Below are 57671 nucleotides of genomic sequence, written 5' to 3' on the forward strand. Positions count from 1 at the left end.
AAGCCATTGGCGTGCTTGTAGAGCACCTCCGCACGCAGGAAGTGACGCGGTGCCCCGGGCAACTGATTGTTGCCGTAGGTCACATCGTTGTCGAAACGAAAGTCGTTGAAGGTGTAAGCAAGGTTGACCCACAACTTGTCCGCATCGGGCGTGAAGATGTTCTTCAGCACCGCCACGCCAAGGCCGGCTTCAATGCCCTGATGCACGGTACGATCCGCATTGGTGACGTTGCAATTTCCGAAATTGCTGTAGAAGCACAACAGTTCGTTCTTGATCTCGGCGCGATAGCCGGTCATTTCCCACGTCAGGTCGGGGCGCCGTCCGCGCGTTCCGATCTCGTAGGTCGTGGCCGTCTGAGGCTTGATGTCATAGAAGGGAATCGTCGGATAACCGGGGTTCTGGAAACTTGGTGCGACGCTTTCGCCGAAGCTCGGGACCTCGGCGCTGCGCGAGATGTTGCCGAACACCTGCCAGGTTGGATCCACATTCCAGAGCAGTCCGCCCTTCGGGCTGAACAGGCTGAATGTGCTGCGGCCTGTCTTGTCACCATTCAGCGAGAAATTGACCTGCTGGTCTCGGACAGCAAACAGATATTGCGCGCCTGCGACCGCTGCGACATTCGGCAGGAAGTAGAACGAGTTCTCGGCAAAGCCTGAATAGTTCTCCGGCTTTTGGGTGAGCGATGACTGCAGCGCGCCCTTGTAGCCGCCCGTATTGACGTATTGCTGGGCGTCGATGGTGCCGTTCAATACGTTAATGCCGGCGACGAACCGGTTGCGATAGCCACCGATGATCCGATCATCCGTAGCCTTCACGAATCCGCCGTAGTCCTTGTAGCTGTAGTCCAGCCACTGGAAGATCGGATGCATCAGGTGGCGGTCCACCGCAAAGGCGCCGAACTCGACTGTGGTGGCGTCGAACCGGATGGTGGTCTTGTTGGCGATGCGCACCGTGTCAATATTGCGCTGCCAGTCATTCATCACGTTGACAGCCGCCGCAGTCTGCGGCGACGTCAATGCCGATGCTCGCGTGACAGAACCGGGAATCCGCTGACGCACGTCGTTGGCATCAATGTAGAACCGCGTTTCGAAATCAGGCGAGAACTGATAGCCGATATTGCCGCTGGCGCGGGTCGAGTGACCGTAGCTGTGATCGCGGAAACCTTCAGCGCTCTGGTTCGAGGCCGTAAAGAACGCATCCCACGGCCCGCTCGCGCCGCCGACGCTGCCCTGAAAGCGGCGATAGCCGAACGAACCCATGTCGACGCCGGCACTGTTGACCTTGGCGTCGCGCCCGGTCGGGGTGACAAAGTTGATCGCGCCGCCGAGCGAATTGGCGCCAAACTGCAAGGCGTTCGCGCCCTTGTAGACCTCGACATACTTGTAGGCTGTCGGGTCGATCTCCTGAAAGTCGCCATAGCCGTCGGAGGTGTTGATCGGAATGCCGTCCATGTAGAGCTGGACGCCGCGCAGATGGAAATTGCGCGACAGGCCAGAGCCGCGAATTGAAAGCCGGGTGTCGTCGCCCCATTTCGGCTGGGCGAACACGCCCGGCACATAGCCGAGCACATCCTTGATGGTACTGGCGACAGAGTTGTTCTTGTAGTCCTCCGCGGCGACGACAGCGACGCCGCCGGGCGTCTGCTGAATATCCTGACGGGCCTGATCGGCGGTTTTGACGCCGAGCTGTTGCGGTGCCGCGGGCGACGCGGCCGGCGGTGTCGAAGATGAAGGCTGGGCGCTCGCCGGCCGCGCGACGCGGTTTCTGACCGGACGAGGTTTGGTTTCGCCTTCGACGTTCACTGTCGGCAGAGTTTGAGACGCGGACTGCGCGAAAGATTGCGTGACGGTCGCCACGGTTGCGATTGAGACGGACGCCAGCAGGATGCTGATGCGGCGTGCGCGTGTTGAAACGGAAGACATGGGTTTAGGTCCACCAAAGATGTTGACGATTGAACGGATGCGCCGAAGGGCCGAGCGTTGGACAGGATGGTTTGTCATGAACATCACATCCGATAGCGGAGGCCGCCGTAAATCGAGCGTCCTTGACCGGGATTGAAATACTGCTGCGTGGGGTCTGCTATTCCGGCGGTAATCGTCGTGGCGATATATCGCTTGTCGAAAAGATTGCGCCCTTCAACGTACCCGGACCATCCGGTCCCCCGGTCGTAACCAATCTTGAAGTTGACCAACGCAAAGGGGTCCACAGTGAACGTATTGGCATTATCAACAAAATAAGCCTGCGGCATCCACTCGACGTTCGGTCCGGCATAAAATCCGTTAGGATTCTTGTAGAGCACCTCTGCCTTGACGTTGTGAGGTCCTACGCCGGGGAGCCGATTATTGCCCCATGTCGGATCGTTGTCGAAGCGGAAATCGTTGTAAGTGTAGGCCAGATTAAACCAGAAGCGGTCGTCCTGCGCGAAAACCGTCTTGAGGAAAGCGACGCCGAAGCCAGCTTCGATGCCTTGATGCACCGTTCGGTCGGCATTGACGACGTTACAGGGACTATAAAAGAAGAAGTTGGTTGTCAGGCACTGCAATTCGTTCTTGAGGTTCGCGCGATAGAGCGACACGTCCCACGAAAAATCGGGGGTGCGGCCACGCGTGCCGATTTCGTAGGTGGTTGCAGTTTGCGGGTTCACGTTCGGCAGCGGAGGCGCACTAAACGTGGAAAACATCACTGAGTCGAACGTAGGAACCTCTGCGCTGCGCGAGATATTACCGAACACTTGCCAACCTGGATTCACCTCCCATAACAATCCGACCTTCGGACTGAACAAGTCGTCAGTGCGTTTGATAGATTGGTCGCCGTTGGCCAAAAATCGATCCTGGCGATCGCGCACCGCGTGGAGGAATTGCCCGCCACCTATAAGAGCGACGCTCGGTAGGACGTAGAGACTGTTTTCGAAGTAGATTGAATGGTTCTGGGATTTTTGCAGTTCCGATCTTTGCAACGCGCCTTTCGTCGCACAGCACGGATTATCGTACTCTGCATAGTCATTTGTGCCGGTTTGCAGGTTTACGCCGACAATGAAGCGGTTGCGGAGCCCGCCGATAATCCGGTCGTCGGTGGCGCGGGCAAAGGCTCCGTAATCGGCGACGCTGTAGTCAAGGTAACGATAAATCGGGTGATCGACATGACGTTGCTGGGTGAAGATTCCAAAATCAACGGTGGTTGAATCGAAACGTAACGTTGTCTTGTTGGCAAGGCGTATTGAATCGATGTTGCGTTGCTGGTTTTGCTGCACCCACACTGGATTAGCCGCGCGTGGGTTGTTCAATGCCTGGTCTTTGGTGACCTCGCCGGGCAACTGTCCGCGCCAGGTATTTGCGTTGATGTAAAAGCGTGTCTCGGCCTCGGGCGAGAACTGGTAGCCGAAGTTCGCGTTGAGGCGCTCAACGTCATTTCGACTGTGTTCGCGATATCCGTCCTCGCGCTGCGCAGAGGCGTTGACATACCAATCGTAAGGCCCCTTCGCTCCGGCAGTGCTTACTGAGCTTTTGACATAGCCGAAGCTTCCCCCATCGATGCGTGCATCGAAAGAGGGCGCATCACGCCCCGTCGGCGAAACGAAATTGATTGCGCCACCGAGCGCGTTGGCGCCGAGGCGCAGGGCATTGGCACCTTTGAACACCTCGACGTAACGATAAGCGGTCGGATCGACTTCGAACAGGTCGGTCAATCCGTCAGCGGTGTTGATCGGAATGCCGTCCATGTACAGATTGATGCCCCGGTTGCCGTAGTTGCGTGTTAGTCCTGAGCCGCGGATCGAAATGCGTCCATCGGGGCCCCAGCGCATCTGCGAGACAACGCCGGGCACCCAGCTCAGAATATCTTTGATCGTGTTAGCGGGTCCGTTCTTGAACTCGGTGTCGGGTACGATTTCGACACCGCCCGGTGTCCGGTCGATGTTGACGCGCGCTTGCTCCGTGGTCGGCACCGTCAGACTTCCTGGCACTGTGGCCTGATCTGGCTGGGCGTTTGTGGTGACTTGCCGCGCTGTGCGATTCCGCACAGGTTTTGGCTGCTGCTGCGCCTCCACATTAACCGCAGGCAGCGTTTGAGCGGTCTGCGCGTGCGCTAACGGAATAACGGACAGGATTGAAGCTGACGCCAGCAGCATGCTGCGCGCCCGCATGGAAACGGAAGACATGGGTTGAATCCCACCAATGATGTTGACGATTGAACGGATGCGCCGGGAAGGCGCCAGGTCGTCAGCTCAGGTGGGGAGGGCCGCGCGGCTGGTGGTCGTTCTCAGCAAAGCGGACAACGACATGGTCGTGGCTCGGGGCCTCGAACAGGATGCGCAGCGCGATACGGATCGCGAGGGCCGGGGTCTGCGGTGGCTGGTCGGCCGTTGCCACGACGCTGGAGAGGCACAGCGGGCAGCGCACAATTGGCTTGCCGGAATCGGTGTTGCCGTCCGCATCGGGGACCGCCGGGCCGCCGTTGAGGCAGAGTTCGTGGGCGGCATTGGCCTGGGTGGGCGAGATCGTTGCCAGCAGCGCGCTGGTCAGCACCACGTTGAAGACAAGCGCATAGGCCGCGACAAACGCCGCCCATCGTCCCGCCGATCTGATCCGTGTTGCAAAAGTCAAAGTTCAGCCCCCAAAGGGCAGGGTTAGCATGGTGATCTTGCAGAGAAAAGATTGATTGAACGGCTTTACGACGCTTCGATTGATACGGGCTTCATGTGTTGTATTTTAGCTTATCCATTTCGATTGCGGGCGTACACGTCACGCCCGATTGCTTCGGCTTTTTGTCTGAAATCAACGAACATGCCGTCCATCAGTGCTGTCACCGCAGCGGGGGCACGCTGCGGCGTTCCGGCGTCAAATGGCGGCTCCGGGGCATACTCGGCGAGCAACTGGACGGATTCCGCATACTGCCGATCCCGTAGCTGGCTGACGAGTTTAAGACCGAAATCGATGCCTGCAGTCACGCCTCCGCCGGTAATCCGGTTTCGGTCTTGAACGATACGCCCGTCGGTCGGAACTGCGCCAAAGATCGGGAGCAAAGACTTTGCGGCCCAATGCGACGTCGCCTTGTACCCGGTGAGCAGACCCGCCGCACCAAGGATGAGCGATCCCGTGCAAACGGATGTCACGAATCTGGCGCGCGAGCCGCGATCCTTGATGAAACTCACCGTTGCCTCATCTTGCATCGCGGCGAGCGTGCCGTTCGATCCGCCGGGTACGCAGATAATGTCGAGGTCTTTTGGACAGTCCTCGAAGCTAGCCGATGGCGTGAATACAAGGCCTGTATCGCTTCTGACGGGATCGCGGGTTTTTGCAACAACATGCGTCGTTGCTCCCATGAGATTGGTGAACATGTAGTGCGGCCCGACCATGTCGAGCGCGGTGAATTCCGGATAGATCAGGAAGGCAATCTGCTCCTTGCCCATCCAGTTCGCTGGCATGGACGACATATCGTGTGTGGTTGTCGTGGCTGTGCCTGACGCGCCGACACCCGCTGTTTGACCGAGTGCTTTATGAAGCGGATGAATAGCTGCGAATATCGCACTCACGGCAGCAAGTTGTCGGCGCGTCAACATTTTGACCTCAATCGAATTTGTAGCTGATCTGGCCGTAGATCGCGCGTGGTGCGCCGGGCGCGACCTGACCACCGAACCACGTATATGGTGTGAAATACTCTTGCCCGGTGAGATTTTTCACGAACAACGCCGCACGGAAACGGTCCTTCTCATAGCCAATCTTTGCATCGAGCGTGTAATATCCGTCGGTGCGCCATAAGTTGAATGCGTTCAAATACTGGCCCGACGAGGCGTAGATACCGGCACCGACGCTCCAGCCTGACAATACGCCGGGGTCAAACTTGTAGTCGACCCAGAACCGTCCGGAATTTTGCGGCACCATTGCGAGTTTGTTGCCCGCTGCGACCGGTGCGCCGCCTAGAAGGAAAGCGTCTGCATAGTATGCGTCCGTGTATCCGTAGCTTCCAAGTACGCTCCAGTTGCGATTTGGCTGATAAATCACGTCAGCTTCGAAGCCGCGAGACTTCTGGCGCGAAACGCCGCTGATACCGGGACCGGTGGCGACCGGTACGTTGTTTTTCTCGATTTCGAAAACCGCAAGAGTTCCGGTGAAGACATTGTTGGCGTTGAACTTGACACCAGCCTCGTACTGTTTCGACGTTTCGGGATCTGACTGCACAAAGGTCTGCGTGAACGGAGTCCACTTCATGCCTTCGCCGTAGCTGGCATAGACCGAGAATCCCTTAAGAATATCGACAACCACACCACCGCGCGGCAACAGCTTGGTCTTGTCGGTCGTGTATGTGGTTGCTGTGGTGTTCTCGATATATTTGATGTCGATGGACGCGAGCCGGGCGCCGCCGATGAAGTGAACGCGGTCGAACAACGTCGATTGCATCTGTCCGTACACGCCCTTGGTGATGTAGCTGTTGTTGAACTCGAAGAAGGGCACGTATTCATTCACGCCGGGCGTCGGCACAGAGTAGATCGGGAACACCGGGCTATTCTGGCTTAAATCGACAAAGGCTCCCGTGGCGGGACCGTTGTTTGGGTATGGACAGAACGGCCCGAACAGAATGTTGCAATTTCCAAGCGAGTCGGCGTGGTGATACCCCGTATCCTTGACGTTGCTGTAATCGCCGCCAAGCAACAGAGTATTGTCCGCGATGCCGGTCGCGAACTTGGCTTTGACGGTTGGATTGATGCTGAATTCACGCTGACGATCGAGAATGTCTGAGTTCAGGATGTCGAATGTCGATGGCGGAATGGCCGGAGTGCCACCGGTGCCCGTGGCATCATAAACGGGACTTTGCGAAAATTGCCGGAAGCTGGATTCACTCCACCTTGCCTTGATGTTGGTGGACCAAACCTCATCGAACTGGTGATCAAGCGTGACCGTCGCTCCGTTCGTCTTCGAGGTTGTCAGCGGAATGTTGGGGTTGCCGAAATATAAATCCGGCCGCACGCGAAATGAACCGAACAGCGTGCCTTCCACGGGAAGGCCGACATAGGCCTGCTGGCGATGCTGTGACGCGAACGCTTGAATTGTCAGCGTCGTATCTTCGCGGTTGGTGAGGGTCAGGGTCGGGTTGATGTTGTAGTGACTCGGGGTGAGCACATCGATGAAGTCGTTGCTCTGACCATATTCCCCGGTGATACGGAATAGCGCCGTTTTCTCGGGGTTGAGCGGTTGATTGATGTCGAAGTACGAGTCTGTATATCGATAGCTGCCGAATTTGGTGCCGAATTCATATTTCTGCTTGTCCATCGGCAGCTTCGATATCACGTTGACCGTGCCTCCGACCGGAGAGCCAGCGCCGCCCCCATACAAAAGCGCGTTTACCCCTTTCAGCACTTCAATGCGTTCTACGTTGGCAAGGCCGTCGCGATCTCCGGCAACAAACAAGTTGCCGGGATATCCATCGACCCACATCTCCGCGCCGAAGCCTCTTATGGTGAGGGGGTTCTGCGCAACGTTACCGATAATGCGGGTATCTAGAGGAACTACGTTGCTGGCATTCCTGGTCGCTTCGCTGACTGTTGTCGCGCCCTGGTCGTCGATAACCGAACGTGGGATCACCGTGATGTTCTGGGGAAGTCGTTCGATAGGGGTATCGGTTCTGGTGGCGCTTGATGCGGTCAGGGCGCGGTAACCTTGAACGGGCCCGGCGGTCGTTTGCGTGACGGGCTGCTGATCTCGGTCGGCTGCTGGTTCGGCGGGCTGTGCCTGCGGCGCAGGTCGCGCGGTACGATTCCGGACAGCCCGTTTCTTCTGCCCTTGCACGACGACAGTCGGCAAGTTCTGCGGTTCGCTCTGCGCAAGAGCTTCAGAAATGGAAAAGATAGCTACAATGGAAGCTGACGCCAGCAGCATGCTGCGCGCCCGCATGGAAACGGAAGACATGGGTTGAATCCCACCAATGATGTTGACGATTGAACGGATGCGCCGGGAAGGCGCCGGGTCGTCAGCTCAGGTGGGGAGGGCCGCGCGGCTGGTGGTCGTTCTCAGCAAAGCGGACAACGACATGGTCGTGGCTCGGGGCCTCGAACAGGATGCGCAGCGCGATACGGATCGCGAGGGCCGGGGTCTGCGGTGGCTGGTCGGCCGTCGCCACCGCGCTGGAGAGGCACAGCGGGCAGCGGACAATTGGCTTGCCGGAATCGGTGTTGCCATCCGCATCGGGGACCGCCGGACCGCCATTAAGACAGAGTTCGTGGGCGGCATTGGCCTGGGTGGGTGAGATCGTCGCCAGCAGCGCGCTTGTCAGCACCACGTTGAAGACAAGCGCATAGGCCGCGACAAACGCCGCCCATCGTCCTGCCGATCTGATCCGTGTTGCTATCATTCCAAGCCCCGACAGGCTGTTAGCACGGGTTTCGGGAACCCGAAATGACCGGAATGTCACACTGCAGGACGACCGCCATGCTTTTACTTGTGTTTTGACGTTCGATCCGCTTTCACTGACAAAGTTCCCGGGCTGCGTCCGATTCCCGGGCCACAACCCTGAAAACCCTGAGTATTCCCATGCGATTGTCGCGTTATTTTCTGCCAATTCTGAAAGATGCACCCCGCGATGCAGAAATCGTCTCGCATCGCCTGATGTTGCGCGCGGGCATGATGCGGCAGGAGGCGGCGGGCATCTATGCGTGGCTGCCGCTCGGCTTCCGGGTGCTGAAGAAAATCGAGCAGATTGTCCGGGAAGAGCAAAACCGCGCGGGAGCCATCGAGCTTCTGATGCCGACGCTGCAACTGGCGGACCTGTGGCGTGAGAGCGGGCGCTATGACGCTTACGGTCCGGAGATGCTGCGCATCGCGGATCGCCACAAGCGCGAGCTGCTGTACGGGCCGACCAACGAGGAAATGATCACGGAAATCTTCCGCGCTTACGTGAAGTCTTACAGGAGCCTTCCGCTCAATCTCTATCATATTCAATGGAAATTCCGCGACGAGCAGCGTCCGCGTTTCGGCGTGATGCGCGGCCGCGAATTCCTGATGAAGGATGCCTATTCGTTCGACGTGGACGAGGCAGCGGCGCGCCTGTCCTACAATCGGATGTTTGTGGCCTATCTGCGCACTTTCGCCCGGATGGGCCTGAAGGCGATCCCGATGCGCGCGGAGACCGGGCCGATCGGCGGCGATCTTAGCCACGAGTTCATCGTGCTGGCAGAGACCGGCGAGTCCGGCGTGTTCTGCAACAGGGACGTGCTCGACCTGCCGGTGCCGGGCGCCGATGTCGATTACAACGGCGACCTCACCCCGATCATCAAGCAGTGGACCGATCTCTATGCCGCCACTGAAGATGTTCATGACGCCGCGCGCTATGAGCGCGAAGTGCCGGAAGACAAGCGGGTGCAGACCCGCGGCATCGAGGTCGGACAGATTTTCTATTTCGGCACCAAGTACTCCGACAGCATGAAGGCGCTGGTGTCCGGTCCCGATGGCGCGGAGAAACCGATCCATGGCGGCTCCTATGGTGTCGGCGTCTCGCGTCTGGTGGGCGCGATCATCGAGGCCTGCCACGACGAGAACGGCATCAAGTGGCCGGAAGAGGTCGCGCCGTTCCGGGTCGCGGTTCTCAATCTCAAGCAGGACGACGCGACCACGGGCGAGGCCTGCGAGAAGGTCTACAATGCCCTGAGCGCCAAGGGTGTCGATGTCCTCTACGACGACACCGACCAGCGTCCGGGCGGCAAGTTCGCCACCGCCGACCTGATCGGCATTCCATGGCAGATCCTGATCGGGCCGCGGGGACTCGCCGAGGGCAAGGTGGAGATCAAGCGCCGCAGCGACGGGTCGCGCGAGTTCATGAGCCTGGATGAGACGATCAACCGCTTCACGGCGTGAATGACAGCAAATTCATGTACAGGCCTGCTTTCGCACGGTGAATAAGTCATCGTGCGGTCGCACCCTTTGCTGCCGCCGACTAGAATTAGCCCGATTCGTGTGAAAATCCGGACTATGGAACAGACATGAGCGAGCCAGTTCGGACCCCACCTTTCGCGCCATTTGAATGGATGCTGTCGTCCCGCTACCTGCGGGCGCGGCGGAAGGAAGGGTTCATTTCGGTCATCGCCGGATTTTCGTTTCTCGGCATCATGCTCGGCGTGGCGACGCTCATCATCGTGATGGCGGTGATGAACGGCTTCCGGAAAGAGCTGCTCGACAAGATTCTCGGCCTCAACGGCCATGTGGTTGTGCAGCCGCTGGAATCGCCGCTGACCGACTGGAAGGAGGTCGCCGAGCGGATCAGCAAGGTCGACGGAATTCGCCTTGCGGCGCCGGTGGTGGACGGGCAGGCGCTGGCGTCGTCGCCTTTCAATGCGTCGGGTGTGTTCGTGCGCGGCATCCGCGCGCAGGACCTCAACGCCGTCACCTCGATCGCCAAGAACATCAAGCAGGGCACGCTGCAAGGATTTGACGAGGGACAGGGCGTCGCGATCGGCCGCCGTCTTGCCGATCAGTTATCGCTGCGCGCCGGCGACAGCATCACACTGGTCGCGCCGCGCGGCGCGGTGACACCGATGGGCACGACGCCGCGCATCAAGCCGTACAAGGTTGCAGCGGTGTTCGAGATCGGCATGTCCGAATACGACGCCTCGTTCGTGTTCATGCCGCTGGCCGAGGCGCAGGCCTATTTCAACCGCGCCAACGACGTCACTGCCATTGAGGTCTATACCGTCAATCCCGACAAGATCGACGTTTACCGCAAGTCGGTGACCGAGGCGGCGCAGCGGCCGATCTTCCTCGTCGACTGGCGGCGGCGCAATGCGACGTTCTTCAACGCGCTGCAGGTCGAACGCAACGTGATGTTCCTGATTTTGACGCTCATTGTTTTGGTGGCGGCGCTGAACATCGTGTCCGGCCTCATCATGCTGGTGAAGGACAAGGGACAGGACATTGCGATCCTGCGCACGATGGGCGCCTCGCAAGGCTCGGTGATGCGGGTGTTCCTGATTACCGGCGCGGCCATCGGCGTGGTCGGAACGCTGGTCGGCTTTCTGCTCGGGCTGCTGGTGTGTCTCAATATCGAAAGCATCCGCCAGTTCATCTCGTGGATGACCAATACCGAACTGTTCTCGCCCGAACTCTATTTCCTGTCCAAACTTCCGGCTGAAGTCGATGTCGGAGAAACCACGGCGGTCGTGATCATGGCGCTGACGTTATCGTTTCTGGCGACGCTGTATCCGTCGTGGCGTGCGGCGCGCCTCGATCCCATCGAAGCTCTGAGGTACGAGTGAGCGCACCGATGGAGCAGGGGGAAAATGGCGTTCCGGTCGTGTATCTGCACGACGTCCGCAGGCGCTACAAGCAAGGCGAAGCAACGCTGACCATTCTCGACGGCGCCAATCTGGCGCTGTGGGAAGGGCAGTCGGTGGCGCTGGTGGCCCCGTCGGGCACCGGCAAGTCGACGCTGTTGCACATCGCGGGTCTCTTGGAGCAGGCGGACGAGGGCGAGGTCTATGTCGGCGGCACCGCGACGTCGGGATTGTCCGACGTCGAACGCACGCAGATTCGCCGCACGGATATCGGCTTCGTCTATCAGTCGCATCGGCTGCTGCCGGAGTTCTCGGCGCTTGAAAACGTCATGCTGCCACAGATGATCCGCGGCCTGCCGAAGAAGGAAACCGTCAGGCGCTCGCAGGAAATCCTGGCCTATCTCGGCCTCGGCGAGCGCATCACCCATCGGCCGGCCGAATTGTCTGGCGGTGAACAGCAGCGCGTGGCCATTGCCCGCGCGGTCGCCAATGCGCCGCGGATATTGCTGGCGGACGAGCCGACCGGAAATCTCGATCCGGACACCGCAGAGCACGTCTTCAAGGCGCTCAATCAACTGGTGCGGGCGACGCGCGTCGCGATGCTGATCGCGACGCATAACATGGAGCTGGCGGCCCGCATGGACCGGCGCGTTTCACTCCAGAACGGCCACGTCGTCGAACTGGACTGAGTGTGTGCGCTCAGTAGTAGCCGCGCTGGACCCGGCGGCGCGGCTGATACACCGGCTCATCGTCGCTGTAAGCGAAATAGGGATTGGCGTAACAGCCGGCGTAGGTGCCGGCCGCTGTTGCCTGACATTGCTGATAGGTCGAGAAGCGGCAGTCGCCCTGGCCGGTGGCGATGTCACGGCCCTGCAGGCAGAACGGATAGTTGCCTCCGGCCTGTGCCGGTGCGGACTGGACGGCGAAACCGGTGCCAAGCACCGCGAGGGCGAAAAATAGATTGCGCATTGTGATCTCCTGCCGGGTCGTCCCGGAAACTTAAACTGTTGAAGCCAGATCGTTTTTAACAGCGCCCGTCAACTCACGTTCCTGCGGGGCTGTTGATGGATTCAGACACGTCACGGACTGTTTACGTTTCGTTAGCATTGGCGGCTGGCGGTGAACTCCGGCGCTTGACTCAAAGAACAAAAAAGGAACAATGTTCTTATTACGTTCTCATAGAGTCGTATCGGAGAGCCGGTCGTTTCGGATCGTCGATAGAGCGTCGAATAGGGAGTTCGGTCATGTTGAAGACATTCGTTGAAGAAGCTGCTGCGTTGACCTCGGTGATCTTGTTCGTCGGAATGATCGCCATCTGGGCACAGGTCATTCCTCAGATGTAGTGACGTGCCCGGCCCCGGACCATCCGGGGCTGGGGAAAACGATGATGGACCCGGCATAGATCGGCGGGTCCGCGTCTGCTGCATGGACACCTGTTGTACAAGGCACCACCATCGACCCTCATGAGTCGTTCCGTCATCGCAAAAGGTTCACTGCGCCGGTGAGTCCTGCGAAGGTTGCCAAGGTCCACATGTCAAAAGCTGGTTCGCCGAAGCCGTCCGCACTCGATCCCGGATTCGTGCATCTGCACGTCCATTCGGCCTATTCGCTGCTGCAGGGCTCGATCACCATCGGCAAGCTGGTGGAACTCGCCAAGGCCGACCACCAGCCCGCGCTGGCGTTGACCGACAATGACAACATGTTCGGCGCGCTGGAATTCTCCGACAAGGTTGCCGGTTACGGCATTCAGCCGATCACCGGCTGCGCGACGGCGGTGGATTTCGGCGATCAGGACCCGGCGGCGCGCAATGCGCTTGCGCCGGCGCGGATTGTCCTGCTGGCGACCAATGAGGACGGCTACCGCAGCCTGATGAAGCTCAATTCCCGCGCGTTCCATGAGACGCCAGTGAACCATGCGCCGCATATCAAGATCGACTGGCTCGACGGCGAGACCGGCGGCCTGATTGCGCTGACCGGCGGACCGGAAGGCCCGATCGCGCAGGCGATCAATGCCGAGCAGCCGGCTCTGGCGCAGGCGCGCTGTGATGTACTCGCCAAACTGTTCGGCGACCGGCTTTACATCGAACTGCAGCGCCATGGCATGGAGAGTGAGCGCCGCTGCGAGTCCGCGCTGATCGACATGGCCTATGCCATGAGCGTGCCGCTGGTTGCGACCAACCAGCCGTACTTCGCCAGCGCCGACGACTACGAGGCACACGACGCGCTGCTATGCATCGCGGGCGGGCGTCTGGTGTCGGAAACCGACCGCGACCAGTTGACGCCGGATCATCGCTTCAAGACCCGCGCCGAAATGGCGATGCTGTTCGCCGATCTGCCGGAAGCATTGGCGTCCACCGTCGAGATCGCCAGGCGCTGCGCCTACCGGCCGCGCACGCGCAAGCCGATTCTGCCGCGCTTCACAGTGGGCGGCGACAATGCAGCCGACGGCGAAAACGCCGAGGCCGAGGAACTTCGCCGTCAGGCCGAGGATGGGCTTGCCTGGCGTTTGCAGAAGTACGGCCTGGCACCTGGCACCACTGAAGAAGATTACGCAAAGCGTCTGGCGTTCGAGATCGACGTCATCACGCGCATGAAATATCCCGGCTACTTCCTGATCGTGTCGGACTTCATCAAACACGCCAAGTCAAAGGGCATTCCGGTGGGGCCGGGGCGCGGTTCGGGCGCGGGTTCGCTGGTCGCCTATGCACTGACCATTACCGACCTCGATCCGATCCGCTTTGGCTTGCTGTTCGAGCGCTTCCTCAATCCGGAACGTGTCTCGATGCCGGATTTCGACATCGACTTCTGTCAGGACCGCCGCGGCGAAGTCATCCGCTACGTGCAGGAGCGGTATGGCCGCGAGCAGGTCGGGCAGATCATTACCTTCGGAACCTTGCAGGCGCGCGGTGTGCTGCGCGACGTGGGCCGCGTGCTGCAGATGCCATACGGGCAGGTGGACCGGCTGACCAAGCTGGTGCCGCAGAATCCGGCTGCGCCGGTGACGCTTGCAAAGGCCATCGAGAGCGAGCCGAAGCTGCAGGCGTTCCGCGACGAAGACCCTGTGATCGCGCGCGCGTTCGATATCGCGCAGCGTCTTGAAGGCCTGACGCGCCACGCCTCGACCCACGCGGCGGGTATCGTGATTGGCGACCGGCCTTTGAGTGAACTCGTGCCGATGTACCGCGATCCGAAATCGGACATGCCGGTCACCCAGTTCAACATGAAATGGGTCGAGCCTGCGGGCCTCGTGAAGTTCGACTTTCTTGGCTTGAAGACGCTGACCGTGCTCGATGTCGCGGTGAAACTGCTTAAGCAGCGCAACACCGACGTCGATCTGGCGCATCTGCCGCTCGATGATAAGAAAAGTTACGAGATGCTGGCGCGCGGCGAAGTGGTCGGCGTGTTCCAGGTTGAAAGTCAGGGCATGCGCCGCGCGCTGGTCGACATGCGGCCGGACCGTCTGGAAGACCTGATCGCGCTGGTGGCGCTGTATCGCCCGGGTCCGATGGCGAACATCCCGACCTACTGCGCACGCAAGCATGGCGACGAAGAGTCGGACTACATGCATCCGATGCTGGAGCCGATCCTGAAGGAAACCTTCGGCGTCATCATCTATCAGGAACAGGTGATGCAGATCGCGCAGGTGATGGCGGGCTATTCGCTCGGCGACGCCGACCTGTTGCGCCGCGCGATGGGCAAGAAGATCCGCGCGGAGATGGACAAGCAGCGCGAGATTTTCGTCGCGGGCGCGACCAGAAACAATGTGCCGAAGGGGCAGGCCGAGACGATTTTTGAACTGCTGGCGAAGTTCGCGGATTACGGCTTCAACAAGAGCCACGCCGCGGCCTATGCGCTGGTGTCGTTTCAGACCGCCTATATGAAGGCCCATTATCCGGTGGAGTTTATCGCGGCGTCGATGACGCTCGACATGAACAACACCGACAAGCTTTCTGAATTCCGCGCTGAGGCGCAGCGGCTCGGCATCAAGGTCGAACCGCCGTCGGTCAATCGCTCGGGTCCGACTTTCGAGGTCAGCGACAACACAATCTACTACGCGCTCGCCGCGCTCAAGGGCGTCGGCCAGCAGGCGGTGGAGATGATCGTCGAGGCGAGGGGTGATCGGCCCTTCACGTCGCTGGCCGATTTCGCCTCGCGCGTCAGCCCGCGCGCGATCAACAAGCGCGTGGTGGAAAGCCTCGCGGCCGCCGGTGCGTTCGATTGCCTCGACAGCAACCGCGCGCGCGTGTTCGCAGGCGCCGATGCGATTATCGCGGCATGTCAGCGCAGCCACGAGGCCGCGACTAGTGGTCAGAACGACATGTTTGGCGGCATGGCGGACGCGCCGAGCATTGTGCTTCCGAATATCGAGCCGTGGCTGCCGGCGGACCGGCTGCGCCGCGAATACGACGCCATCGGCTTCTTCCTGTCGGGTCATCCGCTGGATGATTATTCCACCGCGCTGAAACGCCTGCGTGTCCAGTCGTGGACCGAGTTCTCGCGCGCCGTGAAAACCGGTGCGACGGCGGGGCGCGTCGCCGCGACGGTGGTGTCTCGGATGGAGCGCCGCACCAAAACCGGCAACAAGATGGGCATCATCGGCCTGTCTGACCCGACCGGGCATTTCGAGGCCGTGCTGTTCTCCGAAGGCCTTGCGCAGTACCGCGACGTGCTGGAGCCGGGCACCGCGGTCCTGATGCAGATCGGCGCGGAGCTGCAGGGCGAGGACGTGCGCGCCCGCATCCTTCACGCCGAGCCGCTCGATGCCGCTGCCGCCAAGACGACCTCGAGCCTGCGGATCACCGTCCGGGACGACAAGCCGATCGACTCGATCCGCAAGCGGCTGGAGATGTCACCTCCCGGCGCGACCTCGTCCGGCGAGATCACCGTGGAAATGATCCTCGATATGGAGACGGCGGTGACAATGAAGCTGCCGGGGAAGTTTCCCCTGTCGCCCCAGATTGCGGGTGCGCTCAAGGCGGTTTCCGGGGTGGTGGACGTGCAGATGGTGTGACCAAAGGCAGCGGAGGGCCGCCGCCTTATTCCGACTATCATTCGTTCAACCAATGTTCATGCGGCGCAGAGTTGACTGCGCCGTTGGGCTGAACAGGAATGGTGTCATGCGCGGAATGAGCAAATTCTTCGGCATCGCGGCGGTACTGGCTTTTGCGGCGATGGCGTTGCCGCTTCGCGCACAAACGCCACCGCCTGCGCAAGGCCAGCAGGGCCGCATCGCGCTGGTGATCGGCAACGGCAATTATCCGAACGCCCCGCTGGCGACTGCCGCCAACGATGCCGGCCTGATTGCGCAGACGCTGCAGGCGGCTGGCTTCGATGTGGTCGGCGCGCGCGACCTCGACGGCGAGACGCTGCGGCAGACCTTCCGCGATTTCATCCAGAAGGCGCAGAAGGCCGGTCCCGATACCGTCGCGATGATCTATCTGTCCGGCTACGGTTTGCAGCTTGCAGGCGAAAATTACTTCGCGCCGGTCGATGCGGCGATGGCGCGCGACACCGACGTTCCCGTCGAAGGTCTGCGCATCGGCGATTACATCCGCCAATTGTCGGCGCTGCCGCTCAAGGCCAACATTGTCGTGCTCGATGCGGCCTACAACTCTCCGTTCGCCAAGGAAGGCCAACCGCTCGCCGGCGGCCTTGCCCTGATGGAGCCGGAGCCGAAGGGCCTGATCGCTTTCAACGCCGCGCCGGGAACGGTCGCGCCGATCCCGACCGGCAACTACGGGCCTTATGCGCAGGCGCTGGCGGAAATGATTCGCACCGGAGGCATTTCGCTGCCTGAAGTGTTCAACCGCACCCGGCTGCGCGTCAACGACGTGACCAAGGGCGCGCAGGTGCCGTGGGATGCGCAGAAGCTCGAAGGCGACTTCGTGTTCTTCGACCGTGCGCCCGATGCGCCGCCGCTGCAGGCCAATGAGGACGCCGCCGCGCGATCCAAGCCGATCCGCGATTTCAGTGCGCAGGACGCCTACACCGCAGCCCTCGAGCGCGACACCATTGCGGATTACGAGGCGTTTCTCACGGCCTATCCGGACGATCCGATGGCGAAGCGGGTGAGGGCGATTGTCGCCGCACGCCGCGAGGCGATCACATGGCGGCAGACCTATCGTGCCAACACGCAGCAGGCCTACTGGTCCTACCTCAAGCGTTATCCGAAAGGCCCGCATGCCGCAGACGCGCGCCGCAGGCTCGCGAATATCGCCGCTGCGCTCGAGCCACCGCCGGCGTTCGATGCCTATGCCTACGACGTGCCGCCGCCGCCAGAGTACGAATACGAATATGTCGATCGTCCGTATCTGATGTTCGACGATCCGGTATTCGCGTTTGCGCCGCCGCCACCGCCGCCGATCTTCTTCCTGCCGCCGCCGCCGCCGGATTTCGTCGTGCTCGATCCGCCGTACTATTACGACGATGCTTATTATCTACCGCAGCCGGTGTTCATCCCGATTCCGATCTTCATCCGGCCGCCGGTCTATGTGCGCCCGCCGGTGAACCGTTTCCTGTTCACCAACATCCACAACACCAACGTGATCAACAACGTCATCAACCGGCGTCCGGCGTCAGCGCTGCCTCCGGGCGTTCGGCCCGGCGGTCAGTTCGGGCCGGGGGCGGGACGGCGACCGGGCGGTCCTGGTGCCGCGCCACTGCGTCCGGCCTTTGCGCCGGGACTGCCGCCGTCGGCTGAACGCCGGGGCAATCTCATTCGTCAGGGCCGGGTCGCCGCACCCGCCGGTGTGCTGCCGGTCGCGGCAGGGCGTAGACGTCCGGGCGGACCGGGTGCGCCTGCGGGAGTCGCACCGGGCAATCTGCCTGCGAACAATGTACTGCCGGGACAGAGGCCGGGCGGCAGGCCCGACGGCCGTCCGGGCGCGCGACCCTTGCCCAATGGCTTACCCAATGCCATGCCCGCGCCGGGCGCAAACGGTCCGCAAGCTCGACCCGATGGCCGCCCCGGGCGATTCGACCGCAGGCCCGGTGGAGCACCGGATTCCGGTCCGCCGGCTGCTGTGCGTCCGGGTGCGACCGCACCGCAGACGCCGCCATCGGCGAGGCCGGGCCGTCCGGAACGTCCCCAGTTCCAGGGGCGGCCGAGGCCGGATGCGGCCCCGCGTCCGCAGCCGCAGGTCCAGCGGCCGCAGCGTCCTCAGTTCCAGCGGCCTCCGGCGGCGGCTCCCCGTCCTCAGATGGCGCCGAGGCCGCAACCTCAGGTCCAGCGGCCGCAAATGGCCCCCCGACCTCAATTTCAACGGCCTCAACCCCAGATGGCGCCGCGTCCGCAGTTCCAGCGCCCGGCGGCGCCGCCGCCGCGGCCCCAGATGGCCCCAAGGCCGCAAATGGCCCCGCGGCCTGCTCCGATGGCGCGCCCGGCACCTCCGCCACGGCCGGCGGCCCCGGCACGGGCGGCTCCCAAGCCACCCGGCTAACGCTCCAATCGCGAAAAAGCCCCGCCGTATCAGGCGGGGCTTTGCCGCAAAAGCGGCCGGATTTGCTTGCTTAACCCCGGTTGCGTGGGTATAAGCCGCGCATCTCACACGGAAGCATGGCTGTTAAAGGCCGTCCGGTGGCAACCGGGCCGCGATCCCTTTGGTTCGTCGGTTTGACTTGCTCACACGCTTCCGGAGGAACCAACCGGAGAAGAAACCTATGGCACTGCCCGATTTTTCTATGCGTCAGCTCCTTGAAGCTGGCGTGCACTTTGGCCACCAATCGCACCGCTGGAATCCGAAGATGGCGGATTACATCTTCGGCGCCCGCAATAACATTCACATCATCGACCTCGCGCAGACCGTGCCGATGCTTCATCGCGCGCTGCAGGCTGTCAGTGACACCGTGGCCAAGGGTGGCCGCGTGCTGTTCGTCGGCACCAAGCGCCAGGCACAGGACGGCGTGGCGGAAGCCGCGAAGCGTTCCGCGCAGTACTTCGTCAATTCGCGCTGGCTCGGCGGCACGCTGACCAACTGGAAGACGGTGTCGGGCTCGATCAAGCGTCTGCGTCAGCTCGACGAGATGCTCGGCTCGGGCGAGGGCGCGCAGTACACCAAGAAAGAGCGCCTGACGCTTCAGCGCGAGCGCGACAAGCTCGACCGCTCGCTCGGCGGCATCAAGGACATGGGCGGCTTGCCCGACCTGATCTTTGTGATCGACACCAACAAGGAAGACATTGCGATTGCCGAAGCCAACCGCCTGAACATTCCGGTGGCTGCGATCGTCGATACCAACTGCGATCCGAAGGGGATTTCGTATGTCGTTCCCGGCAACGACGACGCCGGCCGCGCGATCTCGCTGTATTGCGACCTCGTTGCACGCGCGGTGATCGACGGCATTTCGCGCGCTCAGGGCGGCGCCGGCATCGACATCGGCGCCATGGCGAACCCTGCCGCTGAAGCGATTGCGCCTGCGAAGTCGGAAGGCTTCCAGGGTCTTGCCGGTCCGCGCGGCGTTGCCGACGACCTCAAGAAGCTCTCCGGCGTGTCGGGCGCGATCGAAAAGAAGCTGAACGACCTCGGCATCTTCCACTACTGGCAGATCGCCGAACTCGATCACGACACCGCCCACAAGGTCGGCGAAGAAGTCGGTCTTCCGGCGCGTGCCGACGGCTGGGTGGCCCAGTCCAAGGCGCTGACCGCGGAAGCGGAATAAGCCTCACGCGTTTGTCGCGGCCGGGTCATCCGGCCGCGATATCCACGACCGCACGGATTCGCCCACAGCGGATACCGTCTTTGCGATCAGACGACGCTTAACCCATATGTAGAACCTGCGCGTCGAATCCGGCTTGCCAGCTCTCATGCTGCGCCGCGCGGCCCGCACAGGCAAAGGACATCCCACGATGACAGCGATCACAGCAGCGATGGTCAAGGATCTGCGCGAGAAGACCGGCGTAGGCATGATGGACTGCAAGCAGGCGCTCAACGAGACCAACGGCGACATGGAAGCGGCCATCGACTGGCTGCGCAAGAAAGGCCTCTCGAAGGCCGCCAAGAAGGCCGGCCGTGTTGCGGCTGAAGGCCTGATCGCTGCGATCACCGAAGGCACCAAGGGCGTCGTCGTCGAGGTGAACTCGGAAACCGACTTCGTTGCGCGCAACGATCAGTTCCAGGGCCTGGTCAAGATGGTCGGCCAGGTGGCGCTCAAGACCGGCACCGACGTCGAGAAGATCAAGGCTGCCAAGGTCGGCGACATCACCGTCGAGCGTGCGATCGCCGACGCGATTGCGACCATCGGCGAGAACATGACCCTGCGCCGTGCGGCTGAACTCTCGGTCAGCAATGGCGTCGTTGCCAGCTACATCCACAACGCGGTGTTTGACGGCCTCGGCAAGATGGGCGTGCTGGTCGCGCTCGAATCGTCCGGCTCCAAGGACGAACTTGCAGCGCTGGGCCGCCAGATCGCAATGCATGTCGCCGCGACCAATCCGCAGGCCCTCGACGCCGCCGGTCTCGATCCGGCCGTGGTTGCCCGCGAAAAGGACGTGATGGCCGACAAGTATCGCCAGCAGGGCAAGCCGGATGCGATGATCGCCAAGATCGTCGAATCGGGCCTGAAGACCTACTACAAGGAAGTGACCCTGCTGGAGCAGGCTTTCATTCACGACAACGCCAAGACCGTGGCGCAGGCCGTGAAGGATGCTGAGGGCAAGGTCGGCGCGCCTATCAAGGTGACCGGCTTTGTGCGCTATGCTCTGGGCGAGGGAATCGAAAAGCAGGAATCCGATTTCGCTGCTGAGGTCGCCGCCGCTGCAGGTCAGGGGTAACGGCACGACGCGCGTCTATCGGAGTCCTGAGCGCACCGGGCGAGAAGGCTCGCCCGGCACAGCGCCCAGTTCGAGAGAGTGAGCGATCGTATGGCTGAACCGTCCTATCGGCGTGTCGTGGTCAAGGTATCCGGCGAGTTTCTCGCCGGAGACCAGTCTTTCGGTATTCACCAGCCCACCATCGACCGGATCGCAAGCGACCTGATCAAGGCGCGCGAACTCGGTGTCGAGCTTGCCGTCGTCGTCGGCGGCGGCAACATCTTCCGTGGCGTTGAAGTCTCGTCGCGCGGCGTGTCGCGCACCACCGGCGACACGATGGGCATGCTGGCCACCGTGATGAACTGCCTCGCGCTGGAATCGGCACTGGAGCGCAAGGGCCAGTCAGCCCGCGTGCTCTCGGCCTTCGTCATGCCGCAGGTTTGCGAACTCTTCACCCGCGCCGCCGCTCACCGTTATCTTGCCGAAGGCCGCATCGTGGTGCTCGCCGGGGGCACCGGCAATCCTTACTTTACGACCGATACGACTGCGGTGCTGCGTGCGGCGGAAATCGGCGCTCAGGCCGTGCTCAAGGCGACCAACGTGGACGGCGTCTACAGCGCCGATCCGAAGAAGGACAAGACCGCCACGCGATTTGAACGGTTGAGCCATTCGCAGGCGGTGGAAGGTGGCTATAAGGTGATGGACGCGACCGCCTTCGCGCTTGCCCGCGAGACCTCATTGCCTATCATCGTGTTCTCCATCGCGGAGCCGGGCTCGATCGGTGCCGTACTGACCGGCAAGGGCAAGAGCACGATTGTTTCGGGCTGACGAGCGGTGACGCGAAGCCGAAAATAAGAGTTTTGACAATAAGATACGCGGTGCGGCCGGAAGACGGGCCGCGGGAGACCTAAAGGAGTACCATCGCATGGCCGCCGGGAATTTCGACATCAACGATCTGAAGCGCCGCATGGAAGGCGCGCTGACGGCGCTCAAGCATGAACTGGGCGGCCTGCGCACCGGACGCGCTGCGATCTCGATGGTCGAGCCGGTGCAGGTCGAGGCCTATGGCAGTCACATGCCACTCAATCAGGTCGCGACGGTCAGCGTGCCGGAGCCGCGCATGCTGTCGGTGCAGGTGTGGGACAAGTCGATGGTCAAGGCGGTCGAAACCGCGATTGTCAATTCCAATCTCGGTCTGTCGCCGGCGACCGAAGGTCAGGTGATCCGTCTGCGCATTCCCGAACTCAACGAAGAGCGCCGCAAGGAGCTGGTGAAGGTCGCGCACAAGTACACCGAAGCTGCGCGTGTGGCCGTGCGCCATGTTCGCCGCGATGGTCTCGATATGCTCAAGAAACTCGAGAAGGATCATCAGATTTCGGAAGACGACGAAAAGCGTCTGTCCAATGAGGTTCAGAAGGCGACCGATGCCGCCATCGCTGAAGTCGACAAGGCGCTTGCGACCAAAGAAAAAGAAATCCTCACCGTCTAAGGGATCGCAATGTCGAACGGCGTCGTGCCAAAGCCAGAAGGATCGGATCGTGCCGACGCACCCCGGCATGTCGCGATCATCATGGATGGCAATGGACGCTGGGCGGCGGCGAGGGGACTGCCTCGTGCGGAGGGTCATCGCCGCGGCGTCGAGGCGCTTCGCAAGGTCGTGCGCGCCTCGCACGAACTCGGGATTTCCTATCTCACGATCTTCTCGTTCAGTTCCGAGAACTGGTCGCGCCCCGCGAGCGAGATCGGCGATCTGTTCGGACTGCTACGCCGCTTCATCCGCAATGATCTGGCGACGCTGCATGCCGACGGCGTCCGCGTGCGTGTGATCGGCGAGCGCGAGGGACTTGAGTCCGATATCTGCGCACTGCTGACCGAAGCCGAAGACCTGACACACAACAACACACGGCTGACGCTTGTCGTTGCCTTCAACTACGGCTCGCGTCAGGAAATCGCCAATGCCGCGCAGCGTCTCGCGCGCGAGGTCGCGGAGGGCAAGCGCGATCCGGCAACGATTACGCCGGACGTGCTGGGCGCTCATCTCGATACTTCGGGCATTCCTGATCCCGATCTGATCATCCGCACCAGCGGCGAGCAGCGTCTGTCGAACTTCCTGATGTGGCAGGCGGCCTATAGCGAACTGGTGTTCGTGCCGATTCACTGGCCGGATTTCGACAAGGCCGCGCTCGAAGGCGCGATTGCCGAATATGCCACCCGCGAACGGCGCTTCGGCGGCCTTGTGGCCAAGAACGTCGCAAAGACCGGATCGTGAGCGGCGTGGCCCCCGACGCGCCAGCGACACCCGATAGCGCCAAGGGGTCGAGCAATCTCTACATGCGCGTTGTCGCAGCGCTGGTGCTTGCGCCGCTGACCATTGCGATTGCGTGGTTAGGGGGCTGGATATGGGCCTGTGTCGTCATCGCCGCGGCAGCGCTGTTGTATTTCGAGTGGCTGATGATTGTCGGCGTCTCGAACAACCGGCTCGCGGTTGTGGCAGGAGTCGCTGCGCTGGCGCTATCCGGCATTTGCCTGATGCTGCGGCGGACGGATATTGCATTCGCGATTGTGGCTGCTGGAATTCTGCTCGCGGCAGTTTTGACGCAAGGTAAGCGCGGATGGGTTGCTGGCGGGGTGGTTTATGCCGCCGCGGCGCTGATCGCGACGATCCTTGTCCGGCGCGACGCGGAGTTCGGGTTCATCGGACTGATGTTCGTGCTGCTGGTGGTCTGGGTGACCGACATCGGCGGTTACTTCGCGGGGCGCGGCATCGGCGGTCCCAAACTCTGGCCGCGTGTCAGCCCGAAGAAGACATGGGCTGGCGCCATCGGCGGACTGGTGCTGGGACTCATCATCGCGGCTGGTTTCGCGCTGCTCGGGTTCGGCAGGATGGGTCCGTTGCTTCTGCTCGGCGCGGTGCTGTCGGTGGTTTCACAACTCGGCGATCTGTTCGAGTCGGCGGTGAAGCGCCGGTTCGATGTGAAGGATTCGAGCCATATCATTCCGGGCCACGGCGGTCTGCTGGACCGGCTCGACGGTTTCGTTGCAGCGATTGTTGTTGCTGCTCTCATAGGTTTGACTCGCGGCGGCCTCGACGGGATCGGCCGCGGTTTCATGGTTTGGTGATGTGATGAATGCTGTTCCGTTGCGTAACAACAAGTCCGCAGCCTCGGCAGTGCGGACGGTCACGGTGCTGGGTGCCACGGGATCCATCGGCGACAGCACGATGGATCTGCTGCGTGCCTCGCCCGAGCGCTATCAGGTCGAGGCGCTGACTGCGAACAGCAATGTGGAGGGCCTTGCCAAGCTCGCCAGGGAATTTGGCGCGCGCTTTGTCGCCGTCGCCGACGCATCGAAGCTGGGCGAACTGCGCGACGCGCTCGCGGGAACCGATATCGCCAGCGGAGCGGGCGACAGCGCGATTGTCGAAGCAGCGGAACGCTCGGCCGACTGGGTAATGGCGGCGGTCAGCGGCGCGGCGGGCCTGAAACCTGCGCTGGCGGCTGCGGATCGCGGAGCGACCATCGCGCTCGCCAATAAGGAATGCCTCGTTTGCGCCGGCGACTTCTTCATGGACCGCGCGGCGAAAGCCGGCGCATGCATTCTGCCGGCGGACTCCGAGCATAACGCGCTGTTTCAGGCGCTCGCATCCGGCAACCGCGAGGAACTGGTTCGCGTCATCATCACCGCGTCCGGAGGCCCGTTCCGAACCTGGACAGCGGCGGATATCGCGCAGGCGACGCTGGCGCAGGCGTTGAAACATCCGAACTGGAGCATGGGCCAGAAGATCACCATCGACTCGGCCTCGATGATGAACAAGGGGCTCGAGGTGATCGAGGCGTCCTATCTGTTCGCTTTGTCGCCGGATGAAATCGACGTGCTGGTGCATCCGCAGTCCATCGTCCACGGCATGGTGGAGTTTTCCGACCGCTCGGTGATGGCGCAGCTCGGGACCCCCGACATGCGCACGCCCATCGCTCATTGCCTCGGTTGGCCGGACCGAATCGCGGGCCGTGCGGCGACGCTGGATCTGGCCAAGATCGGCTCACTCACCTTCGAAGCGCCTGATTACGACCGCTTCCCCGGCCTGAAACTCGCTTACGATGCACTGCGGACCGGCAACGGCGCGACGACCGTCTACAATGCGGCGAACGAGGTCGCGGTGGCGGCCTTCGTTGCCCAGAAAATCCGGTTTGGCGGGATCGCCCAGCTTGTCGAGGCGACGCTCAATGCCTGGGTGAGGGCAGGGAATCTCGCGCCGCTGTCGTCCGCGGACGATGCGATTTCCGTTGACCATGCTGCGCGAAATAGTGCCGCCGCCCTCTTGCCTCAAATTGCCTTAAAGGCATCGTAGTGCGGTTGGGACCCGGGCCGGGCGGCCCGTTGTGAGGGATTGGGTTGTGGATTTTTTCCTGAGTGGTTTCAATACGTTGAGTCATGGCCTGATCGGTTACATCATTCCGTTCCTGTTCGTCCTGACCATCGTCGTTTTCTTCCATGAGCTTGGCCATTTCCTCGTTGCCCGCTGGGCCGGGGTGAAGGTTCTGACGTTCTCGCTTGGCTTCGGCCCGGAACTGTTCGGCTTCAACGACCGCCATGGCACCCGCTGGAAGGTGTCTGCCATCCCGCTCGGCGGTTACGTCAAGTTCTTCGGCGACGATTCCGAGGCCAGCACGCCGTCCGCCGATACGCTTCAGACCATGACCGCGGATGAGCGCAAGGTCAGCTTCCATCACAAGAAGGTCGGGCCGCGCGCTGCCATCGTGGCTGCGGGGCCGATTGCCAATTTCCTGCTCGCGATTGTGATTTTTGCTGCGCTCTTTACGTTTTTCGGCAAGCCCAGCCAGACCGCGCGGGTCGATGCCATTCAGGAAAACAGCGCAGCGGCGGCAGCCGGGTTCAAGATCGGCGACATCGTGACAGCCATCAATGGCGATGCCATCGAGAGCTTCACCGAGATGCAGCGCATCGTCAGCACCAAGGCGGGCGTGCCGATGGTGTTCACGGTCAAGCGTGGCGATGACGTCGTAAAGCTGAACGGAACGCCGCAGCTTCGCGAGATCAAGGACACCTTCGGGAATGTCCATCGGGTCGGGATTCTCGGAATCACCCGCGCGACGGGGCCGGGTGATGTTGTCACCAAACCAGTGAATCCAGCGACCGCTGTTTGGCTGGGCGTGAAGGAAACCTGGTTCGTTGTTGACCGGACTTTCTCCTACATTGGCGGGATTTTCACCGGCCGGGAAAACGCAGATCAGGTCGGTGGCCCGATCCGAATCGCCCAGATATCGGGGCAGGTGGCCACGATCGGGCTTTCAGCCCTGATTCACCTGGCTGCGGTACTCTCGGTCTCGATTGGCCTTTTGAACCTGTTTCCGGTGCCGCTGCTCGATGGCGGTCACCTTTTGTTCTACGCGATCGAGGCGATCCGCGGCAAACCGCTGTCCGAGCGCTCGCAGGAGCTGGGTTTCCGTGTCGGACTGGCTCTGGTGCTGATGCTGATGCTGTTTGCGACCTACAACGACATCCTGCATTTGGCGGCGTCCTGATTGCGGCTTTTTTACAGGCGTGGCCGATCAGCAACGTCTTGTTGGGAAATTGGAATTGCGCTGAGAAACGTCGTTTGCCCGTCAGGCAAAATTGGCTACAAGCAGTGCAACAATTGGGGAATCTCCCGGCCCGGTTTGGCCGGCTTTGGAATGACAAGGGCGCCTGGCGCATGATGGTTGGATTGCGAGTGCTAAGGGGCGGTTTGACCGCTGCCCTGATCATGTTTGCTTTGCCGGTTGCCGCTGTGGCGACCGCCTCGCTCGTATCGTCGCAGGCTGTTGCCCAGACCGCGGCCTCTATCGGCGTGGAAGGTAACCGCCGTATCGAAGCCGATACCATTCGCTCCTACTTCAAGCCCGGCCCCAACGGACGCCTCGACAGCGCCCGGATCGACGATGGTCTCAAGGCCCTGATCGAGACCGGCCTGTTCCAGGACGTGAAGATCAACCAGGCAGGCGGCCGGCTGGTCGTTGTGGTCGTCGAGAACCCGGTCATCGGCCGCGTGGCTTTCGAAGGCAACAAGAAGGTCAAGGACGAGCAGCTTCAGGCCGAAGTCCAGTCCAAGCCTCGCGGAACCCTGTCGCGTGCGATGGTGCAGTCCGATACAGCGCGTATCACCGAAATCTATCGCCGCAACGGACGTTATGACGTCAAGGTCGAGCCGAAGATTATCGACCAGCCGAACAATCGCGTCGATCTGGTTTTTGAAGTCAGCGAAGGCGTCAAGACCGGCGTGAAGTCGATCGAGTTCGTCGGCAACCAGGCCTTTTCGGCTTATCGCCTGCGGGACATCATCAAGACCCGTGAGTCCAATTTCCTCAGCTTCCTTGGCAACAACGACGTCTACGATCCGGATCGGGTCGAGGCGGATCGTGACGTGCTGCGCCGTTTCTATCTGAAGAACGGTTATGCCGACGTTCAGATCGTCGCGGCGCTGACCGAGTACGACCCGGAGCGCAAGGGCTTCCTCGTGACCTTCAAGATCGAGGAAGGCCAGCAGTACCGGGTGGGATCGGTGGAATTCCAGTCGAGCATCGCGACCCTCGATGGCAATTCGTTCCGCAGCCTGTCACGTGTGAGCGTCGGCTCGGTCTACAACGCCGAGGCGGTCGAAAAGTCGGTCGAGGAAATGTCGATCGAGGCCTCGCGCCGCGGCTACGCTTTCGCGACCGTGAAGCCGCGCGGCGACCGCAACTTCGAGGCGCACACGGTGTCGATCGTGTTCGCAATCGACGAGGGTCCGCGCACTTACATCGAGCGAATCAACATTCGCGGTAACACCCGTACCCGCGACTACGTCATTCGCCGTGAGTTCGATATTTCGGAAGGCGATGCCTATAACCGCGCGCTGGTCGATCGCGCCGAGCGCCGCCTGAAGAATCTCGATTACTTCAAGACCGTGAAGATCGTTCCCGAACCGGGTTCGTCGTCGGACCGGGTCGTCCTGAATGTCGATCTCGAGGAAAAATCCACCGGCGACTTCTCGGTGTCCGGAGGCTACTCGACGGCTGACGGCTTCCTCGGTGAAGTCAGCATCTCGGAGCGCAACCTGCTGGGCCGCGGTCTTTATGCGAAGGCCGCGGTTCAGTACGGCCAGCGCACGCAGGGCTATCAGCTCTCATTCGTGGAGCCGTATCTTCTCGGCTATCGCGTCGCGCTGGGTCTCGACTTCTATCAGCGCAAGCAGCTTGCCTCGAGCTACGTGTCGTACGACTCCAAGTCGATGGGCTTCAGCCCGCGCCTCGGTTTCCAGCTCCGCGAAGACCTGAACCTGCAACTGCGTTATTCGATTTCGCAGCAGGAAATCACGCTGCCGTATTATCTGACGAACTGTAACAACTTTGGTTCGGGTATCCCCGGTAGCTCTTATTTTCCGACCCCGGCATACCTTGCTGCGGGTGGTGATACCACCAACCAGAATGGCGGCACGGCTTACAGCCCGGTTATCGGCGGCAACAATTGTTTTATCGACGGTGAAGCCTCCGCTGCAGTCAAACAGGCTCTTGCCAACGGTCCGGTTGTGACCTCGGCGGTCGGTTACACGCTTCAGTACAATACCCTTGATAACAACAAGAATCCGAGCAGCGGTATTCTCGCGGTCCTCAATCAGGACTTCGCCGGTGTTGGCGGCGACGTCAGCTACCTGAAGACCGTTGGCGATGTGAAGCTCTACACGCCGGTCGTGTCCGATATCATCGGCGTGCTGCGGGTGCAGGGCGGTGTGTTGACCGATACCGGCAAGGGTCTGCGCATGCTGGATCACTTCCAGATGGGACCGAATCTGGTTCGCGGTTTCGCACCGCAGGGTCTCGGCCCGCGCGATATCAGCACGATCAACTATAACGGTTATGGCGATGCGCTGGGCGGCACCAAGTACTGGGGTGCTTCGGTCGAATTGCAGATGCCGTTCTGGTTCCTGCCCAAGGAAATCGGCCTGAAGGGTGCGGTCTATGCTGACGCCGGTTCGGTGTTTGGATACGAAGGCGCGACTTCGATTGTCCAAGGTGGTGCCTGTAACGGTTCAGCGTTATCCAATGCGCAAAACCAGTGTATTCAGCTGGTTGGTGACGACGGCCTGATCCGGTCGTCGGTCGGTGTCGGCCTGATCTGGCAATCGCCGTTCGGTCCGCTGCGCTTCGACTACGCGGTGCCGCTGACCAAGGGTACATACGACCGAACCCAGGAATTCCGGTTCGGCGGCGGTACGTCCTTCTGAGCTCAAACCGGGCTCGTTCATCGACCTTGCGGGTTCCAGCCATCCGGTTGGGACCCGCTCGACTATTTTGTTGCAGGCATTTTCCTTCTCCGGTCAGGAACTGGTGTCGCGGGAAAGTGCGTTTTCCTGACCGCGGCGGGTGGAATGACGCAAAGGACCTTCTTTAAACGTCCTTCACCGGTGACTCTGGCGGACCTCGCCGCGCTCACCGGTGCGCAACTTGCCGACTCGTCCATGGGCGGCAAGACCATCGCAGGAGCCGCCTCGCTGGACAGGGCCGGGCCCAGCCATCTGACATTCTGCGAAAGCAAGAAATACACGGCCCAGCTTGAGCAGACCTACGCGGGGGCCATTCTGGTCAACGAGCGCATGGAAGGCAGCGTTCCTCCGCGTGTCGCCGTGCTCCGCGTGGCTGAGCCCTACAAGGCCTTCGTCGCGGCCATGCGCGCGCTCTATCCCGATACGCTGCGGCCTGCGTCCTGGTTCGACAGCGAGGGTGTGGCTGCGAGCGCGGTGATCCATTTCACCGCCTATCTCGAAGACGACGTCGTGGTCGATCCGCTCGCCGTCATCGGACCGGACGTCGAAATCGGCTCCGGGACGGTGATCGGGGCGGGGGCCGTCATCGGCGCGGGCGTCCGGATCGGGCGCGACTGTCATATTGGCGCGAATGCCTCGGTGCTGTGCGCCTTTATCGGCAACGATGTGATCATCCATCCGGGGTGCCGGATCGGGCAGGACGGGTTCGGCTACCTGATGGGCGCCAAGGGCCATCAGAAGGTGCCGCAGGCGGGCCGGGTCATTATCCAGAACGGGGTCGAGATCGGGGCGGGCTGCACCATCGACCGCGGGGCGCTGAATGACACGGTGATCGGCGAAGGCAGCAAGATCGACAACCTTGTCCAGATCGGCCACAACGTCGTCATCGGCCGCAATTGTGTGGTGGTCAGCCAGAGCGGAATTGCCGGCAGTTCCATTTTGGGCGACGGCGTTGTGCTTGCCGCCCGGATTGGTGTCAGCGATCACGCCGTCATCGGCGATGGTGCGCAGATTGCGGCCCGGAGCAGCGTTGTCGGCGAGGTGCCTGCGGGCGCACGCTGGGGCGGCTCGCCGGCCAAGCCGATCAAGCAGTTCTTCCGCGAACTGTTCGAGGTTGAGCGCCTTGGCCGCGAGGGCAGTGCGAAACTAAAATCAAGGCCGTCCGGTTCGGGCGACGAGGAACAGAGATAATGGACGAGAAGGCGCCAATCACCATCGAGGCGGTGGACATCGGGCAGATCCTGAAAACCCTGCCGCATCGCTATCCCATGCTGCTGATCGACCGCGTGATCGACATCCGCAAGGACTTCAGCGGCATCGGCATCAAGAACGTCTCGGCCAACGAACCGGTGTTCCAGGGGCATTTTCCAAACCGGCCTATTTACCCGGGCGTGCTGATGATCGAGGGCATGGCGCAGACGGCCGGGGTGATCGGCATGCTGTCGACCGAAACCGACCGTCCGACGGCGGTGTATTTCCTCACCATCGACAAGTGCAAGTTTCGCAAGCCCACCGGGCCGGGCAACATTATCGAATATCACATGCGGCTGGTGACACGGCGGCGGGACATGTGGTGGTTTCACGGGGACGCCAAGGTCAACGGTGAAATCGTCGCCCAGGCCGATGTCGGGGCCATGCTCGCCGACTGACCCCTTGTCATCATGCGTAACAATTGATGACCACGCCACACCGCCTTCGTCGCGGATGACAGGCGAGCTACATTGTAAGATGTCACATCGTCCGCGGGGCCGGCTTCGGCTGCGTGAAAGGCATGCGGACAAGAGGAATTGATGAGCAAGATTGATTCAACTGCACGAATTGAGGATGGAGCCATAATTGGCGACGGCGTTACCATCGGTCCATATTGTGTTGTCGGACCGAACGTGACGATAGGTGCGGACTGCGTGCTGCAGGCTCATGTCAGCATCAGCGGCCACACCACGCTGGGCGCAGGCTGCAGGGTGTTTCCGTTCGCCTCGCTCGGCGGGGCGCCGCAGGATCTTGGCTATCGCAACGAGCCAACCACGCTGGAGATCGGCGAAGGCTGCATCATCCGCGAAAGCGTGACCATGAATGTCGGGACCATGAAGGGCGGTGGCAAGACCCGCGTCGGCAAGAATGGATTCTTCATGGCCTATTCGCATGTCGGTCACGATTGCACCGTCGGCGACAGTGTGATCTTCGCCAACAGCGCCACGCTCGGCGGACATTGCGAGATCGGCGACTTCGTCTATTTCGGCGGCCTCTCGGCGGCGCACCAGTTCGTCCGGATCGGAGCGCAGGCCATGATCGGCGGTGTTTCCGGCCTTCGTCACGATGTGATTCCGTATGGCCTTGCCAGCGGTCAGTTCGCACATCTCGAAGGATTGAATGTTGTCGGCATGCGCCGCCGTGGTTTCAATGCCACGCGGCTGCGGGTCGTTCGGGATTTTTATCAGCAGTTGTTTCACGGCGGCGGCATCTTTGCCGCGCGGCTGGAATCATTGCGACCGATGGCGAGCGCTGATCCAGCAATCGCGGAAATTCTGGCATTCATCGATCTGGGCGAGAAGCGTCCGCTCTGCATGGCCCACAACAATCCGAATAAATCAACCGAACGGTCTCACCTCGAAGCACGATGACAGCACCCCCTGCATTGTTCCCGACGGTCGGCATCATTGCAGGAGGCGGAGTGCTGCCGTTTTCGGTCGCGGAACTGCTTCGCGCCCGGGGCCGCCCGGCATTTCTGTTCGCGATCCGCGGCTTCTGCGATCCTGTGCGTGTGGCGCAGTATCCTCATCACTGGATCGCGCTCGGTCAGGTCGGCCGATTGACGCGCCTGCTGCGCGCTGAAAGTTGCGATGACGTTGTGTTCATCGGCGGACTGGTCAGGCCTGCATTATCCGAAATCCGTCTCGATCTCGGTACGCTTCGCGCTGTTCCGGCGATTGCAAAGGCGCTGCGCGGTGGTGACGATCATCTTCTGACCGGTATCAGCCGCATTTTTGAAGATCACGGCTTTCGCGTTGTCGGCATCCAGGATGTCGCGCCGGAATTGGTCATGCCGGAGGGGAGCATCACGCGCAGCACGCCCGATGCGGATGCGCTGGCCGACATCGCGAAAGGGCGCGAATTGATGCGCGCAATCAGCCCGTTTGACGTTGGTCAGGCCGTGGTCGTGATCGACGGGCATGTGGTTGCGGTTGAGGACATCGAGGGCACCGATCAACTTCTGGCGCGGGTGGCGCGCTTGCGGGCGGAAAAGAGAATTCGCGCCAAGCCGGGACGCGGCGTGTTGGTGAAGACGCCGAAGGTGCAGCAGGATTTGCGGTTCGATCTTCCGACGCTCGGGCCGAAGACCATCGACGGCATCGTTGCCGCCGGACTGGCGGGCATCGGTATCGTCGCAGGCCGCACGCTGGTCGCCGAAGCTGATGTGATGACGGCGAAAGCCGATGCGGCAGGACTGTTCGTCACGGGATTGCCGCTGTGAGCGGCGGAAAAACCCTGCAAGGGCCAAAGGTCTTCGTGATCGCCGCGGAGGAATCCGGAGACCGGCTCGGCGCAGGTCTGATCAAGGCGTTGCGCGAGAGGCTCGGACCGGCTGCGACATTCTCTGGCATCGGCGGCAGTCACATGGCGGAGCAGGGGCTGGTATCCCTGTTTCCGACAGAGCAATTGGCGATCATCGGCCTCGTGGCCATTCCCAAGCGCCTGCCGATGATCCTGCGGCGGATTCGGGAGGCGACTGACGCGGTCATCGCGGCAAAACCCGACGTGCTGGTGATTATCGACAGCCCGGATTTCACGCATCGGGTGGCGCGGCGCGTTCGTGCGGCTAATCCTTCCATTCCGATTGTTAATTATGTTTCGCCGACAGTCTGGGTCTGGCGGCCGGGCCGGGCCCGGAAGATGCGCGCTTACGTCGATCGCCTGCTCGCGGTTCTGCCGTTCGAGCCGGAGGTTCACCGCAAACTCGGCGGTCCACCGTGCAGCTATGTCGGTCATCCGCTGCTGGATGATCTCGGCGCATTGAGGCCGGATGCGGATGAGCAGGCACGGCGCGCGGCGCAGCCTCCCGTATTGCTGGTGCTGCCGGGAAGCCGGCGTAGCGAGATCAGGCGCAACATGGCGATCTTTGGCGAGACGCTTCGTCTGTTGCGGGAACAGGGCGTGGTGTTCGAGCCGGTCTTGCCGACGATACCGCATCTGGTCGAAGCGGTTCGCGCATCCGCTGCGACCTGGCCTGTGCGGCCAACCATCGTCGCCAGTGAATCGGACAAGCGAGCCGCCTTCCGCGTGGCGCGCGCCGCGCTCGCCAAGTCGGGCACGGTGACGCTGGAACTCGCGCTCGCTGGTGTGCCGATGGTAACGGCTTATCGCGTCACCGAGCTGGAAGCGTTTATCGCGCGCCGTGTGATCCAGACCTCGTCGATCATTCTGCCCAACCTCATTCTGGGCGAGAACGTGATTCCGGAATTCCTGCAGCAGGATTTCACGGCTGAAAACCTCGCGCCGGCCTTGCGCGATGTTCTTGCCGACACGCCGGCGCGGCAGCGCCAGTTCGAGGCCTTTGCGAAGATCGAGCAGATCATGTCCACCGGCGGCAGGAAACCGAGCGTACTTGCCGCCGAAGGCGTCATGGCGGCGATACGGTAGTTCAGCCGCTGTATCAGACAACGAAAAAGGCCGGTGCGGAACACCGGCCTTTTGCTAAGTCATGACGGCTCGAACTTACTTGCGCTTGTCGATCCCGACGTAGTCGCGGCTGGTCGAACCGGAGTAGAGCTGGCGCGGGCGGCCGATCTTCTGCTGCGGATCCTGGATCATTTCGCTCCACTGGCTGATCCAGCCCACGGTGCGGGCGACGGCGAACAGCACGGTGAACATCGAGGTCGGGAAGCCCATCGCCTTCAGGGTGATGCCCGAATAGAAGTCGACGTTCGGGTAGAGCTTGCGCTGGACGAAGTATTCGTCGCTCAGGGCGATCTTCTCCAGCTCCATGGCGACCTGCAGCAGCGGATCGTTCTGGTGACCGGTTTCCTTCAGCACCTTGTGGCACATCTGCTGCATGATCTTCGCGCGCGGATCGTAGTTCTTGTACACGCGGTGACCGAAGCCCATGAGGCGGACGTTGGAGTTTTTGTCCTTCACCTTGGCGATGAATTCCGGGATCTTGTCCACGGTGCCGATCTCGGCCAGCATCTGCAGGGCAGCTTCGTTCGCGCCGCCATGCGCCGGTCCCCACAGGCAGGCGATGCCGGCGGCGATACAGGCAAACGGGTTGGCGCCCGATGAACCTGCGATACGGACCGTCGAGGTCGAAGCGTTCTGCTCGTGGTCGGCGTGCAGGATGAAAATCTTGTCCAGCGCTTCCGCCATCACCGGATTCACCTTGTACTCTTCACAAGGCACGCTGAAGCACATCTGCAGGAAGTTCGCGGCGTAATCGAGCGAGTTCTTCGGATAAACGAACGGCTGGCCGACATTGTATTTGTAGGCCATCGCGGCCAGCGTCGGCACCTTGGCGATCATGCGCATCGACGCGATCATGCGCTGCTGCGGATCGTTGATGTCGGTGGAGTCGTTGTAGAAGGCGGCGAGGGCGCCGACGGAGGCGACCATGACGGCCATCGGGTGCGCGTCACGCCGGAAGCCCTGGAAGAAGCGGGCCATCTGCTCGTGCACCATCGTGTGACGGGTGACGCGGTTGTCGAAGTCTTCCTTCTGCGCCTTGTTCGGAAGCTCACCGTACAGGAGCAGGTAGCAGGTCTCGAGGAAGTCGCCCTTCTCGGCGAGCTGTTCGATCGGATAGCCGCGATACAGCAGAATGCCTTCGTCGCCATCAATGTAGGTAATCTTGGATTCGCAACTGCCGGTCGACGTAAACCCCGGATCGTAGGTGAACATCCCGGTCTGGGCGTAGAGCTTGCTGATATCGATCACGTCCGGACCGACAGTCCCGGTCAGGACCGGAAGATCGACGGTCTTTCCTTCAACCGTCAGCGTCGCTTTCTTGGTGTTGGTCTTTGCATCCATCGTAAAGTCCCCAGTTTTGCGCAGGGCAAGCGAGGCTTACGAACGCCATATAGCGAGGTAAGCACATTATTCCAGTAGTGTGGCCCAAATGGGTAGCTTATTGCCGTGTGCGCTGCAAGGTACGCCAAGTACCTCTAAAGTTTGGGCAGGCTTGCGCGAATACCGCATTCACAAGGCTGTAATTTTTCGTTCTTGCTGGCGTTCAGGATGCCACCGCCTGATCCTGCAGCCGATCCAGGCAGGTTTGCCTGCCAAGAACCGCCAAAACATCGAAAATTCCGGGTGACGTTGTCCGGCCGGTCAAGGCCACGCGCAGCGGTTGCGCAATGCCTCCCAGTTTCAGGTTTCTGGCTTCGGCAAACGTCCGCATGGCAGCCTCGGCTGTCTCGGCCGACCATGGATCGACCGCTTCAAGAGCGGAGCGCAGTTCCCCGATCAATTTGCGCGTCTCGGGCGTCAGCACGGCTGCTGCCTTTGGCTCGAGCGCGAGCGGGCGGTCCGCGAAGATGAAGTTCGCGCTGTCGATCAGTTCGACGATGGTCTTCGCGCGCTCTTTCAGGCCGGGCATCGCCGCCAGCAATTGCGCGCGGGTGGCATCGTTGAGCTTGGCGCGGATCGACGCGCCGTTCGGATCGAACTGAAGCACGTCCTCGAAGGCCGCCAGCAGCGTCCTGTCGTCGGAACTGCGGATGTAATGGCCGTTGATATTTTCGAGCTTGGCAAAATCGAAGCGCGCAGCGGAGCGTCCGATGGCCGGCAGGTCGAATTCCCGGATCATCTCTTCGGTGGAGAAGATTTCCTGGTCCCCGTGGCTCCAGCCGAGGCGGACAAGGTAGTTCCGCAGCGCCGCCGGCAGGTAACCGCGCTCGCGGTAAGCCTCAACGCCGAGCGCGCCATGGCGCTTGGAAAGTTTCGAGCCATCCGGCCCGTGGATCAGCGGAATGTGCGCCATCACCGGCACCCGCCAGCCCATCGCGTCATAGATGTGCTTCTGGCGGGCGGCGTTGATGAGGTGGTCGTCGCCGCGGATGACGTGGGTCACGCCCATGTCGTGATCGTCCACCACCACGGCAAGCATGTAGGTGGGGTTACCGTCGGAGCGCAGCAGCACCAAGTCGTCAAGATTTTCGTTCTGCCAGACCACGCGGCCCTGAACCTGATCCTCGATCACGGTCTCGCCCGTCTGCGGCGCACGAAGCCGGATCACCGGCTTGACGCCCGCAGGGGCTTCCGAGGGATCGCGGTCGCGCCAGCGGCCGTCGTAACGGATCGCGCGGCCTTCCGCCTTGGCGGCCTCGCGCATCTGCGCCAGTTCCTCGGCGCTGGCGTAGCAGCGATAGGCCTTCCCGTCGGCGAGCAGTTGCTCGGCGACCTCACGATGCCGCGCGGCGCGGGCGAACTGGTAGACGGTCTGGTCGTCCCACTGGATGCCGAGCCATTCGAGGCCTTCGAGGATGGCCTTGATCGCCGCGTCGGTCGAGCGCTCGCGGTCGGTGTCCTCGATCCGCAGCAGCATCTTGCCGCCATGCTTGCGTGCAAAAAGCCAGTTGAACAGCGCGGTCCGCGCGCCGCCAATATGAAGAAAGCCAGTCGGGGACGGCGCAAAGCGGGTAACAACGGGTTCGGTCATTTCGGGTGGTTCGGTCCGTCTCGGGGAAGATACCGGCGGGCGTTTATCACACCGTTTGCGCACTGTCCCGGCATCCCGAAGGCAAATGCCGCCGGAAGGTCAAAAGTTCGTTTTCAACCGGCTGCCGGGCCGGGCAGCCATCCCGTATGGCACTTGTCAGGCACTTGGCGCGGCCTCCCGGATTTGGCACATAGAGCCCAACTTTAAGGGGTCAAAATGTCTGACGAATCGTCCGCCGCGGGCCGTGATTTCATCCGCGACATCGTTGCCGAGGATCTGGCTTCGGGGCGGGAAAAGGGCGTGGTGACGCGCTTTCCGCCTGAGCCGAACGGCTACCTGCATCTTGGCCATGCCAAGTCGATCTGCCTGAATTTCGGGATCGCGGAGGAGTTCGGTGGCCGCTGCCATCTGCGCTTCGACGACACCAACCCGACCAAGGAAGAGCAGGAATATATCGACGCGATCCAGCGCGACGTTCACTGGCTTGGCTATGACTGGGGCGAGCATCTTCACTTCGCATCCGATTATTTCGAGCAGCTTTACGCCTGGGCGCAGCATCTGATCCGCGAAGGCAAGGCCTATGTCGATGACCAGACGCAGGAGGAAATCCGCCTGACCCGCGGAACCCTGACCGAGCCCGGCCAGAACAGTCCGTTCCGCGACCGCTCGGTGGAGGAAAACCTCGATCTGTTCTCGCGGATGAGGGCGGGGGAATTCCCGAACGGCGCGCGCGTGCTGCGGGCCAAGATCGACATGTCGTCGGGCAATATCAACCTGCGCGACCCCGTGCTCTATCGCATTCTCCATGCGCATCATCCGCGTACGGGTGACGCATGGAAAATCTATCCGAGCTACGATTTCGCGCACGGCCAGTCAGACGCGCTCGAACACATCACGCACTCGATCTGCACGCTGGAATTCGCCGATCACCGTCCGCTTTATGACTGGTGCATCGAGAATCTGCCGGTGCCCTCGAAGCCGCATCAGTACGAGTTCGCGCGGCTCAACGTCACGCATACGCTGCTCTCCAAGCGCGTGCTCACCGAACTGGTGCGCGGCGGCCATGTGAGCGGCTGGGACGATCCCCGCATGCCGACCTTGGCCGGCCTGCAGCGGCGCGGCATTCCAGCGGAAGCGCTGCGGGAGTTCGTCAAGCGCATCGGCGTCGCCAAGGCGAACAGCACCGTCGATCTCGGCATGTTCGATTTCGTGGTGCGCGAGGTGCTGAACAAGACCGCGCCGCGCCGCATGGCCGTGCTCAATCCGCTCAAGGTCGTGATCGAGAATTATCCGGAAGGGCAGAGCGAGATGCTCGAAGCCGTCAATCATCCGGACGATCCGGCGCAGGGCTCGCGCCAGATCCCGTTCGGCCGCGAGCTTTACATCGAGCGCGACGACTTCATGGAAAATCCGCCGAAGAAGTTCTTCCGCATGGCGCCGGGCCGTGAGGTACGGCTGCGTTACGGCTATTTCATTACCTGCCGTGACGTCATCAAGAATGCGGCGGGCGAGGTGGTCGAACTGCGCTGCACCTACGATCCGGCGACGCGCGGCGGCAACGCGCCGGACGGGCGCAAGGTCAAGGCGACGATCCACTGGGTCAGCGCGGCGGAAGCCGTTCCGGCGGAAGTGCGGCTTTACAATGTCCTGTTCAACACGCCGCAGCCGGAGGCCGCGAACTTTGCCGAGCAGATCAATCCGCAGTCGCTGGAAGTGGTCACCGCCATGCTGGAGCCTGCGTTGGCGAGCGACAATTTCGCGGGCGCGGTGCAATTCGAGCGGCAGGGATATTTTGTCCGTGACAAGGACTCTGCGCCCGGCAAGCCGGTGTTCAACCGCACCGTTGGCCTGCGCGACAGCTACGCCAAGGTGGCTGGCGAGGGGTGAATACCGTCATTGCGAGGAGCGCAGCGACGAAGCAATCCATTTCTTTCTTTAAAGAGTGGATTGCTTCGCTCCGCTCGCAATGACGAGCTAGCCTGTCTGCTGGGCACCCAAAGATATCTCCCTCCATTCCGCTTCCGTTCCGCTATCCAGCGCCAACGCTTCCGCTAGCATTGCCTTGGCGATGCCGGAGCAATGCGATGGCGGGCGGGGGCGAAGAGCAGCAGCGATCCCGGGCGGGGCGGGCCGCCGGCCGGGCTATTTCCTGGCCGCCGCGCAGCGCCGTGCCTGCCGCCGCTGGCTTCTCGGAAAGCCTGTCGTCATTTCTCATCGCAAAAGCCCAAAGCTGGATCGCGGCGGAAGCCGGACCCGGCCGGTTGTTGCCATGGGTACCAGTCGCGTTCGGCACGGGCATTGCGATCTATTTCGCTGCCGCACGGGAGCCGGTCGCATGGGTTACAGCCGTCACCGCCATCGCGTTCTGTGCTGCAGCCTTCGCCGCAAGGCGCAGCCGGATGTTTCCTTTTGCCGTGATGCTCGCGGCGCTGGCTACAGGCTTTGCGGTGGCGACGTTGAAAACCGCCCGTATCGCCCATGGCGTGCTCGCGCGGCCGATGTTTTCGGTCACCATGAAAGGTTTCGTCGAGACGCGCGACGAGCGGGAGCGGACCGACCGCTTCGTGCTGCGCGTTGAAGACATGGAGTCTGCGCGCGGCGGTCAGAAGCTGGAGCGCGTGCGGCTCTCAGTGAAGAAGGGCACCGCGCCCGCGGTTGGCAGCTTTGTCGAACTGAAAGCGCGGCTGCTGCCGCCGCTCTCGCCGCTGCGTCCGGGGAGCTACGACTTCGGGCGCGACATGTATTTCCAGGGAATCGGCGCGTCCGGTTTTGTGATGGGCGCGATCAAGACGATGGAGGCGCCGCGCGCCGGCGGCCTTTATTTGCGCTATGCAGCCTTGATGCAGGGCATGCGCGACGCGATTGACTCCCGGATTCGCAGCGTCGTCTCCGGTGACAATCGCGCCATCGCCACAGCGCTGCTGACCGGGCGGCGTGATGCGATTTCCACGCCCGTCAACGATGCGATGTTCATCTCCGGCCTCGGCCATGTGCTGTCGATCTCCGGCTATCACATGGCAGTGGTGGCGGGCGTGGTGTTCTTCGCGGTGCGCGCGTTGCTCGCGCTGTTTCCCGCATTGACGGTGACATTTCCGATCAAGAAATGGTCCGCGGCTGCTGCACTGGTCGCTGCCGCGTTCTATCTGCTGCTGTCGGGCGCGGAGGTGGCGACGCAGCGCTCGTTCTTCATGACGGCGGTGGTGCTGATCGCGGTGATGGTGGACCGGCGCGCGATCACGTTCCGCACGCTGGCGGTTGCTGCGATGATCGTGCTGCTGATCGCGCCGGAGGCGCTGGTGCATCCGAGCTTCCAGATGTCATTCGCGGCGACCCTCGGTCTGGTCGCGCTGGTTCAGATCGGGATGCCGAATCTGTTTGCGTCGCCGGACAATTCGCAGGTGGCGCGCGCGGCGCTGTGGGGCGGGCGCGAGATCGCGATGTTGGCGCTGGCCTCGCTGATCGCCGGGTTCGCGACCATGCCCTATGCGGCGTTTCACTTTCATCGCGTCACCCCTTACGGCGTGCTGGCCAATCTCGCGGCGATGCCGGTGGTGTCGGCACTGGTGATGCCCGCAGGTTTGATGGGACTGCTCGCGATGCCGTTCGGGCTCGACGGCGTGTTCTGGCGGCTGATGGATATCGGCATCGGCTGGATGGTGGCGGTCTCGCAATGGGTCGCGTCGCTTCCCGGCGCCATCGGCCAGATCGCATCGTTCGGCACCGGGCCGCTCGCGGCGATGAGCGCGGGCATCATCGCACTTGGTCTGCTCCGGACGCCGCTGCGCTGGGTGGGTGCCGGCTTGATGGCGCTGGCGATGGTCTGGGCGCTGACGACACCGCAGCCTGACCTGCTTGTCGCCGCTGACGGTCATACGGTCGCTGTCCGCGGCAAGGACGGGCGGCTGCGTCTGATGCGCTCCGGAAAGGATGCATTCCAGTCGCGGGAATGGCTCGCGGCCGATGCCGACGGGCGCAAGCCGAACGATGCGTCGCTGACCGATGGCGTGGCCTGCGACAATGCCGGATGCGTGGTGCTGGGCGCGGACGCCTCTCTCGTCGCCCTGACATTGAAGCCGGAAGCGTTCGCGGACGATTGCATCCGGGCGGCGATCATTGTGACGCTGCGTCAGGCTCCGGTGGATTGCGCAGCCATGGTGCTGGATCAGGACTCGCTGCGCACGACGGGAACGCTGGCCCTGCGCAGGACGTCGAATGGCTACACGATCACCGCGAACAGGCCGCGCGGCGTGGACCGTCCATGGGCGCCCGGGAGCCGGGACGATGAGGTCGACACACCTGCGAGATCGTCAAACCGTCCGTCGCAGCCTGTCGATGCAACCCCGGCGGAGAGCGACCTCCAGCCGGATGATTGATATTGAAGCGAACTCAGTACTTTCGGACCAGCCCGATCAGCTTGCCCTGAATGCGCACGCGGTTGGGCGGCAGGATGCGGACTTCATAGGCTGCGTTGGCCGGCTCCAGCGCGATGGACGCGCCGCGGCGGCGGAAACGCTTCAGGGTCGCTTCTTCCTCGTCGATCAGCGCGACAACGATATCGCCCGTGTCGGCGGTTTCGTTGCGCTGGATCAGCACGGTATCACCGTCGAGAATACCGGCTTCCATCATGGAATCGCCGCGCACTTCGAGGGCATAATGTTCGCCCGAGCCGAGCATGTCGGGCGGCACGCTGATGGTGTGGCTGCGGGTCTGCAGCGCCTCGATCGGCGTACCGGCCGCGATCCGGCCCATGACCGGGACAGCGACGGGGAAACTCGCATCCTCGTCGGGGCCGAGAGAGGGTGCAGAGCGGACCTTGCCAAGATTGCCTTCGATCACGCTGGGGGTGAAGCCGCGCCGCGATCCGCCCGGATTGGCGCTTGTCTCGGGGAGCTTGATGACCTCGATGGCGCGGGCGCGGTTGGCGAGCCGGCGGATGAAGCCGCGTTCCTCAAGGGCCGTAATCAGCCGGTGGATGCCCGACTTGGACCGCAGGTCGAGCGCATCCTTCATCTCGTCGAAGGAGGGCGGAACACCAGCTTCCTTGAGCCGCTCGTTGATGAAGCGCAGAAGCTCGTATTGTTTGCGTGTCAGCATGTCTAAGTGGGCCCCGATCCCTCGCTTGAGCGCCGCGCCCCGTCCGGGTCCCCGGCCTCAGGAACGAAGGCCGGGACAGGGATTCAGGAAACGCGAGTCACTCGAAACAAATCATGAACGAACACTATCTGTTCCATATGTGTTCCGCAACCCCTTAATTTCCCGTCAACGAGGCGAGGGAGAGGATCCGGTCAATCCGGAAGCCGCAGGATCGTGCAGGGCGAGCCGGCGGCTGCGGCCGGTGCGAACGGCGGACGGATGATCAGCGCGCTGGCGGCGGCGAGGCTGGCCACCAGCGAACTGTCCTGCGCATTCACCGGGGTTGCGACCGGCAGGCCGTCCGCGCCGCTTGCGAGCCGTGCGCGCAAATAATCCTGCCGCTGGTCGTTGGCCGGCATGTCGCGTCCGAGCACGGCCTTCTCAAGCGGATGATCCACGACGGTCCGGCCCGAAAGCGCACGGATCAGCGGCACCAGGAACAGGAACGCGCAGACATACGAAGACACCGGATTTCCCGGCAGGCCGAGCACGCGCATCGCTCCGAGCCGTCCGTGCATCATCGGCTTGCCGGGGCGAAGCGCAATTTTCCAGAAGGCCATGTCGACGCCTTCGGCCATGAGCGCGGTCTGAACGAGATCGTGATCGCCGACCGATGCGCCGCCGGTGGTTACCAGCACGTCCGCGCCGCTGTCGCGAGCACGCCGGATTCCGTCGGTGGTGGATTCAAGCGTGTCGCGCGCGATGCCGAGATCAATCACTTCCGCGCTCTCGCTTTCGACCAGCGCGCTCAACGAAAAGATGTTGCTGTAGACGATCTGGCCGGGAGCGAGTGCCGACCCCGGCGCCATCAGTTCATCGCCGGTGGCGAGGATCGCGACGCGCGCGCGGCGATGCACCGGCAGGCGCGGATGGTCCATGCCCGCCGCTAGAGCCAGCGCGCGATCGTTCAGCCGCGTGCCGCGCGGCAGCAGCACGTCGCCTTCCTTGAAGTCGATGCCGGCGGCGCGGATGTTCTTTCCCGCTGCAATAGCCTCGTTGACGATCACGATGTCACCGTCGCGGGCGGTATCTTCCTGGATCACCACGGCATCGGCGCCGTCCGGGATGACGCCGCCGGTGAAGATGCGTGCGGCCTGTCCCATCCCGACGATGCTGTTGAACGGGCGGCCGGCGGCGACTTCACCGATCACCTTGAGGCGTGCTCCCGTGACAGCATCGGATGCGCGCACGGCGTAGCCGTCCATCGCGGACATGGCCGCGGGAGGCTGGGTGCGCAGCGCTGCGATGTCGCGGGAAAGCGTGCGGTGATAGGCGCCGGCGAGGGCGACGGCTTCCTCCGGCAGCGCAGCGGCGTCCTTGAGGACGGCGGCATAGGCGTCTGCAACCGGCATCAGCGCCATCGTACAGTCCTCAATACTCGGCCAGATAGTGACCGGACTTTCCGCCCTTTTTCTCGACAAGGCGGATGGCTTCGATCTGAATACCGCGCTCCACCGCTTTCACCATGTCGTAGATGGTGAGGCAGGCGACGGACACCGCCGTCAGCGCTTCCATCTCGACGCCGGTCGGGCCCTTGACCTTGACGGTCGCGCGGACCCGGCAGCCGGGCAGCTTCTTGTCCGGCGTGATATCGAGCGTGACCTTCGACAGAGCCAGCGGATGACAGAGCGGGATCAGTTCGGACGTGCGCTTCGCGGCCATGATGCCGGCGACGCGGGCTGTGCCGAGCACGTCGCCCTTGGCGGCGTTGCCCTTGACGATGAGATCGAGTGTCTTGCCGGTCATCACCACATGGCCTTCGGCCACCGCGACGCGCTCCGTGTCCGGTTTGGCCGAGACATCGACCATCCGGGCTTCGCCTCTGGCGTCGATATGGGTGAGGGCGGAGCCTGCCTTTGTCTTCGATCTTGTTTTGGATTTCCTGGCCACGGGTCAGCGCGTCCCGGTGGCGCGCTGCGGATCGCGCGCAAGCAACGTGCGCGTCGCGGCGGTCACATCGGCCTGCCGCATCAGGCTTTCGCCGACGAGGAAGGTGTTCATGCCGACGCGCGCCAGACGCGAGAGATCGTCGGGCGCGAAGATTCCGCTTTCGCCGACGCTGATGCGATCCTGCGGGATCAGCGGCGCGAGGTCTTCGCTGGTCTTGAGCGTGACCTCGAAGGTGCGCAGGTTGCGGTTGTTGACGCCGAGCAGCGGCGACTTCAGCTTCAGGGCGCGGTCGAGTTCTTCGCGGTTGTGAACTTCGAGCAGCACGTCCATGCCATGGGCGAAGGCAGCGTCCTCGATATCCTTGGCCACGGCGTCATCAAGCGCGGCCATGATGATGAGGATGCAGTCCGCGCCATGGGCGCGGGCTTCCGCGACCTGATAGGTGTCGTACATGAAATCCTTGCGCAGCACTGGCAGCGACACCGCCGCGCGTGCTGCGGTCATGAACGCCAGCGATCCCTGAAACGACGGCGTGTCGGTCAGCACCGAAAGACAGGCCGCGCCGCCGGCCTCATAGGCCTTCGCCAGCGCAGGCGGATCGAAGTGGGCGCGGATCAATCCCTTGGATGGCGATGCCTTCTTGATTTCCGCGATCAGCGCGTAATCGCCATTGGCGTGTTTCGCGCGAATGGCCTTGGCGAAACCGCGCGGCGCCGGCGCCGCCTTGGCGCGCGCTTCAATCTCGCTCAGAGGAACGGCACGCTTTGCGGCGGCGATTTCCTCGCGCTTGTAGCTTTCGATTTTATCGAGGATGTCAGCCAAGGGTATGGGCTCCTCAAGCATTCGAGACGGCGACAAGGCGCGTCAGCCGGTCCGTCGCAGCCCCAGTGTCCAGCGCCTTGGTGCCGAGCGCAACGCCTTCCTTCAGATCCTTCGCCTTGCCGGCGACCACGAGGGCGGCGGCGGCATTGATCAGCGCGACATTGCGGTAAGCGTTCTGCTTGCCGTCCAGCACCTCGCGCAGCGCATTCGCATTGGCCTGCGCATCGCCACCCTTGAGTTCGGCTGCGGTGGCGCGCGGCAATCCGGCGTCTTCCGGCGTGACGTCGAAGGTGCGTATGTTGCCGTTCTCAAGCGCCGCGACATGGGTCGGGCCGGTGAGGGTGATTTCGTCGAGGCCGTCCGAGCCATGCACGACCCAGACGGATTCCGCGCCGAGATTCTTCAGCACCTGCGCCAGCGGCTGCACCCAGTGCTTGGAGAACACGCCGACCATCTGCCGTTTCACGCCGGCGGGATTGGACAGCGGTCCGAGCAGGTTGAAGATGGTGCGGGTGGCAAGCTCAACCCGGGTCGGGCCGACATTCTTCATCGCCGGATGATGAGTCGGAGCGAACATGAAGCCGATTCCGGCCTCGGCGATACAGCGGCCGACGCCTTCCGGCGCGATGTTGATGTTGACGCCGAGGGCGGCGAGCGCATCAGCGGCGCCCGACTTCGACGACAGCGCGCGATTGCCATGCTTGGCGACCGGAACGCCGGTGCCCGCGAGAATGAAGGAGGCGCAGGTCGAGACGTTGACCGACCCCGATCCGTCGCCGCCGGTGCCGACGATGTCGACCGCATCGGCGGGCGCCTTCACCGTCAGCATCTTGGAACGCATCGCCGAGACCGCGCCGGTGATCTCGTCGACGGTCTCACCGCGCACGCGCAGGCCCATCAGCAGCGCGCCCATCTGCGAAGGGGTCGCTTCGCCGGACATCACGCGGTCGAAAGCCGATGCGGCTTCGTCGCGCGTCAAGGCCGCGCCGGTCGCGACCTTTCCGATAATGGCTTTCAGATCGTCCATATCACTGAGCCGAGGCCGCGCCGGTCGCCACGGCGAAGGCGTTCTGGTTGATGCTGACACCGATCTCGGTTTCGAGCTTGGCGATGTAGGCGGTGAGCTGTTCTTCCATTTCGGCGCGCCGCAGGTTATCGGTCAGCTTCTTGACGTCGTCGGATGCAAGATCGACGGGCGGCACGGCGATATCGGTCACCTTGAACACGATCCATTCGGTCGCGCCGTTGCCCTCGGTTTGGCCGACGCCATCCTTCGGCGTGCGGAACGCAGCCGCGACGAGGCGCTCCGGGATGTCCTTGGCGTCGCTGTCGCGCTTGAACAGCTTCGCTGTTTCGACCTTCACACCGGCCGCGGCGGCTTCGGCGTCGAGGGTCGCTCCCTTTTCGATTTTGCCGACCATTTCAGCGGCCTTCGCGCGCAGGCGAGTCGCAATCTGCTCATCTTTCCAGCGAGCCTGGACCTGATCCTTCACTTCATCCAGCGAGCGGTCACGCGATGGTGTCACGCCCAGAACGTCGAACCACAGTTCGCCGCCATTGTATTGCACCGGCTCGTTCTCGACGCCGATGTTGCTGGCGAAAGCCGGAGATACGACATCCACGCCCTGCGGCAGGCCGGTCACGGGCTTGCCATCCGGTCCACGGCCGGAGCGGTCGACGGCTTCGATGGTGGTCGCCTTCAGCCCGAGCTTCTGGGCGGCTTCGGCGATGTTCGCGCCGCCGCCGCGTTCGTCCTCGATCTTGTTGCGCAGGTCCTGCATCTGGGTGCGGGCGCGATCGAGCGCCATTTCGCGCTTGATCGCCGGCGCGACGCTCTCGAACGATGGGTTTGTGCCGGGCTCGACCTTGGTGACCTTCAGCAGGGCCGTGGTCAGCGCGCCTTTGACCGGTTCGCTGACCGTGTTCGGCGCCAGCGCAAATGCGGCGTCCGCGAGCGCGCTGTCGCCGATGGATGATTTGGCGACCGTGCCGAGGTCGATGTCGGCGGTGGTCAGCTTGCGCTCCTTGGCGAGGTCCTCGAAGGACGTTCCGGCCTTGATGCGTTCGCTCGCGGCCTTCGCCTCGTCGGCGTTCGGGAACGGGATCTGCAGCACCTGACGGCGCTCTGGCGTCGCATAGCGTTCGCGGCGCTGCTCGAATACCTTCTTTGCGTCATCATCCGAGATGGTAATCGATTTGGCGAACTCATCCGGCGTCAACGCCAGCATCGCGATCTTGCGATATTCCGGCGCGCGGAAAAGCTGCTTGCGATCCTCGAAATAGGCGGCGAGCGCTTCCGGCGAGGGCGGGTCGATCGTCCCGGCCTGCGCGGCGGTGAGCCTCACGTAGTTGGCGGAACGCTGCTCGTTCTGGAAGCGGACCAGTGCTTCGATCTGGGTCTTCGGCGGCTCAAGCCCGGCGACGATCGTGCCGGTCAACTGGCGGCGCAATGCGACCTTCCGCTGTTCGGCAATATAGCGCTGCTCGGTGTAGCCAGCCTGACGGATGAGCTGGACAAATCGCTCATGCTCGAACTTGCCATCGAGGCCCTTGAAGTTCGGGTCGTTCTGGATGGCTCGCACGATGTCGGCGTCGGACTGCCCAAGGCCCATGTTGCGTACCGTCTCGTCCACGGCAGCGTCCGCAATGACATCCTGCAGCACCTGGCGGTCGAGACCGAACTGGCGCGCCTGCTCGGCGGTCAGCGGACGGCCGAAGCGGCGGCTGATCTGCTGCAGCCGGTCCGTGAACAGGTTGCGGAATTGCTCGGTGGTGATCTCGGTGCTGCCGATCTTGGCCAGTGAGGACTGTCCGAAGCCTTTGAAAATGTCGGCGATGCCCCAGATGCCGAAACTGATAATCAGCACGCCGAACATGACGGACATAACCGTCTTGCCGAGCCAATTCGATGAGGCTTTACGCATTCCTCGGAGCATGGGTCCAACTTGATGTTCGGGGGGTGGGGCGGTTCGCCACGGAGGCGTTACCGCGTTGTTTCGCCAACATATAAAGGGGTGCCGGTTCCCTAGCAACCTTGCTGGTGGCGACGCATCGGCGCGGTTAACGGGCATCATCCCCGAAAATGGGAACCGCTTTCGGATAGGATCATGTCAATCGGGGTGTGTCGTGTGGAAATATGGCGTCGGAACTGGCGTCTCTGGAGCGCCTCTGCTAGCGCAAATCACCCCATTCACATGTGAGATGAAGAATGACCGACACGCGCCGTCCGCTGATCGCGGGGAACTGGAAGATGAACGGCCTCAAGGCCTCGGCGAATGAACTGGCCGCTATCGGGCAGGGCGCGGAAAGGGTCTGGCGCAAGGCTGACCTTCTGATTTGCCCGCCGGCGACGCTGCTGTTCACCTCCGCGGCCATTGTGATCGGCTCGAAGGTCGCCATCGGCGCGCAGGACTGCCACCCCGCCGCTTCCGGTGCGCATACCGGCGATCTTTCGGCTGAAATGCTGGCGGATGCCGGCGCAACCGCGATCATTGTCGGCCATTCCGAGCGCCGCACCGATCATCACGAAACCGACGCGCTGGTCCGCGCCAAGGCCGAGGCGGCGTGGCGCGCCGGCCTCGTCGCCATCGTCTGCGTGGGGGAGACGCAGGCCGAACGCGACGCCGGGAAAACCCTCGATGTGGTCGGGCAGCAGCTTGCCGGTTCGGTGCCCGACGGGGCAACGGCCGCCAATCTGGTCGTCGCCTATGAGCCGGTCTGGGCGATTGGAACCGGGCGGACGCCGACCGCCAAGGATGTTGAGGAAGTCCATGGGTTTATCCGTGATCGGCTCAAGGATCGGTTCAGCGCCGAGGGTGCCGCGATCCGGATTCTTTACGGCGGCTCGGTCAAACCCTCGAATGCGGCCGAACTGATGGCGGTTGCCAATGTCGACGGTGCCCTGGTGGGTGGCGCTAGCCTGAAAGCGGTTGATTTCCTTGCGATTGCGGCCGCGTGCCCCTAAATCACCCACGCCCCTGAGCGGTCTGTCCGGGGGTGGCAATCACCCCCGCAATCGTGTACAGACCGCGCAACTTCAACCCCCGCAAGCGCGTATCGCCCGGCTGCCCGGAGCGACCGTTTGTGACGGAAGGTAACGATGCAGACCGTCATTATCGTCATTCATCTCATGCTCGTGCTCGGCCTGATCGGCGTCGTGCTGCTGCAGCGTTCCGAAGGCGGTGGCCTTGGGATCGGCGGCGGTGGCGGAGGCGGCTTCATGTCCAGCCGCGGCACGACCAACCTGCTGACCCGCACCACCGCGATTCTTGCGACAGGCTTCTTCATCACCAGCCTGTTCCTGTCGTGGCTGGCGAACTACGAGCGCAAGCCGGCGTCGATCATCAACTCGACCAGTCCGGCGCCGATCTCCCAGCCGGGCAGCGCGCCGCAGGCGCCGGTCGGCGGTTTGCTCGACTCGCTCAAGAAGCCGGACGCACCGGCCGCACCTTCGGCTCCCGCAGCACCACAGGCGCCGCAGTCGAAGTAATCCAGACAAATGCTGTGCAGTCATGCGTGAGCCGCTTGCCTGCACATCTGAGAATTGCCTTCCAAGTACCTGACTGAACTTCCATATCAGGACTACCCACAGCGCACCGGAATCCCGGCGCGCGCGTGGGTTTCGTTTTGCGAATCACACCGGCGGAGCTAAAGGTAGAATCCCATGACGCGGTATATTTTCATCACCGGCGGCGTGGTCTCCTCGCTCGGCAAGGGTCTGGCTTCAGCAGCGCTCGGCGCTGTTCTGCAGTCACGAGGCTACAAGGTCCGCCTTCGCAAGCTCGATCCCTATCTCAATCTCGATCCGGGAACGATGTCGCCGTATCAGCACGGCGAAGTGTTCGTGACCGATGACGGCGCGGAGACCGACCTCGATCTCGGTCACTACGAGCGCTTCACCGGCCGTCCCGCGACCAAGCAGGACAACATCACCACCGGGCGCATCTATCAGGATATCCTGAACAAGGAACGGCGCGGCGACTATCTCGGCGCGACGGTGCAGGTGATTCCGCACGTCACCAACGCCATCAAGGAATTCATCCTCACCGGCAACGAGGGCTATGACTTCGTGCTGTGCGAGGTCGGCGGCACGGTGGGCGACATCGAAGGCCTGCCGTTCTTCGAGGCGATCCGTCAGGTCAAGAACGACCTGCCGCGCGGGCAGGTCATCTACATTCATCTGACACTTCTGCCGTACATTCCAAGTGCCGGAGAACTCAAGACAAAGCCGACCCAACATTCGGTGAAAGAGCTCCGCTCCATCGGCATCCAGCCTGATATCCTGCTGTGCCGGACCGACCGCGAAATTCCGAAGGAAGAGCGCCGCAAGCTGGCGCTGTTCTGCAACGTGCGCGAAAGCGCGGTGATCGAGGCGCGCGACGTCGACAACATCTACGCGGTGCCCGAGGCCTATCACGCCGCCGGTCTCGACGACGAAGTGCTGGCTGCGTTCGGCATCGAGGCCAAGGCCCCGCCGAAGCTCGAGAGCTGGCACACGATCAACGAGCGCGTCCGCCGCCCCGAGGGTGAAGTGACCATCGCGATTGTCGGCAAGTACACCGGCATGAAGGACGCCTACAAATCCCTGATCGAGGCGCTGTCGCATGGCGGCATCGCCAACAAGGTGAAGGTCAATCTCGACTGGATCGAGAGCGAGGTGTTCGAGAACGAGGATCCCGCTCCGTTCCTCGAACACGTCAACGGCATTCTGGTGCCGGGCGGCTTCGGCCAGCGCGGCGCGGAAGGCAAGATCAAGGCGGCACGTTTCGCGCGCGAGCGTGAGGTGCCGTATTTTGGCATCTGCTTTGGCATGCAGATGGCCGTGATCGAAGCGGCCCGCAATCTGGTCGGCATCGAAGACGCCAATTCGACCGAGTTCGGCCCCGCCAAGGAACCGCTGGTTGGCCTGATGACCGAGTGGGTTCGTGGCAATGAACTGGAGAAACGCACCAGGGCGGGCGATCTCGGCGGCACCATGCGCCTCGGCGCGTATCCCGCCGCACTCAAGAAGGGCAGCCGCGTTTCGAAAATCTATGGCGATGCGCTGGAGATTTCCGAGCGGCATCGCCACCGCTACGAGGTCAACACCGCCTACAAGGACCGCCTCGAACAGCACGGCCTCCGCTTCTCAGGCATGTCGCCGGACGGCGTGCTGCCCGAGATCGTCGAATACGAGGATCATCCCTGGTTCATCGGCGTGCAGTATCATCCCGAACTGAAGTCGCGCCCGTTCGAGCCGCACCCGCTGTTCGCATCGTTCGTCGAGGCCGCGATGGTGCAGAGCCGCCTGGTCTGATCGGGCGGAACTGGCGCGTACGGGCCTGCCTGTCTCGGGAAGCGCAATGACTGATGACGAGCACCGACCATCGGCAAAAGGCTCCGTACCCAAAGTCGGCGCGGTAAGCACGAGGTCCGAGCGGGAACAGACGGACACGGCAAGGCCGTGGGGGCCGTCACCATCGCAACCGCCCCAATCCGCCGATCAGACACACCACCCACACAGTTCGGGGCGCTGGCATCGCTCGCGGCTGGCCTCGATGGTGTTCGCGTGTCTTCTTCTCGCGGGCGTGCTCATCCCCGCCTATCAGGAACTCTCGACGCCAGGAGCGTGGTCATACTGGAAGGAGTTCTTCGGCTCGCCCAGCATGACTGCGACGGCCGTGACCACGGCGGACGGCCGCAAGGCGCTCGCCATCGACGGGCGGATCGGGCCTGCCTCGGCAAGCTGGTTTCGAGATCGACTCGATGCGGCGAAGCTGGGGAGCGGCGATGTGGTCTTCCTATCCTCGCCGGGCGGCTCGCTCGATCAGGGATTGATCATGGGCGCGGTGGTGCGGTCACGCGGTTTGACCACGGTGGTGGGGAGGGTGGATTCCGCCGGGCGTCCGCAACCGGCGCGCTGCGCCAGCGCCTGCGTGTTCGTTTTTGCAGGCGGGAAAATCCGCGAGGCCTTGCCGCGCTCCATGCTCGGCGTCCACCAGTTCAGCACGACCGGCGCCAAAGGCGAGGAATCGGCGGGCGATCTTGTGTCGCGCACCCAGCGCACCACCGGCATTATCCTCGATTACATGACACGGATGGGCATCTCGCCCTCGATCATGCAGGCGATGACGGCGAGCAAGGACATCCGCTGGCTGACCGAGAAGGAAGCCTTCGAGATGAACCTGGTAACGGCGCGCTACTCCGGAAGCTGACTTACTTCGGACATCCCGAGGTTTGATCGCCGGTTCGGGCTGCGGGCTTGCTGTTGATATAGACGCCACCCGCGCCGCCGACCACAACCCCGCCGCAGCCTGTCTTGCCGCTCAACACGGCGGCGGGCTTGCCGTTGATGAAGACGTTCGGCGATCCCTCGACAATCACGCTGCCGTCGCTCGTGGTGTCGCCCTGACGTGCCGCAGCTTTGCCATTGATGGTCACGCCAGTGGCGCCGCCTGTGATAACGCCCGTCTGGGCATTGGCGGATAACGGCAGCGTGGCGGCGATCAGCATTGGGCAAATCATTATCCGCATGGCGAACCTCGCATGGAGCGCATGATGAACGGGCGCTTGATCGGCAGACAGGCGCAGGCGACTATACGCCAGACCGGGAGCACCTGCATAATCCCGTCGCGTTATCGAGCGAAGCGTACCGGTTCGCTTGAAGAGCGCGCATCAAACATCAGTCGGCGCTGTTCGCGCGCCGGTTCAATCAAGAAGAAAGGCAAGTGACCATGATTCTCGAAATGCGTGTCTATCGCTGTCTGCCCGGAAGGCTTCCGAATCTTCTGAAGCGCTTTGAGAACCACACGCTGAAAATCTGGGACAAACATGGCATCCGTCAGGCCGGCTTTTTCACCACGGTGATCGGCCAGTCCCATCAGGAATTGACCTATTTTCTGAAATGGGATTCGCTTGCCGAGCGCGAGCAGAAGTGGACCGCGTTCATGAGCGACCCGGCCTGGCTGACCGCGCGGTCTGACAGCGAGAAGGACGGTCAGATCGTCGAAAATATCGTCAGCCAGATTTTGACGCCGACAGCTTTCTCTGCGGTGAAGTGAGGGCGCATCGCGCATCCAGCATGGCTCGCGGTCTCGATCATATCGTTCATGCCGTCGGCGATCTTGATGCGGCTGCGGATTTCTATTCCCGCGCCGGCTTCAAGGTCGGCGCGCGCAACAAGCATCCGTGGGGCACGCACAATCATGTGGTGCAGTTCCCCGGTTTCTTCATCGAAGTGCTGACCGTCGCCGAGCCTGAAAAGCTCGGTGATGACGGCCTCTCGCAGCACTTCGGGATTCCCGGCCGCGACGCGATCGGACGCGGCAACGGCTTTGCGATGCTGGTGCTGGAGAGCACCGACAGCGAGGCGGATGTCGCTGACTTTGCGCGGCAGGGCATCGGCATCTCAAAGGTGTTGCCGTTTTCGCGTCAGGCCGTGTTGCCTGATGGCAGCGCGACCACGGTGGGGTTCTCGCTGGTCTTTGCGAAAGATACCCTGTCGCCCGACACGACGTTCTTCACCTGCAGGCAGCAGAATCCGGCGGCGTTCTGGAAGCCGGATTTTCAGCAGCACCCGAACGGCGCAAGTGGCGTCCTCGGAGCAGTGCTGGTCGCGGAGAATCCGGCCGATCATCACATCTTCCTTGAGGCTTTCACCGGCGTTCGCGATCTGCATTCGAGTTCGCTGGGCGTTTCTGCAAAGACGCCGCGGGGCGATATCGAGATCATGGACCCCGTTGCGTTCCGCGATCGGTTCGGTGACGTGGCCAAACAAACCGGCGAGGGCATGTCTTTAAAGGCGCTGCGGCTTGCGGTTCCGGACCTCGGAGCACTTGAAAGCGCATTGAGGCTTGGAGGGGTGACCTCGCACCGGAGCGGCGGCCGGGTCGTGGTCCCGCCACAGGCCGCCCTCGGTGCAACCCTGATATTCGAGGCTTCGGCCCAGATTTGACGGAGCGGACTTGATCGGGCATTGCCTCACCGGCATGGTCAGCCGCTTCCAGCAAAGGGATATGCCTTGAACGCCCCAATTTCAGCCGCCCCGGTGGTGTCCGCAGGCACCGTCACATTCGGCAATACGCTGCCGCTCGCGGTGATCGCGGGACCGTGCCAGTTGGAAAGCCGGGCGCATGCGCTGGAGACGGCTCAGGCTCTGAAAGAGATCGCCGCGCGTCTCGGCATCGGGTTGGTTTACAAAACGTCTTTCGACAAGGCGAACCGCACCAGCGCCTCCGGCGCGCGGGGTATCGGCCTCGACAAGGCGCTGCCGATCTTTGCTGAGATCAAATCGTCGCTCGGTCTGCCGGTGCTGACCGATGTGCATGAGATCGACCAGTGCGAGCGTGTCGCCGACGCCGTGGACATTCTGCAAATCCCGGCCTTCCTGTGCCGCCAGACCGATTTGCTGCTCGCAGCCGCTGCGACCGGCAAGATCGTCAATGTGAAGAAGGGCCAGTTCCTCGCGCCTTGGGACATGGCCAATGTCGTCGCCAAGGTGACCGGCGGCGGCAATCCGAATGTGCTGGTGACCGAGCGCGGCGCATCCTTCGGTTACAACACGCTGGTGTCCGATATGCGCGCGCTGCCGATCTTGGCGCGCACCACGGGCGCGCCGGTGATCTTCGATGCGACGCATTCAGTGCAGCAACCTGGCGGCAAGGGCAGTTCGTCGGGGGGCGAGCGTGAATTTGTGCCGGTGCTGGCGCGGGCGGCGGTCGCGGTCGGCGTTGCAGGCGTATTTATCGAGACGCATCCCGATCCGGACAATGCGCCGTCGGACGGCCCGAACATGGTGCCGCTGAAGGATTTTGAATCGCTTGTGAAGACTTTGATGAATTTTGACGCTGTCGCGAAGTCGAAAGCGTGACGGCCCCAATATAGCAACGAAAACATAAGGGCCGCGATCAACGCGGCATCCGCCAGACCGATGCTGCCGATCCTCAATGTCATCGCCGCGACGACGTTCGCATCCGCCCTGTCATCGCGGGCAATGGAACCGGTTTTGCCACTGGTTGCCGACGACTTCGGGGTTTCTGTCGCCACGGCCGCGAGCCTGTCGGCGGTCGTCGCGCTGACATTCGCCATTGTCCAGCCGCTGCTCGGCGCCGCAGCCGACATGTTCGGCAAGCCGCGCCTGATGATTGCCTGTCTGGTCCTGCTTGGCGCGGCCAATGCCTTGGGCGCGGTCGCTACCTCATTTGAAATGCTGTTCGTGTCGCGTGTGCTTGTGGGTATCGCGGCCGGCGGGACATTCCCCATTGCGTTCGGACTGACCGGCGATCTGGTGCCGACCGCGCAGCGGCAGGTGGCCCTCAGCCGCGTGCTCGCAGGCGCGATGACCGGAAATCTGCTCGGCGCGTCGGCAGCCGGCGTCATCGGCGATTTTCTCGGCTGGCGGGGTGTTCTCGGCGTGCTCGGCGCGATCATGGTGGTGGCGTCCGCCGCGGTCATGATCGGATTCCGGCGCGGCGGCATCACCAGCCCGCGCAGCGGTGTGAGCTTTGCTTCGCTGAAGGCGGGCTATCGCACGATCCTGCGCAATCCCAATGCCCGGGTGTGTTTCACCGCGGTCTTCATCGAAGGGCTTTGCGTTCTCGGCCTCTTTCCGTTTGTCGCAGCCTTCCTCTTTGAACTTGGCGAGACTCGCGCGTCGATCCCCGGCGTGGTCATCGCGGCCTTCGCGGTCGGCGGGCTGTTCTACACCATGAGCGTGTCGCGGTTGCTGCCGCGATTTGGCGTGAACCGGCTGATGATCGGCGGCGCGGCGGTCGTCGCGATGCAGTTCGTGATTATCGCGCTGGGGCCGCGCTGGGAGATTCAGGCGATTTCGTTTCTCATCATGGGTTGGGGATTCTATTCGCTGCACGGTTCTCTGCAGGTGTTCTCAACGGATCTCGCGCCGGAAGCGCGCGCTTCGGCGATGTCGCTCCATGCGTTCTGCTTCTTCATGGGGCAGGCGGTCGGGCCGATCGTCTATGGCTTCGCGCTGGTCCATGCCGGAAAGCAGGCGACCCTGATCCTGAGCGCGACCGCGATCCTTGTGCTGGGTCTGGTCGCCGCACGCCTGCTGCATCAGAAGCCTGCGGAGATGGCGGATATCTAGCCCCGCCCGCGATAGGGCGCGACGCCTTGATCCGGCACCCAGACGCCACTCGGCAATTTTCCGGTCTGCCAGAACACGTCGATCGGAATGCCGCCGCGCGGATACCAGTAGCCGCCGATCCGCAGCCAGCGTGGCTTGATCTCCTTCACCAGCCGCTTGCCGATCCCCACCGTGCAGTCCTCATGAAACGCGCCGTGATTGCGGAAGCTCGACAGATACAGCTTCAGCGCCTTGGACTCGACCAGCCACTGATCCGGCACATAGTCGATCACCAGATGCGCAAAGTCGGGCTGGCCGGTGATCGGGCACAGCGAGGTGAATTCCGGCGCGACAAACCGTACCAGATAATTGTCCTTCGGATGCGGATTGGGCACCCGGTCGAGCTTGGCCGCTTCAGGAGAGGCGGGCATTTCGACCTGATGGCCGAGCTGCAATGAGGCAGGCTCTTGAAGCGAAGCAGTCTTGGCTTTGGTGATCCGGGGCTTTTTCGACATAAGTGTCTCCGTTTGCCGTCTGATAGCCCGTTCTGATGAAAACGTCACGGGATCAAAGGGTTCGGATACCCTTTTCCGCCGGGCCGCCTTCCTGTAGAAGCTGCCGCAAACCTCCCCACCTGATCCTGAAAGGGCGCACATGACCGCAATCGTCGACATCATCGGCCGCGAAATCCTCGACAGCCGTGGCAATCCGACCGTCGAAGTCGATGTGATCCTCGAAGACGGCTCGCTGGGCCGCGCGGCAGTTCCGTCCGGGGCGTCAACCGGCGCGCATGAAGCCGTCGAACTGCGCGATGGCGACAAGGGCCGTTATCTCGGCAAGGGCGTGCAGAAGGCCGTCGATGCAGTCAACGGCGAGATTTTCGATGCTATCGGCGGCATGGAAGCCGAACAGCAGGTGCAGATCGATGAGACCATGATCGACCTCGATGGCACGCCGAACAAGAGCCGCCTCGGCGCCAATGCCATCCTCGGCGTCTCGCTGGCGGTGGCGAAGGCCGCTGCGGAATCCCTCGGCATGCCGCTTTATCGCTATGTCGGCGGCACCTCGGCGCGCGTGCTGCCAGTGCCGATGATGAACATTGTCAACGGCGGCGTGCATGCCGACAATCCGATCGACTTCCAGGAAATCATGGTGATGCCGGTCGGCGCCGAGACCTTCGCCGAAGGATTGCGCGCGGGTGCCGAAATCTTCCATACCCTGAAAAGCGAACTGAAGAAGGCCGGCCACAACACCAATGTCGGCGACGAGGGCGGTTTCGCCCCGAACCTGCCGTCAGCGGATGCCGCGCTGGATTTCGTCATGAGTGCCATCGGCAAGGCCGGTTACAAGGCCGGCGGCGACATCATGCTGGCGCTCGACTGCGCCTCGACCGAGTTCTTCAAGAACGGCTCATACGTCTATGAGGGCGAGAAGAAGACCCGCTCGCGCTCGGAACAGGCCAAGTATCTCGCCGATCTCGTCTCGCGCTATCCGATCGTCTCCATCGAAGACGGCATGGCGGAAGACGACATGGACGGCTGGAAGGAGCTGACCGACCTGATCGGAGGCAAGTGCCAGCTCGTTGGTGATGACCTTTTCGTCACCAACGTCACGCGCCTTGCGGACGGCATCAAAAAGGGCCTCGGTAATTCGATCCTGGTGAAGGTCAACCAGATCGGCTCGCTGACCGAGACGCTGGCCGCCGTCGAGATGGCGCACAAGGCGGGCTACACCGCCGTGATGTCGCATCGCTCGGGCGAAACCGAAGACTCGACCATTGCCGATCTCGCCGTCGCCACCAACTGCGGTCAGATCAAA

At 62.5% G+C, this 57671-nt stretch carries 47 protein-coding genes (2 of these 47 cut by a window edge); 30 read left to right on the forward strand and 17 right to left on the reverse strand.

Features of this window, described 5'->3' with window-relative positions; all coding sequences use genetic code 11:
• The 6 genes from HMPREF9696_RS03670 to HMPREF9696_RS21160 form a co-directional block, all read right to left on the reverse strand.
• Nucleotides 1-1922 carry the 5' portion of a TonB-dependent receptor family protein gene (locus HMPREF9696_RS03670; protein WP_002711601.1) on the reverse strand. Its footprint begins 265 nt before the window's first position, so the window shows 1922 of its 2187 coding nt (coding positions 1-1922); the start codon lies at nucleotides 1920-1922; its stop codon lies beyond the left edge, outside the window.
• A gap of 83 nt (nucleotides 1923-2005) precedes the next feature.
• Entirely contained in the window at nucleotides 2006-4156 is a 2151-nt protein-coding gene (locus tag HMPREF9696_RS03675; RefSeq protein WP_002711602.1) for a TonB-dependent receptor family protein, read from the reverse strand.
• Nucleotides 4157-4217: 61 nt separating this feature from the next.
• Nucleotides 4218-4601: a hypothetical protein gene (locus HMPREF9696_RS03680; protein WP_002711603.1), complete on the reverse strand. Its 384-nt coding sequence runs from the start codon at nucleotides 4599-4601 to the stop codon at nucleotides 4218-4220.
• A 110-nt stretch (nucleotides 4602-4711) separates the two neighbouring features.
• Nucleotides 4712-5422 carry a DJ-1/PfpI family protein gene (locus HMPREF9696_RS03685; RefSeq protein ID WP_245259196.1) on the reverse strand — a complete coding sequence of 237 codons (711 nt, stop codon included), beginning with the start codon at nucleotides 5420-5422 and terminating at the stop codon, nucleotides 4712-4714.
• Between the two features lie 142 nt (nucleotides 5423-5564).
• Nucleotides 5565-7901, reverse strand: coding sequence for a TonB-dependent siderophore receptor (locus tag HMPREF9696_RS03690; protein WP_002711605.1), 2337 nt, complete (start codon nucleotides 7899-7901; stop codon nucleotides 5565-5567).
• 61 nt (nucleotides 7902-7962) lie between these two features.
• Nucleotides 7963-8343: a hypothetical protein gene (locus HMPREF9696_RS21160; RefSeq protein WP_002711606.1), complete on the reverse strand. Its 381-nt coding sequence runs from the start codon at nucleotides 8341-8343 to the stop codon at nucleotides 7963-7965.
• Nucleotides 8344-8522: 179 nt separating this feature from the next.
• Here HMPREF9696_RS21160 and proS point away from each other — a divergent pair, with 179 nt between their 5' ends.
• From proS to HMPREF9696_RS03710, 3 genes are all read left to right on the forward strand, one after another.
• A complete protein-coding gene (gene proS, locus HMPREF9696_RS03700; RefSeq protein WP_002711607.1) occupies nucleotides 8523-9842 on the forward strand; it encodes a proline--tRNA ligase in 1320 nt (439 codons plus the stop codon).
• A gap of 125 nt (nucleotides 9843-9967) precedes the next feature.
• Entirely contained in the window at nucleotides 9968-11236 is a 1269-nt protein-coding gene (locus HMPREF9696_RS03705) for a lipoprotein-releasing ABC transporter permease subunit (protein ID WP_002711608.1), read from the forward strand.
• Between the two features lie 8 nt (nucleotides 11237-11244).
• A complete protein-coding gene (locus HMPREF9696_RS03710) occupies nucleotides 11245-11943 on the forward strand; it encodes an ABC transporter ATP-binding protein (protein ID WP_002711609.1) in 699 nt (232 codons plus the stop codon).
• Between the two features lie 10 nt (nucleotides 11944-11953).
• Here the strand turns inward: HMPREF9696_RS03710 and HMPREF9696_RS03715 are convergent, their stop codons facing one another.
• On the reverse strand, nucleotides 11954-12223 hold the full coding sequence (locus tag HMPREF9696_RS03715; protein WP_002711610.1) for a DUF3551 domain-containing protein: 270 nt from the start codon (nucleotides 12221-12223) through the stop codon (nucleotides 11954-11956).
• Nucleotides 12224-12785: 562 nt separating this feature from the next.
• On the opposite strand from HMPREF9696_RS03715, the gene dnaE reads away from it, so the two are divergent.
• From dnaE to lpxB, 16 genes are all read left to right on the forward strand, one after another.
• Nucleotides 12786-16265, forward strand: coding sequence for a DNA polymerase III subunit alpha (gene dnaE, locus HMPREF9696_RS03720; RefSeq protein WP_002711612.1), 3480 nt, complete (start codon nucleotides 12786-12788; stop codon nucleotides 16263-16265).
• Between the two features lie 106 nt (nucleotides 16266-16371).
• Nucleotides 16372-18693: a caspase family protein gene (locus HMPREF9696_RS03725; RefSeq protein WP_002711613.1), complete on the forward strand. Its 2322-nt coding sequence runs from the start codon at nucleotides 16372-16374 to the stop codon at nucleotides 18691-18693.
• A gap of 220 nt (nucleotides 18694-18913) precedes the next feature.
• The gene (locus HMPREF9696_RS03730; RefSeq protein ID WP_002711614.1) at nucleotides 18914-19909 is read left to right on the forward strand and encodes a 30S ribosomal protein S2; all 996 of its coding nucleotides are present in this window, start codon (nucleotides 18914-18916) and stop codon (nucleotides 19907-19909) included.
• 187 nt (nucleotides 19910-20096) lie between these two features.
• Entirely contained in the window at nucleotides 20097-21020 is a 924-nt protein-coding gene (gene tsf / locus HMPREF9696_RS03735) for a translation elongation factor Ts (RefSeq protein WP_002711615.1), read from the forward strand.
• 90 nt (nucleotides 21021-21110) lie between these two features.
• Complete coding sequence (gene pyrH, locus HMPREF9696_RS03740; protein WP_002711616.1) at nucleotides 21111-21827, forward strand: UMP kinase; 717 nt, start codon at nucleotides 21111-21113, stop codon at nucleotides 21825-21827.
• A 97-nt stretch (nucleotides 21828-21924) separates the two neighbouring features.
• Nucleotides 21925-22488, forward strand: a complete 564-nt coding sequence (gene frr, locus HMPREF9696_RS03745) for a ribosome recycling factor (protein ID WP_002711617.1) — start codon at nucleotides 21925-21927, stop codon at nucleotides 22486-22488.
• A 9-nt stretch (nucleotides 22489-22497) separates the two neighbouring features.
• Nucleotides 22498-23268 carry an isoprenyl transferase gene (locus HMPREF9696_RS03750; RefSeq protein ID WP_002711618.1) on the forward strand — a complete coding sequence of 257 codons (771 nt, stop codon included), beginning with the start codon at nucleotides 22498-22500 and terminating at the stop codon, nucleotides 23266-23268.
• A gap of 62 nt (nucleotides 23269-23330) precedes the next feature.
• The gene (locus tag HMPREF9696_RS03755) at nucleotides 23331-24119 is read left to right on the forward strand and encodes a phosphatidate cytidylyltransferase (RefSeq protein WP_174309475.1); all 789 of its coding nucleotides are present in this window, start codon (nucleotides 23331-23333) and stop codon (nucleotides 24117-24119) included.
• A 4-nt stretch (nucleotides 24120-24123) separates the two neighbouring features.
• On the forward strand, nucleotides 24124-25347 hold the full coding sequence (gene dxr, locus HMPREF9696_RS03760) for a 1-deoxy-D-xylulose-5-phosphate reductoisomerase (protein WP_002711620.1): 1224 nt from the start codon (nucleotides 24124-24126) through the stop codon (nucleotides 25345-25347).
• Nucleotides 25348-25393: 46 nt separating this feature from the next.
• On the forward strand, nucleotides 25394-26542 hold the full coding sequence (locus HMPREF9696_RS03765; protein WP_002711621.1) for a M50 family metallopeptidase: 1149 nt from the start codon (nucleotides 25394-25396) through the stop codon (nucleotides 26540-26542).
• 170 nt (nucleotides 26543-26712) lie between these two features.
• Nucleotides 26713-29259 (forward strand): outer membrane protein assembly factor BamA, encoded by a 2547-nt coding sequence (gene bamA, locus HMPREF9696_RS03770; protein WP_040301791.1) that lies wholly within the window; start codon nucleotides 26713-26715, stop codon nucleotides 29257-29259.
• Nucleotides 29260-29403: 144 nt separating this feature from the next.
• Nucleotides 29404-30489, forward strand: a complete 1086-nt coding sequence (gene lpxD / locus HMPREF9696_RS03775; RefSeq protein ID WP_002711623.1) for a UDP-3-O-(3-hydroxymyristoyl)glucosamine N-acyltransferase — start codon at nucleotides 29404-29406, stop codon at nucleotides 30487-30489.
• Nucleotides 30489-30947 (forward strand): 3-hydroxyacyl-ACP dehydratase FabZ, encoded by a 459-nt coding sequence (gene fabZ, locus HMPREF9696_RS03780; RefSeq protein ID WP_002711624.1) that lies wholly within the window; start codon nucleotides 30489-30491, stop codon nucleotides 30945-30947. Before lpxD ends, fabZ begins: the two co-directional genes overlap by 1 nt.
• 141 nt (nucleotides 30948-31088) lie before the next feature.
• Complete coding sequence (gene lpxA / locus HMPREF9696_RS03785) at nucleotides 31089-31919, forward strand: acyl-ACP--UDP-N-acetylglucosamine O-acyltransferase (protein ID WP_002711625.1); 831 nt, start codon at nucleotides 31089-31091, stop codon at nucleotides 31917-31919.
• On the forward strand, nucleotides 31916-32770 hold the full coding sequence (locus HMPREF9696_RS03790) for an LpxI family protein (RefSeq protein ID WP_002711626.1): 855 nt from the start codon (nucleotides 31916-31918) through the stop codon (nucleotides 32768-32770). Before lpxA ends, HMPREF9696_RS03790 begins: the two co-directional genes overlap by 4 nt.
• Nucleotides 32767-33936: a lipid-A-disaccharide synthase gene (gene lpxB / locus HMPREF9696_RS03795; RefSeq protein WP_002711627.1), complete on the forward strand. Its 1170-nt coding sequence runs from the start codon at nucleotides 32767-32769 to the stop codon at nucleotides 33934-33936. The genes HMPREF9696_RS03790 and lpxB overlap by 4 nt, the downstream gene beginning before the upstream one ends.
• A 75-nt stretch (nucleotides 33937-34011) precedes the next feature.
• Here the strand turns inward: lpxB and gltA are convergent, their stop codons facing one another.
• Nucleotides 34012-35316 carry a citrate synthase gene (gltA, locus tag HMPREF9696_RS03800; RefSeq protein WP_002711628.1) on the reverse strand — a complete coding sequence of 435 codons (1305 nt, stop codon included), beginning with the start codon at nucleotides 35314-35316 and terminating at the stop codon, nucleotides 34012-34014.
• A gap of 202 nt (nucleotides 35317-35518) precedes the next feature.
• Nucleotides 35519-36946 (reverse strand): glutamate--tRNA ligase, encoded by a 1428-nt coding sequence (gene gltX, locus HMPREF9696_RS03805; RefSeq protein ID WP_002711629.1) that lies wholly within the window; start codon nucleotides 36944-36946, stop codon nucleotides 35519-35521.
• A 216-nt stretch (nucleotides 36947-37162) separates the two neighbouring features.
• On the opposite strand from gltX, the gene HMPREF9696_RS03810 reads away from it, so the two are divergent.
• Nucleotides 37163-38833, forward strand: coding sequence for a glutamine--tRNA ligase/YqeY domain fusion protein (locus tag HMPREF9696_RS03810; RefSeq protein WP_002711630.1), 1671 nt, complete (start codon nucleotides 37163-37165; stop codon nucleotides 38831-38833).
• A gap of 197 nt (nucleotides 38834-39030) precedes the next feature.
• A complete protein-coding gene (locus HMPREF9696_RS03815; RefSeq protein ID WP_002711631.1) occupies nucleotides 39031-41319 on the forward strand; it encodes a ComEC/Rec2 family competence protein in 2289 nt (762 codons plus the stop codon).
• Nucleotides 41320-41332: 13 nt separating this feature from the next.
• On the opposite strand, the gene lexA is transcribed toward HMPREF9696_RS03815, so the two are convergent.
• The 6 genes from lexA to HMPREF9696_RS03845 form a co-directional block, all read right to left on the reverse strand.
• Nucleotides 41333-42040, reverse strand: a complete 708-nt coding sequence (gene lexA, locus HMPREF9696_RS03820) for a transcriptional repressor LexA (protein WP_002711632.1) — start codon at nucleotides 42038-42040, stop codon at nucleotides 41333-41335.
• Between the two features lie 191 nt (nucleotides 42041-42231).
• Nucleotides 42232-43440, reverse strand: a complete 1209-nt coding sequence (locus tag HMPREF9696_RS03825) for a molybdopterin molybdotransferase MoeA (RefSeq protein ID WP_002711633.1) — start codon at nucleotides 43438-43440, stop codon at nucleotides 42232-42234.
• A gap of 10 nt (nucleotides 43441-43450) precedes the next feature.
• Nucleotides 43451-43969, reverse strand: a complete 519-nt coding sequence (moaC, locus tag HMPREF9696_RS03830) for a cyclic pyranopterin monophosphate synthase MoaC (protein WP_081602383.1) — start codon at nucleotides 43967-43969, stop codon at nucleotides 43451-43453.
• Between the two features lie 3 nt (nucleotides 43970-43972).
• Nucleotides 43973-44791: an indole-3-glycerol phosphate synthase TrpC gene (gene trpC / locus HMPREF9696_RS03835; RefSeq protein ID WP_002711635.1), complete on the reverse strand. Its 819-nt coding sequence runs from the start codon at nucleotides 44789-44791 to the stop codon at nucleotides 43973-43975.
• 13 nt (nucleotides 44792-44804) lie between these two features.
• The gene (gene trpD, locus HMPREF9696_RS03840) at nucleotides 44805-45818 is read right to left on the reverse strand and encodes an anthranilate phosphoribosyltransferase (protein ID WP_002711636.1); all 1014 of its coding nucleotides are present in this window, start codon (nucleotides 45816-45818) and stop codon (nucleotides 44805-44807) included.
• A 1-nt stretch (nucleotide 45819) separates the two neighbouring features.
• On the reverse strand, nucleotides 45820-47715 hold the full coding sequence (locus HMPREF9696_RS03845; RefSeq protein WP_002711637.1) for a peptidylprolyl isomerase: 1896 nt from the start codon (nucleotides 47713-47715) through the stop codon (nucleotides 45820-45822).
• A gap of 284 nt (nucleotides 47716-47999) precedes the next feature.
• Here HMPREF9696_RS03845 and tpiA point away from each other — a divergent pair, with 284 nt between their 5' ends.
• From tpiA to HMPREF9696_RS03865, 4 genes are all read left to right on the forward strand, one after another.
• The gene (gene tpiA / locus HMPREF9696_RS03850) at nucleotides 48000-48755 is read left to right on the forward strand and encodes a triose-phosphate isomerase (protein ID WP_002711638.1); all 756 of its coding nucleotides are present in this window, start codon (nucleotides 48000-48002) and stop codon (nucleotides 48753-48755) included.
• A 135-nt stretch (nucleotides 48756-48890) separates the two neighbouring features.
• Complete coding sequence (gene secG, locus HMPREF9696_RS03855; protein WP_002711639.1) at nucleotides 48891-49280, forward strand: preprotein translocase subunit SecG; 390 nt, start codon at nucleotides 48891-48893, stop codon at nucleotides 49278-49280.
• Nucleotides 49281-49454: 174 nt separating this feature from the next.
• Nucleotides 49455-51086 carry a CTP synthase gene (gene pyrG, locus HMPREF9696_RS03860; protein ID WP_002711640.1) on the forward strand — a complete coding sequence of 544 codons (1632 nt, stop codon included), beginning with the start codon at nucleotides 49455-49457 and terminating at the stop codon, nucleotides 51084-51086.
• Nucleotides 51087-51327: 241 nt separating this feature from the next.
• Nucleotides 51328-51984, forward strand: coding sequence for a COG3904 family protein (locus HMPREF9696_RS03865; RefSeq protein WP_002711641.1), 657 nt, complete (start codon nucleotides 51328-51330; stop codon nucleotides 51982-51984).
• Nucleotide 51985: 1 nt separating this feature from the next.
• Here HMPREF9696_RS03865 and HMPREF9696_RS03870 read toward each other — a convergent pair whose 3' ends face one another.
• Complete coding sequence (locus HMPREF9696_RS03870; RefSeq protein WP_157169992.1) at nucleotides 51986-52282, reverse strand: PAAR domain-containing protein; 297 nt, start codon at nucleotides 52280-52282, stop codon at nucleotides 51986-51988.
• Nucleotides 52283-52503: 221 nt separating this feature from the next.
• Here HMPREF9696_RS03870 and HMPREF9696_RS03880 point away from each other — a divergent pair, with 221 nt between their 5' ends.
• The 4 genes from HMPREF9696_RS03880 to HMPREF9696_RS03895 all read left to right on the forward strand — a co-directional run bounded on the left by HMPREF9696_RS03880 (nucleotide 52504) and on the right by HMPREF9696_RS03895 (nucleotide 55874).
• Complete coding sequence (locus HMPREF9696_RS03880; RefSeq protein ID WP_002711643.1) at nucleotides 52504-52830, forward strand: NIPSNAP family protein; 327 nt, start codon at nucleotides 52504-52506, stop codon at nucleotides 52828-52830.
• A 20-nt stretch (nucleotides 52831-52850) separates the two neighbouring features.
• Entirely contained in the window at nucleotides 52851-53723 is an 873-nt protein-coding gene (locus HMPREF9696_RS03885; protein WP_002711644.1) for a VOC family protein, read from the forward strand.
• 66 nt (nucleotides 53724-53789) lie between these two features.
• A complete protein-coding gene (kdsA, locus tag HMPREF9696_RS03890; protein ID WP_002711645.1) occupies nucleotides 53790-54638 on the forward strand; it encodes a 3-deoxy-8-phosphooctulonate synthase in 849 nt (282 codons plus the stop codon).
• Nucleotides 54639-54698: 60 nt separating this feature from the next.
• On the forward strand, nucleotides 54699-55874 hold the full coding sequence (locus HMPREF9696_RS03895; RefSeq protein ID WP_002711646.1) for an MFS transporter: 1176 nt from the start codon (nucleotides 54699-54701) through the stop codon (nucleotides 55872-55874).
• Here the strand turns inward: HMPREF9696_RS03895 and queF are convergent.
• Nucleotides 55871-56368 (reverse strand): preQ(1) synthase, encoded by a 498-nt coding sequence (gene queF, locus HMPREF9696_RS03900; protein WP_002711647.1) that lies wholly within the window; start codon nucleotides 56366-56368, stop codon nucleotides 55871-55873. The genes HMPREF9696_RS03895 and queF overlap by 4 nt on opposite strands.
• Before the next feature lie 139 nt (nucleotides 56369-56507).
• On the opposite strand from queF, the gene eno reads away from it, so the two are divergent.
• Nucleotides 56508-57671 carry the 5' portion of a phosphopyruvate hydratase gene (gene eno, locus HMPREF9696_RS03905; protein WP_002711648.1) on the forward strand. 120 nt of this gene lie beyond the right edge of the window, so 1164 of the gene's 1284 nt are visible here — the first part of the coding sequence; it begins with the start codon at nucleotides 56508-56510; the stop codon falls past the right edge of the window.

It is taken from the genome of Afipia clevelandensis ATCC 49720 (assembly GCF_000336555.1).
In the GTDB taxonomy this organism is placed as follows: domain Bacteria; phylum Pseudomonadota; class Alphaproteobacteria; order Rhizobiales; family Xanthobacteraceae; genus Afipia; species Afipia clevelandensis.

Bases quoted from the DNA above. Each gene is read 5' to 3' on its own strand.
- HMPREF9696_RS03675 (WP_002711602.1), bottom strand. From the start codon at position 4,156: ATGTCTTCCGTTTCCATGCGGGCGCGCAGCATGCTGCTGGCGTCAGCT.
- HMPREF9696_RS03685 (WP_245259196.1), bottom strand. From the start codon at position 5,422: ATGCCAGCGAACTGGATGGGCAAGGAGCAGATTGCCTTCCTGATCTAT.
- HMPREF9696_RS03690 (WP_002711605.1), bottom strand. From the start codon at position 7,901: ATGTCTTCCGTTTCCATGCGGGCGCGCAGCATGCTGCTGGCGTCAGCT.
- HMPREF9696_RS21160 (WP_002711606.1), bottom strand. From the start codon at position 8,343: ATGATAGCAACACGGATCAGATCGGCAGGACGATGGGCGGCGTTTGTC.
- proS (WP_002711607.1), top strand. From the start codon at position 8,523: ATGCGATTGTCGCGTTATTTTCTGCCAATTCTGAAAGATGCACCCCGC.
- HMPREF9696_RS03705 (WP_002711608.1), top strand. From the start codon at position 9,968: ATGAGCGAGCCAGTTCGGACCCCACCTTTCGCGCCATTTGAATGGATG.
- HMPREF9696_RS03710 (WP_002711609.1), top strand. From the start codon at position 11,245: ATGGAGCAGGGGGAAAATGGCGTTCCGGTCGTGTATCTGCACGACGTC.
- HMPREF9696_RS03715 (WP_002711610.1), bottom strand. From the start codon at position 12,223: ATGCGCAATCTATTTTTCGCCCTCGCGGTGCTTGGCACCGGTTTCGCC.
- dnaE (WP_002711612.1), top strand. From the start codon at position 12,786: ATGTCAAAAGCTGGTTCGCCGAAGCCGTCCGCACTCGATCCCGGATTC.
- HMPREF9696_RS03725 (WP_002711613.1), top strand. From the start codon at position 16,372: ATGCGCGGAATGAGCAAATTCTTCGGCATCGCGGCGGTACTGGCTTTT.
- HMPREF9696_RS03730 (WP_002711614.1), top strand. From the start codon at position 18,914: ATGGCACTGCCCGATTTTTCTATGCGTCAGCTCCTTGAAGCTGGCGTG.
- tsf (WP_002711615.1), top strand. From the start codon at position 20,097: ATGACAGCGATCACAGCAGCGATGGTCAAGGATCTGCGCGAGAAGACC.
- pyrH (WP_002711616.1), top strand. From the start codon at position 21,111: ATGGCTGAACCGTCCTATCGGCGTGTCGTGGTCAAGGTATCCGGCGAG.
- frr (WP_002711617.1), top strand. From the start codon at position 21,925: ATGGCCGCCGGGAATTTCGACATCAACGATCTGAAGCGCCGCATGGAA.
- HMPREF9696_RS03750 (WP_002711618.1), top strand. From the start codon at position 22,498: ATGTCGAACGGCGTCGTGCCAAAGCCAGAAGGATCGGATCGTGCCGAC.
- HMPREF9696_RS03755 (WP_174309475.1), top strand. From the start codon at position 23,331: ATGCGCGTTGTCGCAGCGCTGGTGCTTGCGCCGCTGACCATTGCGATT.
- dxr (WP_002711620.1), top strand. From the start codon at position 24,124: ATGAATGCTGTTCCGTTGCGTAACAACAAGTCCGCAGCCTCGGCAGTG.
- bamA (WP_040301791.1), top strand. From the start codon at position 26,713: ATGATGGTTGGATTGCGAGTGCTAAGGGGCGGTTTGACCGCTGCCCTG.
- lpxD (WP_002711623.1), top strand. From the start codon at position 29,404: ATGACGCAAAGGACCTTCTTTAAACGTCCTTCACCGGTGACTCTGGCG.
- fabZ (WP_002711624.1), top strand. From the start codon at position 30,489: ATGGACGAGAAGGCGCCAATCACCATCGAGGCGGTGGACATCGGGCAG.
- lpxA (WP_002711625.1), top strand. From the start codon at position 31,089: ATGAGCAAGATTGATTCAACTGCACGAATTGAGGATGGAGCCATAATT.
- HMPREF9696_RS03790 (WP_002711626.1), top strand. From the start codon at position 31,916: ATGACAGCACCCCCTGCATTGTTCCCGACGGTCGGCATCATTGCAGGA.
- gltA (WP_002711628.1), bottom strand. From the start codon at position 35,316: ATGGATGCAAAGACCAACACCAAGAAAGCGACGCTGACGGTTGAAGGA.
- gltX (WP_002711629.1), bottom strand. From the start codon at position 36,946: ATGACCGAACCCGTTGTTACCCGCTTTGCGCCGTCCCCGACTGGCTTT.
- HMPREF9696_RS03810 (WP_002711630.1), top strand. From the start codon at position 37,163: ATGTCTGACGAATCGTCCGCCGCGGGCCGTGATTTCATCCGCGACATC.
- HMPREF9696_RS03815 (WP_002711631.1), top strand. From the start codon at position 39,031: ATGGCGGGCGGGGGCGAAGAGCAGCAGCGATCCCGGGCGGGGCGGGCC.
- lexA (WP_002711632.1), bottom strand. From the start codon at position 42,040: ATGCTGACACGCAAACAATACGAGCTTCTGCGCTTCATCAACGAGCGG.
- HMPREF9696_RS03825 (WP_002711633.1), bottom strand. From the start codon at position 43,440: ATGGCGCTGATGCCGGTTGCAGACGCCTATGCCGCCGTCCTCAAGGAC.
- trpD (WP_002711636.1), bottom strand. From the start codon at position 45,818: ATGGACGATCTGAAAGCCATTATCGGAAAGGTCGCGACCGGCGCGGCC.
- HMPREF9696_RS03845 (WP_002711637.1), bottom strand. From the start codon at position 47,715: ATGCGTAAAGCCTCATCGAATTGGCTCGGCAAGACGGTTATGTCCGTC.
- tpiA (WP_002711638.1), top strand. From the start codon at position 48,000: ATGACCGACACGCGCCGTCCGCTGATCGCGGGGAACTGGAAGATGAAC.
- secG (WP_002711639.1), top strand. From the start codon at position 48,891: ATGCAGACCGTCATTATCGTCATTCATCTCATGCTCGTGCTCGGCCTG.
- pyrG (WP_002711640.1), top strand. From the start codon at position 49,455: ATGACGCGGTATATTTTCATCACCGGCGGCGTGGTCTCCTCGCTCGGC.
- HMPREF9696_RS03865 (WP_002711641.1), top strand. From the start codon at position 51,328: ATGGTGTTCGCGTGTCTTCTTCTCGCGGGCGTGCTCATCCCCGCCTAT.
- HMPREF9696_RS03870 (WP_157169992.1), bottom strand. From the start codon at position 52,282: ATGCTGATCGCCGCCACGCTGCCGTTATCCGCCAATGCCCAGACGGGC.
- HMPREF9696_RS03880 (WP_002711643.1), top strand. From the start codon at position 52,504: ATGATTCTCGAAATGCGTGTCTATCGCTGTCTGCCCGGAAGGCTTCCG.
- HMPREF9696_RS03885 (WP_002711644.1), top strand. From the start codon at position 52,851: ATGGCTCGCGGTCTCGATCATATCGTTCATGCCGTCGGCGATCTTGAT.
- HMPREF9696_RS03895 (WP_002711646.1), top strand. From the start codon at position 54,699: ATGCTGCCGATCCTCAATGTCATCGCCGCGACGACGTTCGCATCCGCC.
- queF (WP_002711647.1), bottom strand. From the start codon at position 56,368: ATGTCGAAAAAGCCCCGGATCACCAAAGCCAAGACTGCTTCGCTTCAA.